This is a genomic window from Mycobacterium sp. IDUB_1 (genome assembly GCF_055419625.1).
Genome location: NZ_JBVAYA010000006.1, coordinates 114,652 through 172,322 on the forward strand (window position 1 = coordinate 114,652; position 57,671 = coordinate 172,322).

At 68.8% G+C, this 57,671-nt stretch carries 53 protein-coding genes (2 of these 53 only partly in view); 37 read left to right on the forward strand and 16 right to left on the reverse strand.

Going from position 1 to position 57,671, the window contains the following annotated elements:
- From rarD to dnaE, 3 genes are all read left to right on the forward strand, one after another.
- Positions 1-404, forward strand: partial view of an EamA family transporter RarD gene (gene rarD, locus ACZYYX_RS26915; protein ID WP_463817883.1) — the final stretch only. Its footprint begins 487 nt before the window's first position; the window shows 404 of its 891 coding nt (coding positions 488-891); the start codon falls outside the window, past its left edge; it ends in the stop codon at positions 402-404.
- Between the two features lie 52 nt (positions 405-456).
- Positions 457-1,080, forward strand: coding sequence for a TetR/AcrR family transcriptional regulator (locus tag ACZYYX_RS26920; RefSeq protein ID WP_463817885.1), 624 nt, complete (start codon positions 457-459; stop codon positions 1,078-1,080).
- Between the two features lie 92 nt (positions 1,081-1,172).
- A complete protein-coding gene (gene dnaE / locus ACZYYX_RS26925; protein ID WP_463817886.1) occupies positions 1,173-4,709 on the forward strand; it encodes a DNA polymerase III subunit alpha in 3,537 nt (1,178 codons plus the stop codon).
- Positions 4,710-4,742: 33 nt separating this feature from the next.
- Here the strand turns inward: dnaE and ACZYYX_RS26930 are convergent, their stop codons facing one another.
- A complete protein-coding gene (locus tag ACZYYX_RS26930) occupies positions 4,743-4,973 on the reverse strand; it encodes a hypothetical protein (RefSeq protein ID WP_463817887.1) in 231 nt (76 codons plus the stop codon).
- 91 nt (positions 4,974-5,064) lie between these two features.
- Between ACZYYX_RS26930 and ACZYYX_RS26935 the strand changes: the two genes are divergently transcribed.
- A complete protein-coding gene (locus ACZYYX_RS26935; RefSeq protein WP_463817888.1) occupies positions 5,065-6,045 on the forward strand; it encodes a GlxA family transcriptional regulator in 981 nt (326 codons plus the stop codon).
- Here the strand turns inward: ACZYYX_RS26935 and ACZYYX_RS26940 are convergent.
- The 3 genes from ACZYYX_RS26940 to ACZYYX_RS26950 are packed head-to-tail and all read right to left on the reverse strand — an operon-like array spanning position 6,020 to position 8,008.
- Positions 6,020-6,445: a cupin domain-containing protein gene (locus ACZYYX_RS26940; protein WP_463817890.1), complete on the reverse strand. Its 426-nt coding sequence runs from the start codon at positions 6,443-6,445 to the stop codon at positions 6,020-6,022. The two genes, ACZYYX_RS26935 and ACZYYX_RS26940, sit on opposite strands and share 26 nt — an antisense overlap.
- Complete coding sequence (locus ACZYYX_RS26945; RefSeq protein ID WP_463817891.1) at positions 6,442-7,368, reverse strand: NADP-dependent oxidoreductase; 927 nt, start codon at positions 7,366-7,368, stop codon at positions 6,442-6,444. Before ACZYYX_RS26945 ends, ACZYYX_RS26940 begins: the two co-directional genes overlap by 4 nt.
- A gap of 13 nt (positions 7,369-7,381) precedes the next feature.
- Positions 7,382-8,008 (reverse strand): HD domain-containing protein, encoded by a 627-nt coding sequence (locus ACZYYX_RS26950; RefSeq protein ID WP_463817892.1) that lies wholly within the window; start codon positions 8,006-8,008, stop codon positions 7,382-7,384.
- Positions 8,009-8,172: 164 nt separating this feature from the next.
- Between ACZYYX_RS26950 and ilvA the strand changes: the two genes are divergently transcribed.
- Positions 8,173-9,462 carry a threonine ammonia-lyase IlvA gene (gene ilvA / locus ACZYYX_RS26955; RefSeq protein ID WP_463817893.1) on the forward strand — a complete coding sequence of 430 codons (1,290 nt, stop codon included), beginning with the start codon at positions 8,173-8,175 and terminating at the stop codon, positions 9,460-9,462.
- Here the strand turns inward: ilvA and treZ are convergent.
- The 4 genes from treZ to ACZYYX_RS26975 are packed head-to-tail and all read right to left on the reverse strand — an operon-like array spanning position 9,450 to position 17,758.
- Positions 9,450-11,183, reverse strand: a complete 1,734-nt coding sequence (gene treZ / locus ACZYYX_RS26960; RefSeq protein ID WP_463817894.1) for a malto-oligosyltrehalose trehalohydrolase — start codon at positions 11,181-11,183, stop codon at positions 9,450-9,452. The two genes, ilvA and treZ, sit on opposite strands and share 13 nt — an antisense overlap.
- Positions 11,176-13,470, reverse strand: coding sequence for a malto-oligosyltrehalose synthase (gene treY, locus ACZYYX_RS26965; protein ID WP_463817895.1), 2,295 nt, complete (start codon positions 13,468-13,470; stop codon positions 11,176-11,178). Before treY ends, treZ begins: the two co-directional genes overlap by 8 nt.
- Positions 13,470-15,596: a glycogen debranching protein GlgX gene (gene glgX, locus ACZYYX_RS26970; protein WP_463817896.1), complete on the reverse strand. Its 2,127-nt coding sequence runs from the start codon at positions 15,594-15,596 to the stop codon at positions 13,470-13,472. The genes treY and glgX overlap by 1 nt, the downstream gene beginning before the upstream one ends.
- Complete coding sequence (locus ACZYYX_RS26975; RefSeq protein ID WP_463817897.1) at positions 15,593-17,758, reverse strand: acyltransferase family protein; 2,166 nt, start codon at positions 17,756-17,758, stop codon at positions 15,593-15,595. Before ACZYYX_RS26975 ends, glgX begins: the two co-directional genes overlap by 4 nt.
- Positions 17,759-17,790: 32 nt before the next feature.
- Here ACZYYX_RS26975 and ACZYYX_RS26980 point away from each other — a divergent pair, with 32 nt between their 5' ends.
- From ACZYYX_RS26980 to ACZYYX_RS26995, 4 genes are read left to right on the forward strand one after another with little or no spacing between them, the layout of a single operon-like run.
- Complete coding sequence (locus ACZYYX_RS26980; RefSeq protein ID WP_463817898.1) at positions 17,791-19,083, forward strand: adenosylmethionine--8-amino-7-oxononanoate transaminase; 1,293 nt, start codon at positions 17,791-17,793, stop codon at positions 19,081-19,083.
- Between the two features lie 36 nt (positions 19,084-19,119).
- The gene (locus ACZYYX_RS26985) at positions 19,120-20,262 is read left to right on the forward strand and encodes an 8-amino-7-oxononanoate synthase (protein WP_463817899.1); all 1,143 of its coding nucleotides are present in this window, start codon (positions 19,120-19,122) and stop codon (positions 20,260-20,262) included.
- Entirely contained in the window at positions 20,259-20,936 is a 678-nt protein-coding gene (gene bioD, locus ACZYYX_RS26990) for a dethiobiotin synthase (RefSeq protein ID WP_463817900.1), read from the forward strand. Before ACZYYX_RS26985 ends, bioD begins: the two co-directional genes overlap by 4 nt.
- Positions 20,936-21,457: a 2'-5' RNA ligase family protein gene (locus ACZYYX_RS26995; RefSeq protein WP_463817901.1), complete on the forward strand. Its 522-nt coding sequence runs from the start codon at positions 20,936-20,938 to the stop codon at positions 21,455-21,457. Before bioD ends, ACZYYX_RS26995 begins: the two co-directional genes overlap by 1 nt.
- Here the strand turns inward: ACZYYX_RS26995 and ACZYYX_RS27000 are convergent.
- A complete protein-coding gene (locus ACZYYX_RS27000) occupies positions 21,454-22,029 on the reverse strand; it encodes a TetR/AcrR family transcriptional regulator (RefSeq protein ID WP_463817902.1) in 576 nt (191 codons plus the stop codon). The genes ACZYYX_RS26995 and ACZYYX_RS27000 overlap by 4 nt on opposite strands.
- 50 nt (positions 22,030-22,079) lie before the next feature.
- On the opposite strand from ACZYYX_RS27000, the gene bioB reads away from it, so the two are divergent.
- Genes bioB through ACZYYX_RS27015 form a run of 3 tightly spaced genes read left to right on the forward strand, consistent with a single transcriptional unit; the run spans position 22,080 to position 23,943 of the window.
- Positions 22,080-23,075, forward strand: a complete 996-nt coding sequence (bioB, locus tag ACZYYX_RS27005; protein WP_463817903.1) for a biotin synthase BioB — start codon at positions 22,080-22,082, stop codon at positions 23,073-23,075.
- Positions 23,075-23,302 (forward strand): biotin synthase auxiliary protein BsaP, encoded by a 228-nt coding sequence (gene bsaP / locus ACZYYX_RS27010; protein ID WP_463817904.1) that lies wholly within the window; start codon positions 23,075-23,077, stop codon positions 23,300-23,302. The genes bioB and bsaP overlap by 1 nt, the downstream gene beginning before the upstream one ends.
- A complete protein-coding gene (locus ACZYYX_RS27015) occupies positions 23,299-23,943 on the forward strand; it encodes a DUF2567 domain-containing protein (RefSeq protein ID WP_463817905.1) in 645 nt (214 codons plus the stop codon). The genes bsaP and ACZYYX_RS27015 overlap by 4 nt, the downstream gene beginning before the upstream one ends.
- Here the strand turns inward: ACZYYX_RS27015 and ACZYYX_RS27020 are convergent.
- Together ACZYYX_RS27020 and ACZYYX_RS27025 are read right to left on the reverse strand one after the other, a co-directional pair.
- Positions 23,879-25,231 carry a lipase family protein gene (locus ACZYYX_RS27020; RefSeq protein ID WP_463817906.1) on the reverse strand — a complete coding sequence of 451 codons (1,353 nt, stop codon included), beginning with the start codon at positions 25,229-25,231 and terminating at the stop codon, positions 23,879-23,881. The two genes, ACZYYX_RS27015 and ACZYYX_RS27020, sit on opposite strands and share 65 nt — an antisense overlap.
- Positions 25,232-25,273: 42 nt before the next feature.
- Positions 25,274-25,951, reverse strand: coding sequence for an NUDIX hydrolase (locus ACZYYX_RS27025; RefSeq protein WP_463817907.1), 678 nt, complete (start codon positions 25,949-25,951; stop codon positions 25,274-25,276).
- Between the two features lie 48 nt (positions 25,952-25,999).
- Between ACZYYX_RS27025 and nadA the strand changes: the two genes are divergently transcribed.
- From nadA to ACZYYX_RS27045, 4 genes are read left to right on the forward strand one after another with little or no spacing between them, the layout of a single operon-like run.
- Positions 26,000-27,031: a quinolinate synthase NadA gene (gene nadA, locus ACZYYX_RS27030; RefSeq protein WP_463817908.1), complete on the forward strand. Its 1,032-nt coding sequence runs from the start codon at positions 26,000-26,002 to the stop codon at positions 27,029-27,031.
- On the forward strand, positions 27,028-28,584 hold the full coding sequence (locus ACZYYX_RS27035; RefSeq protein ID WP_463817909.1) for an L-aspartate oxidase: 1,557 nt from the start codon (positions 27,028-27,030) through the stop codon (positions 28,582-28,584). Before nadA ends, ACZYYX_RS27035 begins: the two co-directional genes overlap by 4 nt.
- Positions 28,585-28,592: 8 nt before the next feature.
- Positions 28,593-29,447 (forward strand): carboxylating nicotinate-nucleotide diphosphorylase, encoded by an 855-nt coding sequence (gene nadC, locus ACZYYX_RS27040; protein ID WP_463818048.1) that lies wholly within the window; start codon positions 28,593-28,595, stop codon positions 29,445-29,447.
- A 3-nt stretch (positions 29,448-29,450) separates the two neighbouring features.
- Positions 29,451-29,900, forward strand: coding sequence for a hypothetical protein (locus ACZYYX_RS27045; protein ID WP_463817910.1), 450 nt, complete (start codon positions 29,451-29,453; stop codon positions 29,898-29,900).
- 3 nt (positions 29,901-29,903) lie between these two features.
- Here ACZYYX_RS27045 and ACZYYX_RS27050 read toward each other — a convergent pair whose 3' ends face one another.
- Together ACZYYX_RS27050 and ACZYYX_RS27055 are read right to left on the reverse strand one after the other, a co-directional pair.
- Positions 29,904-30,542, reverse strand: coding sequence for a LysE family transporter (locus ACZYYX_RS27050; protein WP_463817911.1), 639 nt, complete (start codon positions 30,540-30,542; stop codon positions 29,904-29,906).
- A gap of 10 nt (positions 30,543-30,552) precedes the next feature.
- On the reverse strand, positions 30,553-30,978 hold the full coding sequence (locus ACZYYX_RS27055; RefSeq protein ID WP_463817912.1) for a nitroreductase family deazaflavin-dependent oxidoreductase: 426 nt from the start codon (positions 30,976-30,978) through the stop codon (positions 30,553-30,555).
- Positions 30,979-31,014: 36 nt separating this feature from the next.
- Here ACZYYX_RS27055 and hisD point away from each other — a divergent pair, with 36 nt between their 5' ends.
- From hisD to hisI, 8 genes are read left to right on the forward strand one after another with little or no spacing between them, the layout of a single operon-like run.
- Positions 31,015-32,388 (forward strand): histidinol dehydrogenase, encoded by a 1,374-nt coding sequence (gene hisD, locus ACZYYX_RS27060; RefSeq protein ID WP_463817913.1) that lies wholly within the window; start codon positions 31,015-31,017, stop codon positions 32,386-32,388.
- Positions 32,385-33,491 (forward strand): histidinol-phosphate transaminase, encoded by a 1,107-nt coding sequence (locus ACZYYX_RS27065; RefSeq protein ID WP_463817914.1) that lies wholly within the window; start codon positions 32,385-32,387, stop codon positions 33,489-33,491. The genes hisD and ACZYYX_RS27065 overlap by 4 nt, the downstream gene beginning before the upstream one ends.
- Positions 33,488-34,105 (forward strand): imidazoleglycerol-phosphate dehydratase HisB, encoded by a 618-nt coding sequence (gene hisB, locus ACZYYX_RS27070; protein WP_463817915.1) that lies wholly within the window; start codon positions 33,488-33,490, stop codon positions 34,103-34,105. The genes ACZYYX_RS27065 and hisB overlap by 4 nt, the downstream gene beginning before the upstream one ends.
- Positions 34,102-34,722: an imidazole glycerol phosphate synthase subunit HisH gene (gene hisH / locus ACZYYX_RS27075; protein WP_463817916.1), complete on the forward strand. Its 621-nt coding sequence runs from the start codon at positions 34,102-34,104 to the stop codon at positions 34,720-34,722. The genes hisB and hisH overlap by 4 nt, the downstream gene beginning before the upstream one ends.
- Positions 34,723-34,742: 20 nt before the next feature.
- Complete coding sequence (priA, locus tag ACZYYX_RS27080) at positions 34,743-35,483, forward strand: bifunctional 1-(5-phosphoribosyl)-5-((5-phosphoribosylamino)methylideneamino)imidazole-4-carboxamide isomerase/phosphoribosylanthranilate isomerase PriA (protein ID WP_463818049.1); 741 nt, start codon at positions 34,743-34,745, stop codon at positions 35,481-35,483.
- On the forward strand, positions 35,480-36,298 hold the full coding sequence (locus tag ACZYYX_RS27085) for an inositol monophosphatase family protein (RefSeq protein ID WP_463817917.1): 819 nt from the start codon (positions 35,480-35,482) through the stop codon (positions 36,296-36,298). The genes priA and ACZYYX_RS27085 overlap by 4 nt, the downstream gene beginning before the upstream one ends.
- Positions 36,295-37,080: an imidazole glycerol phosphate synthase subunit HisF gene (gene hisF / locus ACZYYX_RS27090; RefSeq protein WP_463817918.1), complete on the forward strand. Its 786-nt coding sequence runs from the start codon at positions 36,295-36,297 to the stop codon at positions 37,078-37,080. The genes ACZYYX_RS27085 and hisF overlap by 4 nt, the downstream gene beginning before the upstream one ends.
- Complete coding sequence (hisI, locus tag ACZYYX_RS27095) at positions 37,077-37,424, forward strand: phosphoribosyl-AMP cyclohydrolase (protein WP_463817919.1); 348 nt, start codon at positions 37,077-37,079, stop codon at positions 37,422-37,424. The genes hisF and hisI overlap by 4 nt, the downstream gene beginning before the upstream one ends.
- Here the strand turns inward: hisI and ACZYYX_RS27100 are convergent.
- Positions 37,412-37,876, reverse strand: a complete 465-nt coding sequence (locus tag ACZYYX_RS27100) for a peroxiredoxin (RefSeq protein ID WP_463818050.1) — start codon at positions 37,874-37,876, stop codon at positions 37,412-37,414. The two genes, hisI and ACZYYX_RS27100, sit on opposite strands and share 13 nt — an antisense overlap.
- Positions 37,877-37,917: 41 nt before the next feature.
- Between ACZYYX_RS27100 and ACZYYX_RS27105 the strand changes: the two genes are divergently transcribed.
- The 13 genes from ACZYYX_RS27105 to ACZYYX_RS27165 all read left to right on the forward strand — a co-directional run bounded on the left by ACZYYX_RS27105 (position 37,918) and on the right by ACZYYX_RS27165 (position 56,536).
- On the forward strand, positions 37,918-39,444 hold the full coding sequence (locus ACZYYX_RS27105) for an anthranilate synthase component I (RefSeq protein ID WP_463817920.1): 1,527 nt from the start codon (positions 37,918-37,920) through the stop codon (positions 39,442-39,444).
- Positions 39,441-40,019 carry a TIGR02234 family membrane protein gene (locus ACZYYX_RS27110; RefSeq protein ID WP_463817921.1) on the forward strand — a complete coding sequence of 193 codons (579 nt, stop codon included), beginning with the start codon at positions 39,441-39,443 and terminating at the stop codon, positions 40,017-40,019. Before ACZYYX_RS27105 ends, ACZYYX_RS27110 begins: the two co-directional genes overlap by 4 nt.
- A gap of 72 nt (positions 40,020-40,091) precedes the next feature.
- Positions 40,092-40,910: an indole-3-glycerol phosphate synthase TrpC gene (gene trpC, locus ACZYYX_RS27115; RefSeq protein WP_463817922.1), complete on the forward strand. Its 819-nt coding sequence runs from the start codon at positions 40,092-40,094 to the stop codon at positions 40,908-40,910.
- On the forward strand, positions 40,911-42,173 hold the full coding sequence (trpB, locus tag ACZYYX_RS27120) for a tryptophan synthase subunit beta (RefSeq protein ID WP_463817923.1): 1,263 nt from the start codon (positions 40,911-40,913) through the stop codon (positions 42,171-42,173).
- Positions 42,170-42,958 (forward strand): tryptophan synthase subunit alpha, encoded by a 789-nt coding sequence (gene trpA / locus ACZYYX_RS27125; RefSeq protein WP_335332329.1) that lies wholly within the window; start codon positions 42,170-42,172, stop codon positions 42,956-42,958. The genes trpB and trpA overlap by 4 nt, the downstream gene beginning before the upstream one ends.
- Positions 42,955-45,711: a prolipoprotein diacylglyceryl transferase gene (lgt, locus tag ACZYYX_RS27130; protein ID WP_463817924.1), complete on the forward strand. Its 2,757-nt coding sequence runs from the start codon at positions 42,955-42,957 to the stop codon at positions 45,709-45,711. Before trpA ends, lgt begins: the two co-directional genes overlap by 4 nt.
- Before the next feature lie 77 nt (positions 45,712-45,788).
- Entirely contained in the window at positions 45,789-47,213 is a 1,425-nt protein-coding gene (locus tag ACZYYX_RS27135) for an HNH endonuclease signature motif containing protein (RefSeq protein ID WP_463817925.1), read from the forward strand.
- A 25-nt stretch (positions 47,214-47,238) separates the two neighbouring features.
- Positions 47,239-47,667, forward strand: coding sequence for an NINE protein (locus tag ACZYYX_RS27140; protein ID WP_463817926.1), 429 nt, complete (start codon positions 47,239-47,241; stop codon positions 47,665-47,667).
- Positions 47,657-48,070, forward strand: a complete 414-nt coding sequence (locus tag ACZYYX_RS27145) for a DUF2752 domain-containing protein (RefSeq protein ID WP_463817927.1) — start codon at positions 47,657-47,659, stop codon at positions 48,068-48,070. The genes ACZYYX_RS27140 and ACZYYX_RS27145 overlap by 11 nt, the downstream gene beginning before the upstream one ends.
- A gap of 84 nt (positions 48,071-48,154) precedes the next feature.
- Positions 48,155-52,696 (forward strand): glutamate synthase large subunit, encoded by a 4,542-nt coding sequence (gltB, locus tag ACZYYX_RS27150; RefSeq protein WP_463817928.1) that lies wholly within the window; start codon positions 48,155-48,157, stop codon positions 52,694-52,696.
- Positions 52,689-54,197, forward strand: a complete 1,509-nt coding sequence (locus ACZYYX_RS27155; protein WP_463817929.1) for a glutamate synthase subunit beta — start codon at positions 52,689-52,691, stop codon at positions 54,195-54,197. The genes gltB and ACZYYX_RS27155 overlap by 8 nt, the downstream gene beginning before the upstream one ends.
- A gap of 27 nt (positions 54,198-54,224) precedes the next feature.
- Positions 54,225-55,643 carry a pyruvate kinase gene (gene pyk, locus ACZYYX_RS27160; RefSeq protein WP_463817930.1) on the forward strand — a complete coding sequence of 473 codons (1,419 nt, stop codon included), beginning with the start codon at positions 54,225-54,227 and terminating at the stop codon, positions 55,641-55,643.
- A gap of 14 nt (positions 55,644-55,657) precedes the next feature.
- The gene (locus ACZYYX_RS27165; RefSeq protein ID WP_463817931.1) at positions 55,658-56,536 is read left to right on the forward strand and encodes an acyl-CoA thioesterase domain-containing protein; all 879 of its coding nucleotides are present in this window, start codon (positions 55,658-55,660) and stop codon (positions 56,534-56,536) included.
- Here ACZYYX_RS27165 and ACZYYX_RS27170 read toward each other — a convergent pair.
- Positions 56,526-57,035, reverse strand: coding sequence for a DUF4190 domain-containing protein (locus ACZYYX_RS27170; protein WP_463817932.1), 510 nt, complete (start codon positions 57,033-57,035; stop codon positions 56,526-56,528). The genes ACZYYX_RS27165 and ACZYYX_RS27170 overlap by 11 nt on opposite strands.
- Positions 57,032-57,671, reverse strand: partial view of an ATP-binding cassette domain-containing protein gene (locus ACZYYX_RS27175; protein ID WP_463817933.1) — the 3' portion only. 818 nt of this gene lie beyond the right edge of the window; the window shows 640 of its 1,458 coding nt (coding positions 819-1,458); its start codon lies beyond the right edge, outside the window — the gene reads right to left on this strand; the stop codon is at positions 57,032-57,034. The genes ACZYYX_RS27170 and ACZYYX_RS27175 overlap by 4 nt, the downstream gene beginning before the upstream one ends.

Consider the following 57,671-nt stretch of genomic DNA (forward strand, 5'->3'; position numbering starts at 1 on the left):
TCGTGCCGACCGATCCGCGCGTGAGCGTCGGCGTGGAGGCCGGCCTGGCGACGCCGTTCGCGATCGCGTACGTGGTGGTGCTGACGCTCACCGGCCACGCGACTTTCGGAAATCACGGAGCGTCGCACGCGCTGCTGTTGATGCTGTCGGGGCTGCTGACCGCCCTGCCGCTGCTGCTGTTCGCCGCCGCCGCGCAACGACTGCCGATGGTGACATTGGGGCTGCTGTTCTATCTGACCCCGGCGATGCAACTGTCCTGGGGCGTGCTCGTCGGCCACGAACCGATGCCCCCGGCCCGCTGGTTGGGCTTCGCCTTGATCTGGGTGGCGCTCGCGGTGTTCACGATCGACGCGGTGCGGCGCGCCCGCGCCGATCGGCGTGCCTCGGAGCCGTCCGCGGCCTAGTTTTGCCAATTTGCTGATTGACCGCTCGGTAGCAATGCCATAACGTTTGCTCGTGGAATGCGCGACGGGCACGAGGGGCCGCGGCCGCCCCGTGGGCGCGGACTCCGAGCGGACCCGGCAGACGATCCTTCGCGCCGCCCGGGACGTGATCGCCGAGTGCGGGTATCCCGCGGCGACGTTTCAGCAGATTGCGATGCGAGCCGGGGTCAGCAGACCGACGCTGCACTACTACTTCGACGCTCGCGATCAGATCTACGAGACGCTGGTCACGGCGGTGTTCGCGCAGATCACCGCCTTTGTCGCGGAGGCGCGCCGGCAGTCGGGTCCGCGCAGCCAGCTCGTCGCGTTCACCCAGGCGGTCGAGCGTGTGTGCGACGAGGACCCGAGCGCGCTGCGGTTTCTGGTGACGGTGCAGGTCGAACAGCGCAGAGGCGTGCACTGCAGCCCGACCGCGGGGGCGGTCGTCGCCGCCCTTCACGAGTTCTACAGCTCACTGGCCGATGCCGCGCCGGCCGCGGATCGGGACGGGCTGGCAGAGCTGCTGGCGTCGGTGTTCTGGGGGGTCGCGTTCCACGCCGGTTTCGTGGTGCGTGGCGGTGCGGCATCTGTCGTTGCCAGGCAACTGCTTGCCGTCTTCGATGACCAATTGCTGACGTCACAGGGCGGCGTTCGCTGATCGACGTGTCGAGACGTGCCCGCGACACGCACGCGGACACGCCAAGAGACACGCCGAACGGTGTCGGTGCACGGTCATAGACTGGCCTGCCTATGAGCGGGTCATTCGTGCATCTCCACAACCACACCGAGTACTCGATGCTCGACGGGGCCGCGAAGGTCAAACCGATGCTCGCGGAGGCCCAGCGCCTCGAGATGCCCGCGATCGGCATGACCGACCACGGAAACATGTTCGGCGCCAGCGAGTTCTACAACGCGGCGACCGACGCCGGCATCAAGCCGATCATCGGCATCGAGGCCTACATCGCGCCCGCGTCTCGCTTCGACACCAAGCGTGTGCTGTGGGGCGATCCCAGCCAGAAGAGCGACGACGTCTCGGGCAGCGGCTCCTACACGCACATGACGATGGTCGCGGAGAACGCGACGGGTCTGCGCAACCTGTTCACACTGTCGTCGTTGGCCTCGTTCGAGGGCCAGCTCGGCAAGTGGTCGCGCATGGACGCCGAGATCATCGCCGAACACGCCGAAGGCATCATCGCCACCACCGGCTGCCCCTCGGGTGAGGTGCAGACGCGACTTCGCCTGGGCCACACCCAGGAGGCGATCGAGGCGGCCGCCAAATGGCAGGACATCTTCGGTAAGGAGAACTTCTTCCTCGAGCTGATGGACCACGGTCTGGACATCGAGCGACGGGTGCGCGAAGGCCTGCTGGAGGTCGGTAGGAAGCTCGACATCCGGCCGCTGGCGACCAACGACTGCCACTACGTCACTCGCGACGCCTCCCAGAACCACGAGGCGCTGCTCTGCATCCAGACCGGCAAGACCCTGTCGGATCCCACGCGGTTCAAGTTCGACGGCGATGGCTACTACCTGAAGTCCGCGGCCGAGATGCGCGCGCTGTGGGACGACCAGGTGCCGGGCGCCTGCGATTCGACACTCCTGATCGCCGAGCGGGTTCAGCCCTACACCGAGGTGTGGGCGCCCAAGGACCGGATGCCGGTGTTCCCGGTGCCCGAGGGTCACGACCAGGGGTCCTGGCTCACCCATGAGGTGATGACCGGTTTGGCGGAGCGGCGGTTCCCCGGCGAGCCGGTTCCGCAGGAGTACCTCGATCGCGCCCAGTACGAGATCAAGGTCATCTGCGACAAGGGATTCCCGGCGTACTTCCTCATCGTCGCCGATCTCATCAACTACGCCCGCTCCGTGGGCATCCGGGTCGGCCCGGGTCGCGGGTCGGCCGCGGGCTCGCTGGTGGCCTACGCGATGGGCATCACGAACATCGACCCCATTCCGCACGGCCTGCTGTTCGAACGGTTCCTCAACCCCGAACGCCCGTCGGCCCCCGACATCGACATCGACTTCGACGACCGTCGGCGGGGCGAGATGCTGCGCTACGCAGCGAACAAGTGGGGCAGCGACCGGGTTGCCCAGGTCATCACTTTCGGAACGATCAAAACCAAAGCGGCGCTCAAAGATTCGGCGCGCGTGCACTACGGGCAGCCCGGCTTCGCGATCGCCGATCGGATCACCAAGGCGCTGCCGCCGCCGATCATGGCCAAGGACATCCCGGTCTCGGGTATCACGGATCCAACCCACGAGCGGTACAAAGAGGCCGCCGAAGTCCGCGCGCTCATCGACACCGATCCCGACGTCCGGACGATCTACGAGACGGCGCGTGGGTTGGAGGGTCTGGTCCGCAACGCCGGCGTTCACGCGTGCGCGGTGATCATGAGCTCCGAGCCGTTGATGGAGGCGATCCCGCTGTGGAAGCGCCCGCAGGACGGTGCGGTGATCACCGGCTGGGATTACCCGTCGTGTGAGGCCATCGGCCTGCTGAAGATGGACTTCCTCGGGCTGCGCAACCTCACGATCATCGGCGACTGCATCGAGAACATCAAGGCCAACCGGGGCGAAGACGTCGACCTCGAATCGCTGGCGCTCGACGATCCGTTGGCCTACGAATTGCTGGGCCGCGGAGACACTCTCGGGGTTTTCCAGCTCGACGGCGGGCCGATGCGTGACCTGCTGCGCCGCATGCAGCCCACCGAGTTCAACGACATCGTGGCCGTGCTCGCGCTGTACCGGCCCGGCCCGATGGGCATGAACGCCCACAACGACTACGCCGACCGAAAGAACGGCCGCCAGGCGATCAAGCCGATCCACCCTGAACTCGAGGAACCGCTGAAGGAGATCCTGGCCGAGACGTACGGCCTGATCGTCTACCAAGAGCAGATCATGTTCATCGCGCAGAAGGTCGCCGGTTACTCGATGGGCAAGGCCGATGCGCTCCGCAAGGCCATGGGCAAGAAGAAGCTGGAGGTCCTCGAAGCCGAGTACAAGGGCTTCCTGGAGGGGATGACGGCCAACGGGTTCTCCGCCGCCGCGGTGAAAGCGTTGTGGGACACCATCCTTCCGTTCGCCGGATACGCGTTCAACAAGTCGCACGCCGCCGGCTACGGGCTGGTGTCGTACTGGACGGCCTACCTCAAGGCGAACTATCCCGCCGAGTACATGGCAGGTCTGCTCACCTCGGTCGGCGACGACAAGGACAAGGCCGCGGTCTACCTGGCCGACTGCCGCCGCCTCGGCATCACGGTGCTGCCGCCGGATGTCAACGAGTCGGTGCAGAACTTCGCCTCGGTGGGCGACGACATCCGCTTCGGGCTCGGTGCGGTGCGCAATGTGGGCGCCAATGTCGTTGCCTCACTGGTGAAGACGCGTGCCGAGCGGGGCAAGTACGCCGATTTCTCGGACTACCTCAACAAGATCGACATCACGGCCTGCAACAAGAAGGTGACGGAGTCACTGATCAAGGCCGGGGCCTTCGACTCACTGGGGCACCCGCGCAAGGGTCTGTTCCTCGTGCACACCGACGCGGTCGACTCGGTGCTCGGCACCAAGAAGGCCGAGGCAATGGGGCAGTTCGACCTGTTCGGGGGCGGTGATTCGGAAACGGAGTCGGTGTTCACGATCAAGGTGCCCGAAGAGGAGTGGGAGGACAAACACAAGCTCGCGCTCGAACGCGAGATGCTGGGCCTCTATGTGTCCGGGCATCCGCTCAACGGCATCGCGCACCTGTTGGCGGCACAGGTCGACACCCAGATCCCGGCGATCTTGGAGGGCGATATCGCCCACGACACCCAGGTCCGCGTCGGCGGCATCCTGGCCTCGGTCAACCGCCGGGTGAACAAGAACGGTCTGCCGTGGGCGTCGGCACAGATCGAAGACCTCTCCGGCGGTATCGAGGTGCTGTTCTTCCCGCAGACGTACTCGATGTTCGGCGCGGAGATCGCCGACGACGTGGTGGTGTTGATCGGCGCCAAGGTGGCCAAGCGCGATGACAGGATCTCGCTGATCGCCAACGAGCTGATCGTGCCGGATTTCTCCAGTGCGCAGGCCAATCGGCCGGTCGCGGTGAGCTTGCCGACGCGGCAGTGCACCGTCGACAAGGTCAGTGCGCTCAAGCAGGTCCTGGCACGCCACCCGGGGACCGCCCAGGTTCATCTGCGGCTGATCAGCGGCGAGCGGATCACCACGCTGGAACTCGATCAGTCCCTGCGGGTGACACCGTCGTCGGCGCTGATGGGGGACCTCAAGGAGCTGCTCGGACCGGGGTGCCTCGGGGGGTGAGTCCCGCCCGGCGGCTGGTGCGCGGGAGGGCGGTCAGCTGTTCGACGGGTGCAGCAGCCCCGCGCCGAGCCACACCACGGTGGCGGCACCGGCGCCGCTGAGCACGGCGGCTGCGGCTGTCGTGGTCACTACGGCCACGGCGGCGAAGACGATCACTCCGACCAGCAGCGCCACCACTTTGTAGGTGGGCCACGGGACGCCGGCGATCGCGACCGTGCCCGCGGGGCGGTTCACGGCGTTGCCGAAATCCTGCGCGGTGGTCATGCGTTCCACGATAACCCTCAGATGTGATTTCGGCTAGCCGAAACTCTGGTGTCGTGTGTCCGGGGCGTGACGAGCCGCCGATAATCAGGCGATGGCCGCGCGCACTGTCGCGATCCTCGTCTACGACGGCGTCAGTCTCCTCGACGTCGCCGGGCCGGGCGAGGTCTTCACCGAGGCGACCCGCCTCGGCGCACCGTACGACCTGACTCTGGTCTCGCCCGACGGCGCAGGCGTCACCTCCAACCAGGGTTTTCGGGTGGCTGTTGACGGGTCGGTCTCCGATGTACAGGCACCCGACATCTATCTGGTTCCCGGGTCTGACCGTTATCCGAGCGCCGGCGTGCCCGCCGAGCTGGCCGATGCGGTCCGGCAACCGGCTGCCGGGGCGCGCCGCATCGTGTCCATCTGCACCGGCGCCTTCCTGCTGGCCGCGGCCGGACTGCTCGACGGAACACGTGCGACCACGCACTGGAAGGCCGCCCGCAAGCTTGCGGAGCAGTGTCCGACGTGCCAGGTGGAGCCCGACGCGATCTACGTCCGCGACGGCCGCATCTACACCTCTGCGGGCGTGACCGCGGGCATCGACCTGGCGCTGGCGCTCCTCGAGGAGGATCACGGCGCAGACCTCACGCGCGAGGTGGCCCGGTTGTTGGTGGTCTACATGCAGCGCTCGGGTGGGCAGTCGCAGTTCTCCGCGCCGCTACAGGTGCCGCCCCCGCAGTCGCCTGCGCTGCGCACGGTCACCGACCTCGTCACCGAGAACCCATCCGGCGACCATTCGCTGCACGCACTCGCCGACCACCTCCACGTCAGCACCCGGCATCTGACCCGGCTGTTCCGGGAGGAGCTGTCCACCACGCCCGCGCGTTATGTGGAGTGCATCCGCTTCGACCTCGCCAGGGCGCTGTTGGACCGCGGCCATACTGCGACCCAGGCAGCGGCAGGCGCCGGATTCCCGAGCTACGAGAGCATGCGCCGTGTCTTCGCGCGGGAGCTGGGTCTGAGCCCGACGGCCTACCGGCGCCGGTTCGGCACCGCGCAGCGGGTCAGTGGCCTGGGTCGTCGGTCTTGAGCGCGGCTCCCGAGGGGGCGACGAAGACCACCAGCAAGCTCGCATCGTCGACGGCGCTGACGTTCTCGGTCAGGACGTGGTGCGCTCCCGGCGGCTCCGACCAACTCTCGCCGCGAGCGAACACCCGGGGTGGCTGGCCGTCGAGTTGGCTGCGCACCGACCCGTCGAGGACGTAGGCGTAGACGAACGCGTCGCCGTGGCGATGGGGCACGGCGCGCGCCGCCGGGGGAAAGCTGACCAGCATGGACGTGAGTACCCGGCCCGGCACGTCGGGCAGCGGCGCGGAGTACAGCGTCGTGACGGTCTCATGGACGGGGTCGGCGTGGGCGACGGGGAACGGCCCGACGACGACCGCTCCTGCGGTCATCACGGTCGCGGCGGCCGCGGCCAGCCGCATCATGACCGGCCCTCGTCTGTGGAGCGGACCGCGATGATCGTCTTCCCGGGAGCGCGACGCGGTCCGGTGAGCGCGTCGGCGGCCTCAGTCAGCGGCCGGATTTCGCCGACGAGAGGTCGCAGATGTCCCGTACGCACCCGCGTGGCCAGTTCGGTGAGCTGAGCGCGGTCCGGTTCGACGACGAAGAACACCGTCCGGACGCCGTCGGGCGCGGCCGAGATCGGTTCCGCGATCGACACCAGCGAACCCCCGGGGCGCAGCAGCGCTCCCGATCTCGCTGCGATCTCGCCGCCGAACACGTCGAGGACCATGTCCGCCGGACCGAGGGTGTCCCACGGGCCGGTGTCGAGGGCGGCGAACTCACCCGCACCCAGCCCCAGCACGACGTCGCGGTCGCGGTCGTGGCCGGTGCCGATCACGCGGGCGCCTGCCTCTCGGGCGAGCTGCACGGCGATCGATCCGACCCCGCCGGCCGCGCCGTGGATCACCACGGTCTGTCCGGACTCGATCCGCCCGTGGACGAACAACGCCTGCCAGGCCGTCAGCCCGGACACGGGCAGAGCCGCGGCCACGGTGTGGTCGATGTCGGCGGGCAGGGGGGCGAGGTTGCGTGCCTCGACCGCCACGTACTCGGCCAGCGTTCCGTCACGGGTCCAGTCGGTGAGCCCGAACACCCGCTGCCCGACGGACAGTCCTGTTGTGCCGTAGCCCAGCTCGGCGACGAGCCCGGACACCTCGTGGCCGGGAACCGACGGTGCGCGATCGCGCCCCGCGCGGTCGGTCCACGTGGCCGGCCAGTTCAGCTCACCTGGCGTGAACCCGGCGGCGTGCACAGCCACCACGACGTCGTTCTCCGCGGCGTGCGGGTGGGGCAGCGTCGTGAGGGCGAGGCCGCCATTCCGATCGGTTGCTGTCAGCGCGTGCATCTGCGTTCCCCTATCAGCTCGGCCAGCCGGCGCCCAGCACACGGTCGACCATCGTGACGCGCTGGAAGTCGGGCAGGAAGTGTTGCAGGACATCGGAATTCACGGTGCCATTGGTCGTCTCGGGGCGATGCTTGATCCCGTCGAAGTAGGCGCTGAGGAATTCGTTCTTGAAGTCGCCGCGCGGATGATCTGCGAGCACGTGATCGATCTCTGCGGCGTCGAGGCGGTCCAACCCGGCACCGATCACGTCGGTCAGCACGCCGAGGTGGGTGGCGGCGATCTCGGGCCCCATCCGGTCAGGGATTCCTGGTGTGGTGTGCAGCGCGATGGCTGTCCACACCGTGTCGGCCTGGGCTGGGGTGAAACCGTGGTCGCTCAGGAATGCGCGGGCATGGTCGGCGCTGTCGACCTCGAAGCGTTGCTCGTGGTCGGAGTACGGCGTGGCCAGCCCGGTGTCGTGGAACAGCGCGGCCAGGTAGAGCAGCTCGGGATCGGGGTGCAGATCCAGCAGTCGGGCGTGCATCAGGCCGAAGAAGTAGACGCGGCGGGAGTGGTGGTAGATCAGCGGGCTGGTGATGTCGCGGACCAGGCGCGTCGCCAGGGCGACGGCGGGGGAGTCGGGAACGGTGAGCGCAGTCATGGCGGGTGCCTTTCTCCGGTGTTTCGGTAGCTCCATGCTCGTTCTCCCCGACCCGTCGGCGCCGCCTTCTTCCGGCCGGGAATCCCTCGAATGTGGACGTCGCGGTCGAGGTGCGAAACCCCTGCATTTCCGCTGCGGGAGGGTCCGGTGGCACCATGGTCGGCGTGTCCACCGAGCTGAGTCAGAGCCCCCGAATCGATCCCGCCTCGCCGTTGCGCGCCGCGGACATCGACGAGGCCGCTCGGCGAATTTCGGGTGTGGTGTCGCAGACCCCGCTGCAGTTCAGCGACCGGCTCTCGGCACTGACCGGCGCGCAGGTGTACCTGAAGCGCGAAGATCTGCAGGCGGTGCGTTCCTACAAGCTGCGGGGCGCCTACAACCTGCTGATGCAGCTGACCCCGGAGGAGAAGGCCGCCGGCGTGGTGTGTTCGTCGGCTGGCAACCATGCGCAGGGGTTCGCACTGGCCTGCCGCTCGATGGGTGTGCACGGCCGCGTGTACGTGCCGGCGAAGACGCCGAAGCAGAAGCGCAACCGGATCCGCTATCACGGTGGTGAGTTCATCGAGCTCATCGTCGGCGGCAAGACCTACGACATGGCCGCCCAGGCCGCCCTCGACGACGTTGCCCGTACCGGCGCGACGTTGGTGCCCCCGTACGACGACCTGCGCACGATGGCCGGGCAGGGCACCATCGCCGTCGAGATCCTCGACCAGTTGGGCGCGGAGCCCGACCTGGTGATCGTCCCGGTGGGTGGCGGCGGCTGCATCAGCGGCGTGACTACCTACCTGGCCGAGCGCACCACGACGACGGCCATGTTGGGGGTGGAGCCGGCCGGTGCCGCGGCGCTGGTCGCTGCGCTGGCCAGTGGGGAGCCGGTCACGCTGACCGACGTCGACCAGTTCGTCGACGGCGCCGCGGTGGCCCGCGTCGGCGCGCTGCCGTTCGCGGCGCTGTCGGCGGCGGGGGACATGGTGTCGATCACAACGGTCGACGAGGGCGCGGTGTGCACCGCGATGCTGGACCTCTACCAGAACGAGGGCATCATCGCCGAGCCCGCCGGCGCGCTGTCGGTGGCGGCGCTTCTGGAGGCTGACATCGAGCCCGGCTCGACGGTCGTGTGTCTGATCTCGGGCGGCAACAACGACGTGTCCCGCTACGGCGAGGTGCTCGAGCGGTCGCTTGTGCATCTGGGGCTCAAGCACTACTTCCTGGTCGATTTCCCGCAGGAGCCGGGCGCGCTGCGCCGCTTCCTCGACGACGTGCTGGGCCCGAACGACGACATCACGCTGTTCGAGTACGTCAAGCGCAACAACCGGGAGACCGGGGAAGCGCTGGTCGGCATCGAGATGGGTTCGGCAGCGGACCTCGAGGGGCTGCTCGAGCGGATGAGAGCCTCGGAGTGCCACGTCGAGCTGCTCGAGCCCGACTCGCCGACCTACCGCTACCTCACCTGACGCAGCACCGCGACGGAGTGCCCGCCCATACGGGTCGACTGCTCACCGACTTCCGGTGTGCCCCAAGTCAACACCGTATCGCCGGTGACCGGCACGTCGACGTCGTCTTCGCCGAGGGTGCAGACGACGGCGATGCTGCCCCGGTGCATGACGAACCAGCGCGCGTCCTCGTCGTAGTCGATCCGTAGGTGATCGAGCCACGGGTCGGCGAGGTCGGGTTCGGACCTGCGCAGCGCGATCAGGCTCTGGTAGAACGCACGCAGCCGACCGTGGTCACCGTCGTCGACCTCGTCCCACTTCAGCTTGGACCGTTCGAACGTCGCCGGGTCTTGGGGATCGGGGATCTCGTCGGCGTCCCACCCGTGATCGGCGAATTCCTTCTTGCGGCCCTCTGCGGTCGCCCGCGCCAGGTCGGGTTCGGGGTGGCTGCTGAAGAACTGGAACGGTGACGATGACGCCCATTCTTCACCCATGAAAAGCATTGCAGTGTAGGGCGATCCGAGCGCCAGCGCGGCCTTGACGGCCAGCTGGCCGGTGGTCAGGTTCTGCGAGGGCCGGTCTCCGATGGCCCTGTTGCCCACCTGGTCGTGGGTGAGCGTGTAGGCCAGCAGCCGGGTCGCCGGGATCGTGGCCGTGTCGAGCGGCCTGCCGTGGCGGCGCTGACGGAACGACGAGAACGTGCCGGCGTGGAAATAGCCGTGTCGCAGTGTCTGCGCGAGTGTCTCGAGCGTGCCGAAATCGCCGTAGTACCCCTGCCGCTCACCGGACACCGCGGTGTGGATCGCGTGGTGGATGTCGTCGTCCCACTGCGCGGTCATGCCCAGGCCGCCGTGGTCGCGCGGGGTGATCAGCCTCGGGTCGTTGAGGTCGCTCTCGGCGACCAGCGAGAGCGGGCGGCCGAGATCGGCTGCCAGAGTATCGGTCTCGGCGGACATCTCCTCGAGGATGTGAATCGCGGTGGTGTCGACGAGGGCGTGTACGGCATCGAGGCGCAGACCGTCGGCGTGGAAGTCGCGCATCCAGCGCAGTGCGCAGTCGAGGATGTAGCGGCGCACCTGATCGGCACCGGCATCGCCGATGTTGATGGACTCGCCCCAAGGATTGGACCCCGACGACAGATACGGGCCGAACTCGGGCAGGTAGTTGCCCGACGGGCCGAGGTGGTTGAACACGGCGTCGATGAGTACGCCGAGGCCACGCTGGTGGCAGGCGTCGACGAAGCGGATCAGCGCGTCAGGGCCGCCGTACGGCTCGTGCACGGCATACCAGAGCACCCCGTCATAGCCCCAGCCGTGGGTACCGCCGAACGCGTTGACCGGCATGACTTCGACGAAGTCCACGCCGAGGTCGACGAGGTAGTCGAGTTTGTCGATCGCAGCGTCCAGCGTGCCGGCCGGGGTGAAGGTGCCGACGTGCAGCTCGTAGATCACCGCACCCTCGATCGACCGGCCGGCCCACTCGCTGTCGGACCACGCGTCGGCCGCCGGCTGCCACAGCTGTGAGCGTTCGTGCACACCCTCTGGCTGACGCGGTGAGCGGGGGTCGGGCAGCACCTTCGGGTTGTCGTCCAGCACGAACCCGTAGCGTGCATCCGGTGCGGCGTCCAGAGTGGTTGTCCACCAACCGCTGTCAGACCGCTCCATCGCGTGCAGCGTGCCGTCGAGGTCGAGCTGGACCCGGTCGGGCCGCGGCGCCCACACCGCGAACTCGTGCTCAGGCATCGGTACGCACCAGCAGCGCCACCGGCAGGTCACCGAACAGCTCGGCGGCTCCGACCGTGCCGGAGTGCGCGCGTCCGCTCAGCCGGTCGGTCCACGTTCCGTCGGCGAGTGTCACTGTGGTGTCCCCCCATTCGGTGAGCCGTGCGGTCCATCGGCTGACGGCGACCAGGACGTCCTCGCCTCGGCCGAACGCGACGATGTGTGCGGCATTGGTGCCGTCGGCGGGCACCGGGCGATAGCCACCGGCCAGGAACGTCTCGGGGCGTTCCCTGCGCAGTCGCAGTGCCTCGGTCACCACCCGCATCTTCGGATGGTCACCGTCGGTCAGCGCTGCGCGACGGGCCTGGTAGTCGACCGCGCGCCGGTTGTCCGGATCGACGAGGCTGTCTTCCCACAGCTCGGTGCCCTGATAGACGTCGGGAACACCCGGCCCGGTGAGCGCGATCAGCTTCTGGCCCAACGCATCACCGCGGGCATGCTGGTCCAGTCGCGCCACCACCGCGGTCATCTCGGTGGCCACCGGCCCGTCCAGCAGGCTGTCGAGCCACCCGTGCACCGCGGATTCGAAGTCGGTGTCGGGGTCGTTCCACGTCGTGTGCAGCGCCGCTTCGCGGATGGCCTTCTCGGTGTAGGCGTGCAACCGCTGACGCAGCTCGTCGGTGACGGTCCCGTCGACCGGCCAGACACCGAAGATGTTCTGCCACAGGAAGAGCCCGGTCAGGGGATCGGGCGAGGGGGCAGTGCGTTCCCAGCCCTGCACCATCTCCGTCCACAGCGAGGGCACCTGCGAGAGCACGCCGATCCGGGCGCGGACGTCTTCACCGCGTTTGGTGTCGTGGGTGGACAGCGTGGTCATCGCCGACGGCCACAGTGTCGCGCGTGCCTGCGCTCTGGTGTGGAACTCCGCGGCGCTGACGCCGAAGTGCTCGGGCTCGCCGCCGACCTCGTTGAGCGAGACGAGGCGGGCGTCGCGGTAGAACAGGCAGTCCTCCATCGACTTCGCGGTCGCCGCGCCGCACAGCTGCTGCAGCCGCACACCGGCCTCCGAGCCGGGTGCCAGCGCAGCGGTCAGCAGCGTGAGCGGCTCGGCCAGATCGGGTCGCGCCGTTGTGGTCTCGGCGAGCGCGGCCGCCAGGACCAGAGGAAGCGAGAGGTAGTCGGAGCGGTAGACGCCGATGTGGCTGAGCAGTTCGGCGATCGCCGCGGGCAGCAGGTCGTGATCGCGTCCCGTGCCCGCCACCACCGCGCGACGAAGCCGCGCCAATTCGCTGCCCAGCGTGTCGGTCACCGCAGCGACCTTCAGTCGGCGCGCCTCGTCGGGTATTCCGGCGTAGTCGACACCGGCGGAGGAGATCAGCTCGGTCAGCGACTCTTCACCGGTGGGGTCGACGAACACGCCGCCGGCCTCGCGTAGCGCGTCGTACCCGGTGGTTCCTGCGACGGGCAGGCTCGGGTCCAGTGGCTCGTCGACAGCGAGGATCTTCTCGATCACGATCCACGCCTGCGGGCCGGCAAGCTCGCGCAGCCACCCGAGATAGCCTGTGGGATCGGACAATCCGTCCGGATGGTCGATTCGTATACCGTCGACCAGGCCCTCGTCGAACCAGCGCTTCACCTCGGTGTGCGTGGCGTCGAACACCACGCGGTCTTCCTGCCGCAGGCCCGCCAGCGACGTGATGGAGAAGAAGCGGCGGTACCCGCAGATTCCGTGGCGCCAGCCGATCAGCTTGTAGTGCTGCCGGTCGTGCACCTCCGCGCCGGAGGCTCCGTCGTCGGCGGTGCCGGGACTGATCGGATAGACCAGGTCGCCGAGCCGCAACGTGTCGCCGTCGACCGTCAGATTCGCGACGTCGTCGTCGGAGCCCAGCACTGGCAGCACGATCCGGCCGTCGGGGTCCAACGTCCAGTCGATGTCGAAGTACGACGAGTAGGACGAATCGCGGCCGTGGGTGAGCAGGTCCCACCACCACGCGTTCTGGCGGGGTACGTCGACGCCGACGTGGTTGGGCACGATGTCGACGACCACACCGAGGCCCGCCGCGCGCGCCGTCGACACCAGCCGCGAGAACCCCTCAGGCCCACCGAGTTCGGCGGAGATCGTGGTGGGGTCGGTGACGTCGTAGCCGTGCGTCGAGCCCTCGGCGGCGGTCAGGATCGGTGACAGGTACAGGTGGGACACCCCGAGTTCAGCGAGGTAGTCGACCAGCTTCTCGGCGTCGGCGAACGTGAACGCCTCACCGCTGGCCGCGCCGCGCATCTGCAGGCGGTAGGTGGAGAGGACGGCCATCAGGCGGTCTTACGCAGCACGAGCAGCGAACGGGGGGCCAGAGTGATCTTCTCGCCCGCCGCGACGGTCACCTCGGCGGCACCGCGCGGATCGGCGGTGTCGAGGTCGGCCACCCACTCCTTGGCGTAATCGATCTGCGGCGCAACGAAATCCTGTTCTTCGCCGTGGGCGTTGAAGCACAGCAGGAAGGAGTCGTCGACGATCCGCTCACCGCGCGCACCGGGCGCCGGGATCGCCTCGCCGTTGAGGAAGACCGCCACGCACTGGCCGAGGCCGGTCTCCCAGTCGGCGTAGTCCATCTCCTTACCCGACGGGGTCAACCACGCGATGTCGCGGACCTGGTCACCGGTGCGGATCGGCTTGCCCTCGAAGAACCTGCGCCGGCGGAACACGGCGTGCTCCTTGCGGAATTTCACTACTTTGCGGGTGAATTCGAGCAGATCGGCGTTGGTCTCGCACAGCGACCAGTCCATCCACGACAGTTCGGAGTCTTGGCAGTAGACGTTGTTGTTGCCCTGCTGGGTGCGGCCGATCTCGTCGCCGTGGGCGATCATCGGGGTGCCCTGCGAGAGCATCAGCGTGCCCAGGATGTTGCGCATCTGCTGACCGCGCAGGGCAACGATCTCGGGGTCGTCGGTGGGACCTTCGACACCGCAGTTCCACGACCGGTTGTGGCTCTCACCGTCGCGGTTGTCCTCGCCGTTGGCGTCGTTGTGCTTCTCGTTGTAGGACACCAGGTCGTTGAGGGTGAAGCCGTCATGGCAGGTCACGAAGTTGATGCTGGCGCTCGGCCGGCGGCCGGTCGCCTCGTAGAGATCGGACGACCCGGTCAGTCGGGACGCAAATTCACCCAGGGTTGCGGGCTCGCCCCGCCAGTAATCGCGCACAGTGTCGCGATACTTCCCATTCCATTCGGTCCACAAACCTGGGAAATTGCCGACCTGGTAACCGCCTTCGCCGATGTCCCACGGTTCGGCGATCAGCTTCACCTGGCTGACCACCGGGTCCTGCTGGACCAGGTCGAAGAACGCCGAGAGGCGGTCCACGTCGTAGAACTCGCGGGCCAGTGTGGCGGCCAGATCGAAGCGGAAGCCGTCGACGTGCATCTCCAGCACCCAGTAGCGCAGCGAGTCCATGATCAGCTGCAGCGTGTGGGGGTGGCGGGCGTTGAGGCTGTTGCCGGTGCCGGTGAAGTCCTTGTAGTACCTGCGGTCCTCGTCGAGCAGACGGTAGTAGGCGGCGTTGTCGATGCCGCGGAAGTTCACGGTGGGCCCGAGGTGGTTGCCTTCGGCGGTGTGGTTGTAGACGACGTCGAGGATCACCTCGATACCCGCCTCGTGGAACGAGCGCACCATCGTCTTGAATTCGGAGACGGCGCCGCCGGCGTGCTTGGCCGCCGCGTACTGATGATGTGGGGCGAAGAAGCCGAACGTGTTGTAGCCCCAGTAGTTTCGCAGTCCCAGGTCGAGCAGCCGGTGGTCGTGCATGAACTGGTGCACCGGCATCAACTCGATGGCGGTCACGTTGAGCGACCTGAGGTGGTCGATGATCGCGGGGTGACCCAGCCCGGCGTAGGTGCCGCGCAGTTCCTCGGGAATGCCCGGATGCTGCTGCGTCATGCCCTTGACGTGGGCCTCGTAGATCACCGTCTCGTGATACGGGGTGCGCGGCGCGCGGTCCGAACCCCACTGGAAGAACGGGTTGATCACCACGCTGGTCATCGTGTGGCCCAGCGAGTCGATCCGCGGCGGGACACCTCCGCCGGCCAGATCATCGGCCTCGAGGTCATAGGAGTACAGCGCCTGGGAGAACGCGAAATCGCCGTGGAATGCCTTGCCGTACGGGTCGAGGAGCAGCTTGCTGGCGTCACACCGGTGGCCAGAGGCGGGGTCCCACGGACCGTGCACACGGAACCCGTAGCGCTGCCCCGGGTTGACCCCCGGCAGGTAGGCATGCCACACGTAGCTGTCGACCTCGTCGAGGTCGATGCGCTGCTCGGTGCCGTCCTTGGCGATCAGGCACAGTTCGACCCGCTCGGCGACTTCGGAGAACAGCGAGAAGTTGGTACCGCCGCCGTCGTAAGCGGCACCAAGTGGATAGGGGGTGCCGGGCCAGACGATGGTCATCTGACAGGCCACCATCCGGTGGCGGCGCCGACCTGCCGGCCGAGTTCACCGGTCATGGTCCGCATGTAGGTCGACGAAATGTGGTGAGCGTCGTGATAGATCAACACGTTCCCCTCAACGGCTCGGCAGTAGTCCGGACGACACACCGCATCGCTCATGTCGAGCGGCTTGAGCAATGGGAACTGCGCGAGGTAGTCAAGCGTCGGGTTATGGTCCGACAGTACTTCGGATCGCTCGATTCCGCAGGAGATGGCGTCACCTCCGTCGGCCAGGCAGTCCGACGGGAAGAACGGCTCGCCATCGCGCACCATCCATGGTGTGTCACGCATCGCGAGGATTGGAATCCTGTTGTCGGACAGTTCTTTCCAGATGCCGAGATAGCTGGACGGCATGACGTCACCGGGTTTGATGTTCCACGGCCTGGTCGAGGTGGTGAAGACGAAGTCGGGTTTGTCGGCGATCAGCTTGGCCATCACCCGCTGATTCCACTGGTGGCACTTGGGATAGGGGTCGTTGTTGCCCATCACCAGCGGGACAGCCTCGGTGGTCAGCGGGCAGCCCATCTTCAGGTAGGTGACGACCTTGAAGTGGTGCATCCTGCCGAGCAGGTCGAGCGCGGTGATCCAGTGTTCGGCGTGGGAGCCGCCCGCGAGGGCGATGGTGCGGGTGGCGGCCTTGTCGCCGTAGGTGCAGTTGATGACTCCGACGTTGTCGAAGTCGCTGATGCAGCCGTCGGTGGTCGATTCGGGGATGTCGTTCTTGGCCTCGAGCGCCGTCGGCCGCATCGGCAGCTGGGGTACCCGTACGTGGTCGACCAGCGCGCGGGCACCCGGATAGTCGCGCGGTGAGAGTTCCGAGAGTTCCTTGCCGTTGGCGCGCAGCACCGTCACGTGCTCCCGCCACGTGAACGACGTCGCGGTCAGCGCCACGCCGAGCAGTGCGACGGTCGAGCCCAGCACGATCGTCGGGCGGCGCAAACGGGTGCGCAGCGGCAACCTCGGCGCCTTGGGGCGCGCGGGCTGGCTCCGGCCGCTGCGTAGCGGCTCCTCGACGTAGCGGGTGGTCAACCAGGCCAGCAGCCCCGAGATCAGCAGCACCCCGGCGCCTTCGGCAGCGTTCACCGCCGAGCGCCCGGTGTAGGCCAGGTAGAAGATCAGCAGAGGCCAGTGCCACAGATACAGCGAGTAGGCCATCGCGCCGAGCGCGACGAAGGGGGCGGTGGCCAGCAGCCGGTTCGGTGCGGGCAGGCGGCCGTCGGTGTGCGGGTCGGCGTAGCGGTTGGCGGCCGACAGGATGAACAGCAGCGTGGCGCCCACGGGCACCAGCGCCCACGGGCCGGGGAACTCTTTCACGCCGTCGATCAGCGCACCGCACGCGAGGATCGCGCCCAGACCCACGAGTGCGGCCACGGTGCGCAGCCACATCGGGCAGCGCAGCGATGGCACGATCGCCCCGACGAGCGCGCCGAGCAGCAGCTCCCAGGCCCTGGCAAAGCTGTTGTAGTACGCGGTGGCCTGGTTGGTGTCGTGGGCGATGATCGCGTAGACGAACGATGCGATCGCGCAAGCGCTCAGCAGCACCACGAACGCGGCGCGCATGTGCCGGCCGAAGACCCGACGGAAGAGGACCGCCGAGCCCAGGATCAGCGCCAGGAACGCGATGTAGAACTGGCCCTGCACCGACATCGACCAGATGTGCTGCAGCGGGCTGACGGCCTCGCCGGCGCGCAGGTAGTTCGAGGCGGTGTTGGCCAGCTCCCAGTTCTGGTAGTAGCCGAGGCTGGCGAGGCTCTGGTCGGCGAAGGTCTCCCACCGGGTCTCGGGCTGGATCAGGATCGTCAGCACCGCCGACACGGCGAGCACGACGACGAGTGCGGGCAGCAGCCGGCGGATCAACCGGGTGATCTCGGAGACCGGTCGCGGGGCGGGCCCGGGGGTGAGCACGCCGCGCAGCAGCCGGCCGCCGAAGAAGAATCCCGACAGGACGAGGAAGACGTCGACGCCGCCGGACACCCGCCCGAACCACACATGGAACACCGCGACCAGAGCGATCGCGACACCGCGCAACCCGTCGAGGTCGTGGCGGTAGAACCCGGCGCTCCGCGTCCCCATCTGGGTCACCGGAGCGCTCGCGGCGGGCCGGGCGGAGTCGAGGGTCTTCATGATCGACGGCTAATCTACCGAAGGTGTCTGCGATGACGCCTATCGAGATCAGCGCCGTGGACGCGGCTCACATCTGGCATCCGTACAGCCCGATCGGACCCGATGCGATGGCGCCGGTGGTCGCGACGGGCGCCCGGGGCGTATGGCTCACGCTGGACCGTGGCGGCCGTCCGGTCGAGGTGCTCGACGCGATGGCGTCGTGGTGGACGGCGGTGCACGGTCACGGCCACCCCGCGCTGGACGCCGCGATCACCCGCCAGCTCGCGACCATGAACCACGTCATGTTCGGCGGGCTGACCCACGAGCCGGCGGCCCGGCTGGCGCAGTTGCTGGTCGAGATGAGTCCGGAGGGGCTGGAGACCGTGTTCTTCAGTGATTCCGGCTCGGTGTCGGTGGAGGTCTCGGTCAAGATGGCGCTGCAGTACTGGCGCAGCAGCGGTCGACCCGGCAAGCGCCGGCTGATGACCTGGCGCGGCGGCTATCACGGTGACACGTTCACTCCGATGAGCGTCTGCGATCCGGACGGCGGCATGCACACGCTGTGGACCGGGGCGCATTCCCTGCTCGCCGACCAGGTGTTCGCGCCGGCCGTCCCCGCCGAGTACGAGCCGGCCTACAGCGCGGCCTTCGCCGAACAGCTGGCTTGTCACGCCGACGAGCTCGCCGCGGTGATCGTCGAGCCCGTGGTGCAGGGCGCAGGCGGGATGCGCTTCCACGACCCCCGCTATGTGGCCGACCTGCGTCGCATCTGCGACGAGCACGGTGTGCTGTTGATCTTCGACGAGATCGCCACCGGGTTCGGCCGCACCGGCGCGCTGTTCGCGGCCGACCACGCCGGGGTCAGCCCCGACATCATGTGCGTGGGCAAGGCGCTGACGGGCGGCTACCTGACGCTCGCGGCGACGCTGTGCACCCGCGAGGTCGCCGAGACCATCAGCTCACACCCACCCGGCGCACTGATGCACGGGCCGACGTTCATGGCCAACGCGCTGGCCTGCGCCGTCAGCGTCGCGTCGCTGGAACTGCTGGGCACCGGCGAGTGGCGATCGCAGGTGCAGGGCATCGAGGCGGGCTTGCGGTCCGGGCTGGCACCCGCGGTCGAGCTACCCAACGTGGTCGACGTGCGGGTGCTCGGCGCGATCGGTGTCCTGGAACTCGACCGGGACGTCGATCTGCGCGTCGCGACGCCGGTGGCCGTCGACCACGGGGTGTGGCTGCGTCCGTTCCGCAACCTCGTCTACGTGATGCCCCCCTACATCTGTACCGCCGAAGAGATCGGCCAGATCACCTCGGCGATGATCGCGGTCGCGCGTGCACTAACCTGAACGGTGTTCAATTCGCCCGTTCGAGGAGGAGCGCCGGTGACGCGCGTCGGTCTGGATCCGTTGGCCTGGCTCGACGACGTCGCGGCCCAGCGGCGCACCGCCGGCCTGCGCCGGACCCTGCGCGCCCGCCCGCCCGTCGGCGCCGAACTCGATCTGGCCTCCAACGACTACCTCGGTCTCGCCCAGCACCCCCGGGTGCTCGACGGCGGCGTGGCGGCGCTGCGCACCTGGGGCGCGGGGTCCACGGGTTCCCGGCTCGTCACCGGCAACACCGAGCTCCACGAGACGTTCGAGCGCGACCTCGCAGCGTTCGTCGGTGCCGAGTCGGCGCTGGTCTTCTCTTCGGGTTACACCGCCAATCTCGGTGCAGTCGTTGCGCTTTCGGGTCCGGGCGCACTGCTGGTGTCCGATGCGCTGACGCACGCCTCGCTCGTCGACGCATGCCGGCTGTCGCGGGCCCGGGTGGTCGTCACCCCGCACGGCGACGTCGCGGCCGTGGAGGCCGCGCTGGCCGCACGCACAGAGGACCGCGCCGTGGTGATCACCGATTCGGTCTTCTCCGCCGACGGTGTCCTGGCCCCGCTGACCGCGCTGCACGACGCGTGCCGCAGGCAGGGTGCGCTGCTGATCGTCGACGAGGCCCACGGGCTCGGCGTGCGCGGCACGGGTGGCCGCGGCCTGCTCCACGAGGTCGGGCTGGCCGGAGCGCCCGGCATCGTGATGACGACGACGCTGTCGAAGGCGCTGGGCAGCCAGGGTGGTGCGGTGCTCGGCCCTGCCGCGGTGCGCGAGCACCTGATCGACGCGGCGCGACCGTTCATCTTCGACACCGGACTGGCGCCGGCTGGGGTCGGCGCGGCGTACGCGGCACTCGGTGTGCTGATCGACGAACCGTGGCGGGCCCGGCGCGCACTCGACCACGCCGCGACGCTGGCCGAGATCTGCGATGTGGCCGAGACTCCGACCTCGGCGGTGGTTTCGGTGATCCTCGGCGAACCGGACGTGGCGTTCGCCGCAGCGACGGCCTGCCTCGAGCAGGGTGTGCGGGTCGGCTGCTTCCGGCCGCCGAGCGTGCCGGCCGGCACCTCGCGGCTGCGGCTGACGGCGCGGGCGTCCCTGTCCGACGACGAGATGGCCCTCGCACGCAGGGTGTTGACGGAAGTCCTGGCGGCGCGGTGAGCGTTCTCGTCGTCACCGGCACCGGGACGGGGGTCGGCAAGACCGTCGCGACCGCCGCGCTGGCCTGCCACGCCCGGCTCGCCGGCCTCGGCATAGCCGTGTGCAAGCCCGTACAGACGGGTACTGCCGACGGTGACGACGACCTGGCCGAGATCGGCAGGCAGGCCGGGGTGTCCGAACTGTTCCCGGGGTGGCGCTATCCGGAACCGCTCGCGCCGCTGGCTGCCGCGCAGCGGGCCGGCTACGCACTGCCCACCCGCACGGAGCTGGTCGAGCTGGTCCGGCGGGCGGATGCTCCCGGCCGCCTGACGCTGGTGGAAGGTGCCGGTGGGCTGCTCGTGGAGCTCGCCGACGGCGGTGTGACGCTGCGTGACCTGGCCGCCGAGCTGGCCGCGCCGGTGCTGATCGTGGTAGCCGCGGGCCTGGGCACCCTCAACCACACCGCTCTGACGGTGGAAGCGCTTGCAGCTCATGATGTTTCATGCGCCGGCCTGGTGATCGGTTCCTGGCCGGCCCAGCCCGGCGTCGCCGAAATCGACAATCGGGATGCGCTGGCGCGGCTGGCTCCGGTGCGGGCGGCGCTGCCCGCCGGGCTCGGCGCGCTCGGCGCCTCCGACTTCGAGCAGATCAGTGCGCGGGCGTTCGACCCGGGCTGGGTTGCCGGACTGGCCTAGTGGTGCACTCGGTCGAGGCGCTGTTCGACGTCGCCACGGAGACGTCGGTGCGCGGCCTGTGGGACGGGCTGGCGGCTGCGGGAGTGCCCAGTCAGGCCGGGCACACCGCGCCGAGCAACCGGCCGCACGTCACGCTCACGGTGGCCGAGCAGATGGACGACGCCGTGGCTCCGGCACTGCGGCCACTCCTGGACCGCTTACCCCTGCCGTGCGTGATCGGCGCACCGATGCTGTTCGGCGGCGGCCGCACCATCACGCTGGTGCGGCTGGTGGTGCCGTCGGCCGACCTCCTCGCCCTGCACGCCGACATCCACGAGGCCTGTGCACCGCACCTGCCCAAAGGCGCTCTACCGCATGCGGATCCGGGGCGGTGGACACCACATGTGACGCTCGGTCGGCGCATCCCACCCGATCTCGTGCCGCTCGCCCTGTCGGTACCGGGCATCGCCGGCGACATCGACGCCGAGATCACCACGCTGCGCCATTGGGACGGCAACGCCAAACAGGAGCACTGGATCTAGACGGGCTGTTCGCGGCGCGCCAGGATGCCGTCGATCAGCAGCCGCACGCCGAAGTCGAACCGGGTGTCCTGGTCGTCGGCCAGCAACGACGCGTCGGGCAGGTCCGCGCCTGCGGCGTCCCACTGGCGGCGGGACTGCTCGTCCACGGTGAAGCCGAGGACGTAGTACACGACCGTCCGGGCGGTCAGGTCGGCATTCGTCGCCGGCACGCCGGCCTCCGCGGCGGCGTCGGTCAGCTGACTCACCACGTCGGTCATGACCGCCGACTGTGCGGCGGCGAAGCTCGCCGACACCAGTTCGGCTCCGTCGGTGTGGGACAGCAGCGCATCGCGCATCTGCCGGCACAGCGCCACCACGCGGGTGTGCCAATCGCCCGCTGGCCGAATGACCGGCGCCAGGATGTGGTCGGCGACCGCGCCGAGCAGCTGCTGCTTGTTCGCGAAGTGCCAGTAGAGCGCGCCCGGCGACACCTCGAGCTCGCGGGCCAGCCGCCGCATCGACAGATCGGCGAGCCCGTAATCGTCGAGCAGCGAGGTCGCCGCCGCGACCACGTCGCGTTTGTGGAGCTGCACGCCAGTACCCTAACCTGAACACCGTTCAATTGGGCAGCGAGGAGAAGTGTATGAGCGACATTCTGGCGGTGGCACGCGAACAGGTGCTCGAGCGGGGTGTCGGCCTCGACCAGGACCAGACGCTGCAGGTGCTGCAGCTGTCCGACGACCGTCTCGACGAGCTGCTCGCGCTGGCCCACGAGGTCCGCATGGCCCACTGCGGCCCGGACGTCGAGGTCGAGGGCATCATCAGCCTGAAGACCGGAGGCTGCCCCGAGGACTGCCACTTCTGTTCGCAGTCAGGACTTTTCGCCTCGCCGGTGCGCAGCGCCTGGCTCGACGTGCCGAGCCTGGTCGAGGCCGCCAAGCAGACTGCCAAGACCGGTGCCACCGAGTTCTGCATCGTGGCCGCCGTCCGTGGACCCGACGAGCGGCTGCTGGCCCAGGTCGCCGCGGGCATCGAGGCGATCCGCAACGAGGTCGACATCCAGATCGCGTGCTCGCTCGGCATGCTCACCCAGGAGCAGGTGGATCGCCTGCGGGACATGGGCGTGCACCGCTACAACCACAACCTCGAGACCGCCCAGTCGTTCTTCACCAACGTGGTGACCACCCACACCTGGGAGGAGCGCTGGGAGACGCTGCAGATGGTGCGTGAGGCCGGCATGGAGGTGTGCTGCGGCGGCATCCTCGGGATGGGGGAGACGCTCGAACAGCGCGCCGAATTCGCCGCCAATCTGGCCGAATTGGACCCGCACGAGGTCCCGCTGAACTTCCTCAACCCGCGCCCGGGCACGCCGTTCGGTGACCTCGAGGTGCTGCCCGCCGCCGAGGCACTCAAGGCCGTCGCCGCGTTCCGGCTCGCCCTGCCCCGCACGATGCTGCGGTTCGCCGGGGGTCGGGAGATCACGCTCGGCGACCTCGGCGCCAAGAAGGGCATCCTCGGCGGCATCAACGCCGTCATCGTCGGTAACTACCTGACCACCCTGGGCCGGCCCGCCGAAGCCGATCTCGAGTTGCTGGAGGATCTGCAGATGCCGATCAAGGCACTCAACGCAAGCCTGTGATGGTGCGTGAGCTGCCCGCGCCGGTGGGCGCCGGCGTCTTCAACGTCTACACCGGTGAACCCGCGGGATCGACGGTGCCCACCGCCGCAGCGCTGGGTCTGGAACCCCCGAGGTTCTGCGCGGACTGTGGCCGCCGGATGGTCGTGCAGGTCCGCCCGGACGGGTGGTGGGCCAAGTGCTCGCGACACGGCCAGGTGGATTCGAAGGATCTGGAGCTCTACCGGTGACCGGAGCTCCTATCTCCCGCGTCCATGCCGCGCTGCGGGTCATCGTCGGGCTCGCGGTCGCCGGGGCGCTGTGCGGGGCGCTGTGGGCGTGGCTTGCGCCTCCGATCCACAGCGTGGTCGCGCTGACGCGCAGCAACGACCGGGTGAAGGCCTACCTCGGCAACGAGGGCGATCACTTCTTCACGGCCGCGTTCCTGATGGTCGGCTTCCTCTCGGTGCTCGCCGTGATCGCGGCGGTCACCGTGTGGCAGTGGCGAACCCAGCGTGGACCGGTGATGATGGCGGCCCTCGGCGTGGGCACCATCGTGGCATCGGCCGCCGCGGTCGGTGCCGGGGCGGCGCTGGCGGGGCTGCGCTACGGACACCTCGACGTGGCGGCGGTCGACGTCACCGAGCAGAACCGGGTCAGCTACGTCGTCGAGGCGCCGTCGGTGTTCTTCGGCCACACGCCGTTGCAGGTGGCGCTGACGCTGCTGCTGCCCGCGGCGGTCGCCGCGATGGTGTACGTGCTGGGCGCGGTGTCGACCACCCGCGACGATCTCGGGGGTTGGCCGCCGGTCGAGCCGGGAGCGCCGGCTACTGGTCGAAGCGCGACAGAGGCTGACGTTCCACCCGTCGCCCCGTCATCACCTTCACCGTGATCTTGCCCAGGGTGAACATGCCCCGGTAGGTCGACGGGTTCAGCAGCGTCGGCCACTTGGTGCGCTTGATGTTGTCGCGCAGCGGCTTTTCGGCGAACCGGTCGCGCAGCCAGCGCAGCGTCATCGGCGCCGACATCGGGTGCAGCAGGAGATGCTCGCTGAACAGGTCGCGGTGGTAGGTGACGCGGGCGCCGCCGCGCACGTAGGTGTGGGCCAGTTCATCGATGTCGTCGACGCAGATGATGCGGTCATGCACGGCCTGCACGATCAGAACCGGTACCGACGGCGCGGCCGTGCCCAGCTTGATGCTGTCGAACACGTGTTGCACCTCGGGGCTGAGCAGGATCTCCTCGAGCGGCCGGTCGACCATGTCGGCCATGTCGCGGCCCGCACAGGCCACCATCGCCTGGGCGGTGGTCATGGTCTGGATGCGCTCCAGTAGTGCCTTGCCCTCCGGAGTGGCGTGCTCGGCGATGATCCGGTCCAGGTCCGGGTAGATGTGGCAGAGCGCGGCGACGACGAGCGCGGGCAGTCCGGCGTAGATGCTGCCGTTGAGGCGGCGGAACGTGTGCCCCAGGTCGCCGACCGGCGAGCCGAGGACGGCGCCGACCACGTTGAGTTCCGGCGCGTAGGCGGCCTGTACCTCCGCGGCCCACGCCGAGGCCAGTCCGCCGCCGGAGTAACCCCACAGTCCGATGGGTGAATCGGCGGCGAGCCGGAACGTCGGGTGATTGATGGCAGCCCGAACGCCGTCGAGGATGTGGTAGCCGGGCTCGTAGGGTGCGCCCCACATGCCGGTCGAGCCCTCGTGGTCGGGCACCGACACCGCCCACCCTTCCGCGAGGGCGGCGGCGATCAGCAGGAACTCGAACTGGGCCACGGCGCCGACGGCCTTGGCTCCGCGGCGCAGCGCATAGGACGGGAAGCACCGGCTCGCCACGGCGTCGATGGCGCACTGGTAGGACACCACCGGGAGCGGCCGCGTGTGGTCGCGCTCGGTCGGGATCAGCACGGTGGTGACGCCGGCCTGCGGATCGCCCTGGAAGTCGGTGGTGCGGTAGAGCAGCTGGGTGGCGCTGAATTTCTGCGGGATCAGGCCGAGGAATGCCAGCTCCACGTCGCGGGAGCGCAGCACGGTGCCGGGGAGGGCGTGCTCGTAACCCTCGGGCGGCTCGTAGAACGGGTCGTCGGACGGGACCACCGGTCGCTGCCTGGGGCGAAGCGCCTCATGGTGGGGTTGACCGATCCAATCGGCCCCTGTCGCCCGCGCCGCGCTGCCCAAGTCCATCCAGGCATTGTTACTTAAGAATGCGCTAAGAAGCCAGTCGACTCACCCGGGCGGACGCAATGCAGCGAATTCGTCGGTGACCCGATAACGGGCGTCGGCGAACCGGTAGAGCGCCGCCGGACGGCCTCCGCTGCGTCCCGACCGTGCCGTTGTGCCAGTGCGCGTGATCACGTGACGACGCTCCAGGACGCGCTGCAGGTTGGTCGCGTCGACCGGGTGCCCGAGGGCGGCACTGTAGATGTCGCGCAGCGTCGAGAGCGCGAATTCGGCTGGCGCCAAGGCAAATCCGATATTCGTGTACGACAGTTTCGCGACCAGACGGGTGCGTGCGTGGTCGACCATCGGGCCGTGGTCGAAGGCCATCGGCGGTAGGTCGCCGACGGGGTGCCAGCGGGTGTCGGGGGGTAATTCGGGGATGGCGGGGGAGGGGACGAGGCCCAGGAATGTCGAGGCGATGGTGCGGTCGCCGGGCACGCGATCGGGTTCGGAGAACACCGCCAGCTGTTCGAGGTGGGCGAGTTCCCGCAAATCGACCTTCTCGGCGAGCTGGCGGCGCACCGAGTCGGTCAGCGTCTCGTCGCGGCCCAGCCTGCCGCCCGGGAGCGCCCAGCGTCCGCGCTGCGGGTCGAGTGCCCGTTGCCACAGCAGTACGTGCAGCGCATTCTCGCGAACCTGAAACACGGCGGCGAGGACTTCGTGCTGGGTGCTACGATGTGGCATGTTTTCGATTGTAAGTCGAAAACCTCGAAACAAGGTAAGGAGACGGCGATGACCGTGCTCGCAACCGACAGTGCCGACCGCATCGTCGACGGTCCCGACGGCTACACCGGTGTCGACGGGGACGCCGCATGGGCGGCCGAGGTGCGTCGACTGCTCGACCTGCGCGGCGCCACGCTGCTGGCGCACAACTATCAGTTGCCCGCCATCCAGGACGTCGCCGATCACGTGGGCGACTCGCTGGCTCTGTCGCGCATCGCCGCGGAGGCGCCCGAGGACACGATCGTCTTCGCGGGAGTGCACTTCATGGCCGAGACGGCCAAGATCCTCTCGCCGGACAAGACGGTGCTGATTCCCGACCAGCGGGCGGGCTGCTCGCTGGCCGACTCCATCAGCGCCGACGAGTTGCGGGCGTGGAAGGCCGAGCATCCCGGCGCTGTGGTCGTCTCCTACGTCAACACCACGGCCGCGGTGAAGGCCGAAACGGACATCTGCTGCACGTCGTCCAACGCGGTCGAGGTCGTCGCCTCCATACCCGCCGACCGTGAGGTGCTGTTCTGCCCGGACCAGTTCCTCGGCGCCCACGTGCGCCGCATGACCGGGCGGCAGAACCTGCACGTCTGGGCCGGTGAATGCCACGTGCACGCGGGCATCAACGGGGACGAACTCGCCGAGCAGGCGCGCACCCATCCCGACGCCGAGCTCTACGTGCACCCCGAATGCGGTTGCGCGACATCGGCTCTCTACCTCGCAGGCGAGGGTGCCTACCCACAGGAGCGGGTCAAGATCCTGTCCACCGGCGGCATGCTCGACGCCGCCCGGGAGACCGGTGCACGGCAGGTCCTGGTCGCCACCGAGATCGGCATGCTGCACCAATTGCGCCGTGCCGCACCCGATGTCGACTTCCAGGCCGTCAACGACCGGGCCTCCTGCCGGTACATGAAGATGATCACCCCCGCGGCCATGCTGCGCTGCCTGACCGAAGGTGCCGACGAAGTGCACGTCGATCCCGACACCGCCGCGCGAGCGCGTGCCAGCGTCACGCGGATGATCGAGATCGGGCAGCCCGGCGGCGGGGAATGACCGCCAACGGCACAGGTTGCGGCGGCTCCGGCGGCTGGCGCCTGCGCGCTGACGTCGTCGTCGTCGGAACCGGGGTGGCCGGTCTGGCTGCCGCGCTGGCCGCGCACCGCCGCGGCCGCACCGTGATGCTGCTGAGCAAGGCGGCAGAGACGGCGACGTTCTACGCCCAGGGCGGGATCGCCGTCGTCCTGCCCGACGGGGACGACTCCGTCGACGCGCACGTGTCCGACACCCTCGCCGCGGGCGCCGGGCTCTGCGACGCCGCTGCGGTGCGCTCGATCGTGGCCGACGGTGCCCGGGCGGTGGCCGAATTGGTCGGCGCCGGAGCGCGTTTCGACGAGTCGGAGCCGGGCCGGTGGGCGCTGACCCGCGAAGGCGGGCACACCCGTCGGCGCATCATCCACTCCGGAGGTGACGCCACGGGCGCGGAGGTGCAGCGCGCGCTCGACCACGCCGCCGCGTCGCTCGACATCCGCCGCAACCACGTCGCGCTCGACCTGCTGATCGACGGCGGCGCCGTCGCCGGTGTCTCGGTGCTCAGCCAGGACGGCCCGGGAACCGTCCACGCACCGTCGGTGATCCTCGCCACCGGCGGACTCGGACATCTCTACCGGGCGACGACCAACCCCGACGGCTCCACGGGAGACGGTGTCGCGCTGGCGATCTGGGCCGGATTGCCGGTCTCGGACGTGGAGTTCGTCCAGTTCCATCCGACCATGCTCTACACCGGCCCCGTTCCAGGCCGCCGGCCACTGATCACCGAAGCGCTGCGTGGTGAGGGCGCGACACTGATCGACGCGCACGGCGATCCGGTGACGGCCGGTGTGCACCCGATGGGTGACCTCGCTCCGCGCGATGTCGTGGCGGCGGCCATCGAGGCTCGCATGGCCGCTTCCGGGGACCCGTGTGTCTACCTCGACGCCCGCCACGTGGCCGATGTGGCACGTCGGTTCCCGACCGTCACCGCCGCCTGTCTCGCCGCAGGTATCGACCCTGCGCGGCAACCTATTCCGGTGGTTCCCGGCGCGCACTACAGCTGCGGGGGAGTCGTCACCGATGTGCACGGGCGCACCGCGATCGACGGGTTGTTCGCCGCAGGGGAGGTGGCCCGCACCGGCATGCACGGCGCGAATCGCCTGGCGTCCAACAGCCTGCTCGAGGGTCTTGTCGTCGGTGGGCGCGCCGGCGTCGCCGCCGCCGAGCACGCCGAGATGGCCGGGCCGCCGCGCGTGGTCGTCGCAGACCCGTCCCTGCGGCCGGTGCTCGCACGGCCGGCGTTGCAGCAGGCGATGAGCAGCTACGCCTCCGTCGTCCGCGACGAGGACGGGTTGAGCCGGCTGGCTGCGCAGCTCGACAGCGCGGAATCGCGAACGATCAGCTCGCGCAGCATGTTCGAGGACGCCGCGCTCACCGCGGTGGCCGCTGTGGTCGGCTCGGCGGCGCGGGCGCGCACCGAGACCCGGGGCTGCCACCACCGCAGCGATCACCCCGACACCGATCCGACCCAGGCGGTCAGCATCGTCTGCGGCCCGGTCGCGTCAGGATGCCGGTGATGGCCCCGATGCTCACGGCCGAGGAGGAGGTCGACGCGCGGTCGATCATTTCCCGCGGGCTCGACGAGGACCTGCGCTACGGGCCTGATGTCACCACGCTGGCCACGGTCGCCGAAGACGCCACCACGACGGCGTCGGTGGTGGCGCGGGAACCAGGCGTCATCGCCGGCGGTGACCTCGCGCTGATCGTGTTCGACGAGGTGCTCGGCGCCGGGGGCTACCGGGTGATCCACCAGGTGCCCGACGGGACCCAGCTGGAACCGGGTGGTGCCGCACTGATCGTCGAGGGGCCGACGCGCGGGCTGCTCACCGCCGAGCGCACCATGCTCAACCTGCTGTGCCACCTGTCGGGAATCGCCACGGCCACCGCGGCGTGGGTGGATGCGGTGGCGGGCACGCGGGCCCGGATCAGGGACACCCGCAAGACGCTTCCGGGGATGCGGTCGCTGCAGAAGTACGCCGTGCGCGTCGGCGGCGGCGTCAATCACCGCATGGGGCTCGGCGATGCGGCGCTGATCAAGGACAACCACGTGGCCGCTGCGGGCTCGGTGGTGGAGGCACTGCGCAGGGTCCGCGAGGTCGCGCCCGATCTGCCATGCGAGGTGGAAGTCGATTCCCTCGAGCAGCTCGACGAGGTGCTCGCCGAAGGCGTCGAACTGGTGCTGCTGGACAACTTCCCGGTGTGGCAGACGCAGATCGCGGTGCAGCGCCGGGCGACGCGCTCACCTCAGACGATGCTGGAGTCCTCGGGCGGGTTGTCGCTGGACAGCGCAGCAGACTATGCGGGCACCGGAGTCGACTATCTGGCGGTCGGGGCGCTCACGCACTCGGTGCGGGTGCTCGACCTGGGTCTGGACCTGTAGCCGATGCGTGTCTCACCGGGTCTGGCTCTCGCGGTGGCGCTGCTGTCGACGGGCATATCGGCGGTTGCGCTGGTGCGCACCCTCGATCACGGCACCGACTACACCGACGCGCAGCGCTCCGCGGCGACGGCACGGATCTGCACGGCCTTCGACACCGTGCGCGCGGGGGTGGCGACCAACACCAACGTGACGGCGCCCGAGGACATCAGCGGATCGCTGGCCGCCGCGGCCAACGCGCGGCTGGCGCTGACGGACGGCGGGCTGTACCTGCTGGCCCGGCTGGACCCGGCCACGCCGGCAGATCTCGCCGACTCCGTCCGGACCTTCGCCAACGCGTTGATGGACATCGGTGCGGCCGCCACAGCGGGTGCCCCGAACACCGATCCGGCGCAGGCCAAGCGGCTGGAAGCGGCGGAGTCGGCCAGCGCGGCCGTCAGCAACCGCTGCCGCTGATCCTCAGGCCGGCAGCGGGCCGCGGCGCAGCAGCGAGAGCACGACGGCGGCGGCCGCGAAAAGGCCCGCGAACACGCGGTTGAGCACGGTTTGCTGCCGCGGCGTGCGCAGCCACGTCAGCAGGCGCACCGCGAGACTGGTGTAGAGACCCATCACCACCAGGTCGACGACGACCATCGTGACCCCGATCGCCAGGTACTGCGGCAACAGCGGTGCCGTCGGAACCACGAACTGCGGCATCACCGCGAGAAAGAACAGCAGCCCCTTCGGATTGGTCGCGTTGACCAGGAAGCCCCGCGCGACGAGCGCCCGGCGACTGCCGGCGACCACCTGGTTCACGTGATCACGAAGGTCCACTCCGACGCTGCGCCACTGCCGGAACGCCAGATATGCCAGGTAGCCCACGCCCAGCCATTTGATGATCGTGAACGCCAGGATCGAGTTCGCGACGGCGGCGCCCAGCCCGATCGCCACGAGCGTCAGCTGCAGCATCAGCCCGATCTCGAGACCCAGGATGCTCCAATAACCCCGGCGCACCCCGTGCGTCAGCCCGGTGGCCATCGACTGGATGGCGCCGGCGCCGGGGGAGACCGCGATCAGGATGGCGGCGCCGAAGAACGCCAGCCACATCTGCCACGTCATGACGGTCTGCTCACGATGCGATGTCCGCGACGAAGACCCCGGACCGCTTGGCGACCATCTGGGCCATCCGAGGCAGGGAGGGATCGGTGGTACCGGCCGGCAGCACCCGCGGGCGCACCAGATGGTGGGTGGTGCTGCCGATGCGGATGTCGGCTTCGCCGGCGGCCAGGACGTTCTTGACCCAGTTCGTCTTGCCGTGCGCCAGTCCGATCGCGAGCACCGAGCCTTTGCGGTACGGCGTGACGATCGTCTCGTACTCCGTGCCGGAGGTGCGTCCGCGGTGGTGGATCACCCCGAGTCCGGGCATGCGCTTCGACAGGGGCCGCAGCAGCGGGTTGATGTACTTGATCTGCAATCTTTCGAACCAGGGCGGGAAGATCATCGGCACGCCGGGCGCGTTGTTGGGGTGGCTGCTCTTGCTCGGCCGGTCCGGCATGACGCCTCCGATTCTGATTTGTGTTGCTCTGGGACAATGGTCAGCGTGAATGTATCGCCACGGCTCCTGCGGCGCATCGACCTGCGTGGCGCGACGCTCTCGGCGGCCCGCCTGCGGACCGCGCTGCCCCGGGGCGGCGTCGACGTCGACGCCGTGCTGCCCAAGGTCCGCCCGATCGTGGAGGCCGTCGCCGAGCGCGGCGCCGAGGCCGCGCTCGAGTACGGCGCCTCGTTCGACGGTGTGCGCCCCGACCAGGTCCGCGTGCCCGCTGATCAGCTGCGCGCAGCTCTCGACGAGCTCGATGCCGACGTCCGTACCGCGCTCGAGGTCGCGATCGAGCGGGCCCGCGCCGTGCACACCGATCAGCGCCGCACCGACACCACCACCACGCTCGCCCCCGGGGCGACCGTCACCGAGCGTTGGGTGCCCGTGGAGCGGGTCGGTCTCTACGTCCCGGGTGGCAACGCCGTCTATCCGTCGAGCGTGGTGATGAACGTCGTGCCGGCGCAGACCGCCGGTGTGGAGTCGCTGGTGATCGCCAGCCCGCCGCAGAAGGACCATGGCGGGCTGCCGCATCCGACGATCCTGGCCGCCGCCGCGCTGCTCGGGGTCGACGAGGTGTGGGCCGTCGGCGGCGCCCAGGCCGTCGCGCTGCTCGCGTACGGCGGCACCGACACCGATGGCGCTGGGGCAAGCGAAGCACCGGGAAATGGCACCGAACTGGCCCCGGTCGACATGATCACCGGGCCGGGCAACATCTACGTCACCGCCGCAAAACGGATCTGCCGCTCACAGGTCGGCATCGACTCCGAGGCCGGCCCCACCGAGATCGCGATCCTGGCCGACCACACCGCCGACCCGGTGCACGTCGCGGCCGATCTGATCAGCCAGGCCGAACACGACGAGATGGCCGCCAGCGTTCTCGTCACCGACAGCATCGCGCTGGCCGATGCCACCGACGCCGAGCTGGCCCGCCAGCTGGAGACGACGGTGCACCGTGAGCGGGTGAGCGCCGCGCTGAGCGGTCAGCAGTCGGCGATCGTGCTGGTCGACGACATCGACACCGGTCTGCGGGTCGTCAACGCCTACGCCGCCGAGCACCTGGAGATCCAGACCGTCGACGCGCCCGGGGTCGCGGCGCGGGTCCGGTCCGCGGGCGCGATCTTCGTCGGTGCCTGGTCCCCGGTGAGCCTTGGCGACTACTGCGCCGGCTCCAATCACGTCCTGCCCACAGCCGGCTGCGCGCGGCACTCCAGCGGGCTTTCGGTGCAGACGTTCCTGCGCGGCATCCACGTCGTGGACTACACCGAGGCGGCGCTCAAAGACGTTGCCGGGCATGTCATCACGCTCGCCAACGCCGAAAACCTGCCCAGCCACGGGGAAGCGGTGCGCAGGAGGTTCGAGAGGTGAACCCCGGTCGAGCCATCACGCTGGGGGAGCTGCCGCTGCGCGAGGACCTGCGCGGGAAATCGCCCTACGGGGCGCCGCAGCTCTCGGTGCCGGTGCGGCTGAACACCAACGAGAACCCGCACCCGCCGACCCAGGCACTCGTCGACGACGTCGCCGCATCGGTGCGGGAGGTCGCCGCCGAACTGCACCGCTACCCCGACCGCGACGCTGTGGCGCTGCGCACCGACCTCGCTGCCTACCTGACGGGTCAGACCGGCGTCCCCGTCGGTGTCGAGAACGTCTGGGCGGCAAACGGTTCGAATGAAATCCTGCAGCAGCTTCTACAGGCGTTCGGCGGGCCGGGCCGCAGCGCGATCGGTTTCGTGCCGTCCTATTCGATGCACCCGATCATCTCCGACGGCACCCAGACGCAGTGGCTGGCCGCGCACCGCGCTGACGACTTCGGCCTCGATGCCGCGATCGCCGCCACCGCGATCAAGGAGCACCGCCCAGACGTCGTGTTCGTCACCAGCCCGAACAACCCGTCCGGGCAGAGTGTTTCGCTCGACGACCTGCGGCTGCTCCTCGACGCGATGGCCGGTGGCGTGATGATCGTCGACGAGGCCTACGGCGAGTTCTCGTCGCAGCCCAGCGCGCTTGCACTGATCGACGAGTATCCGAGCCGGGTCGTGGTGTCGCGCACGATGAGCAAAGCGTTCGCGTTCGCCGGCGGGCGGCTGGGTTACCTGGTGGCGGCCCCCGCGGTCGTGGACGCGATGTTGCTGGTGCGTCTGCCGTATCACCTCTCGTCGCTGACCCAGGCCGCGGCGCGGGCGGCGCTGCGGCACGCCGACGACACCCTCGGCAGTGTCGCGACGCTGATCAGCGAACGCGAGCGGGTCTCTGCGGCGTTGACGGACATGGGTTTCCGAGTGATCCCGAGTGATGCCAACTTCCTGCTGTTCGGGGAGTTCAGCGATGCCGCGGCGACGTGGCAGGCCTACCTCGACGCCGGGGTGCTGATCCGCGACGTCGGCATCCCCGGATACCTGCGCACCACCATCGGCCTGGCCGACGAGAACGACGCACTGCTGAGCGCCAGTGCCCGACAAGGAGTGAAGTGAGCCGTCCCCACAGGTACGCGAAGGTCGAACGCAAGACGAAGGAATCCGACATCGTCGTCGAGCTCGACCTCGACGGCACCGGACAGGTGAGCATCGACACCGGTGTGCCGTTCTTCGACCACATGCTGACCTCGCTGGGCACCCATGCCCGGTTCGATCTCACGGTGAAAGCCGTGGGCGACATCGAGATCGAAGGCCACCACACGATCGAGGACACGGCCATCGTGCTGGGTCAGGCGCTGGGGCAGGCACTCGGCGACAAGAGCGGTATCCGCCGGTTCGGCGATGCGTTCATCCCGATGGACGAATCGCTGGCGCACGCCGCCGTCGACGTGTCGGGCCGGCCGTATTTCGTGCACACGGGGGAGCCGGAGTTCATGGTCAGCTTCACCATCGCGGGCTCGCAGGCGCCGTACCACACCGTGGTCAATAAGCACGTCTTCGAATCCTTGGCCTTCAATGCGCGCATCGCGCTGCACGTGCGCACTCTGTACGGGCGCGATCCGCACCACATCACCGAGGCGCAGTACAAGGCCGTGGCTCGGGCGCTGCGCGAGGCCGTTGAGTACGACGAGCGGGTCAGCGGCGTGCCGTCGACCAAAGGGACCTTGTGACAACGAAACTGGTGGTGCTGGACTACGGTTCGGGCAACCTGCGGTCGGCTCAGCGGGCGCTCGAGCGGGTCGGCGCAGAGGTCGAGGTGACCGCTGATCCCGGCGCCGCGATGGCCGCCGACGGTCTCGTCGTGCCGGGCGTCGGTGCGTTCGAGGCCTGTATGACGGGCTTGCGCGCGGTCGGTGGCGAGAAGATCATCGCCGAGCGCGTCGCCGCCGGGCGGCCGGTGCTCGGCGTGTGCGTCGGGATGCAGATCCTGTTCTCGCGAGGCGTGGAGTTCGGTGTCGAGTCGACCGGCTGCGGTCAGTGGCCGGGCGCGGTGGTCCGCCTCGATGCGCCGGTGATCCCGCACATGGGCTGGAACGTCGTCGACGCCCCCGCCGACAGTGTCCTGTTCCGGGGCATGGATCCGGCCACCCGCTTCTACTTCGTGCACTCGTATGCCGCCCAGCAGTGGGAGGGCGACCCGGACGCGGTGCTCACGTGGGCCACCCATCACGTCCCGTTCCTGTCGGCTGTCGAAGCGGGCCCGTTGTCGGCCACACAGTTCCACCCCGAGAAGAGTGGGGACGCCGGTGCCGAATTGCTGTCCAACTGGATCGGGGCGCTAAGTTGACCGGCGTGAACGCACCGAAACTGGTCCTGCTGCCCGCCGTCGACGTGGTGGACGGACGCGCCGTGCGCCTGGTTCAGGGGCAGGCCGGCAGCGAGACCGAATACGGCTCGGCGCTGGATGCGGCGATGACGTGGCAGCGGGACGGCGCCGAATGGATCCATCTGGTCGATCTGGACGCGGCATTCGGCCGCGGCTCGAACCGGGAGCTGCTCGCCGAGGTGGTCGGCACGCTCGACGTGGCGGTCGAACTGTCCGGCGGCATCCGTGACGACGAGTCGCTCGCCGCGGCGCTGGCCACCGGCTGCGCCCGCGTCAACCTCGGTACGGCGGCGCTGGAGAACCCGCAGTGGTGCGCACGCGTGGTGGCCGAGCACGGCGACAAGGTCGCGGTGGGCCTGGACGTATTGATCGACCCGTCCTTGCCTGACGGCGGGCACCGGTTGCGCGGCCGCGGCTGGGAAACCGACGGCGGCGACCTGTGGTCGGTGCTGGAGCGGCTCGACCGCGAGGGATGTTCGCGCTTCGTGGTCACCGACGTCACCAAGGACGGCACGCTGAACGGGCCCAACCTCGAGCTGCTCTCGTCGGTGTGCGAGCGCACCGACGCGCCGGTGATCGCGTCGGGCGGGGTGTCCAGTCTGGACGACCTGCGCGCGATCGCCACGCTGACCGGTACCGGCGTCGAGGGGGCGATCGTCGGAAAAGCCTTGTACGCAGGCCGTTTCACGCTGCCTGAGGCGCTGGCCGCGGTCGGCACGTGACGGTCGACGCGCGCCAGCTCGGCGAGCTCCTCGATACGGCCGCGGGCGTTCTCGACGGCGCTTCGGCACAGTTCATCGCCGGCCACGGCGCCGACTCCGCGGTGGCCAAGAAGGGCAACGACTTCGCCACCGAGGTGGATCTCGCGATCGAGCGCCGGGTGGTCGCCGAGCTGCAGCGCCTCACCGGCATCGGGGTGCACGGCGAGGAATTCGGCGGGGAGTCCATCGATTCGGAGCTCGTCTGGGTCCTGGATCCGATCGACGGCACATTCAACTACGCGGCGGGCTCGCCGATGGCGGCGATACTGCTCGGTCTGCTGGTCGACGGTGAACCGACATTGGGCCTGACATGGCTGCCGTTCATGGGACAGCGCTACACGGCGGTTCTCGGCGGCCCGGCGCGCTGCAACGGACAGGAACTGCCTCGGCTGGACCGCGCAGGCCTGGACGACGCGATCGTGGGCACCGGCACCTTCAACGTCGATTCGCGCGGCCGCTACCCGGGCCGGTATCGGGCGACAGTGCTCGCGAACCTCAGCAGGCAGTGTTCGCGGATGCGGATGCACGGCGCCACCGGCATCGACCTGGCCTATGTCGCGGCGGGAATCCTCGGCGGAGCCATGAGTTTCGGTCATCACATCTGGGATCACGCCGCAGGTGTGGCGCTGGTGCGGGCCGCGGGTGGTGTCGTCACCGATCTGGCGGGGGAGCCGTGGACGGTGACGTCCCCTTCGGCGCTGGTGGCGGCGCCCGGAGTGCACGAGGAAATGCTCGACATCATCTGTTCGGCCGGTGACCCGAAGGACTACCTGTGAGCACCGGCGGTGTCGTCGCGACCCGCGTGATCCCGTGCCTGGACGTCGATGCCGGCCGCGTGGTCAAGGGCGTGAACTTCGAGAACCTGCGCGACGCAGGCGATCCCGTGGAGTTGGCCGCGGTCTACGACGCCGAAGGCGCAGACGAACTGACGTTCCTGGACGTCACGGCGTCGTCGTCAGGGAGGTCCACGATGCTCGAGGTGGTGCGCCGCACCGCCGAGCAGGTGTTCATCCCGCTGACCGTCGGCGGCGGGGTGCGCTCGGTCGCCGATGTGGACATGCTGCTGCGTGCCGGCGCGGACAAGGTGTCGGTCAACACGGCTGCGATCGCGCGCCCGGAGTTGCTCTCGGAGTTGTCGCGGCAGTTCGGTTCGCAGTGCATCGTGCTGTCGGTCGACGCGCGCACCGTGCCTGAGGGCTCGCAGCCCACGCCGTCGGGCTGGGAGGTCACGACGCACGGCGGGCGCCGGGGGACGGGCATCGACGCGATCGAGTGGGCGACGCGCGGTGCCGAACTGGGGGTCGGGGAGATCCTGCTGAACTCCATGGACTTCGACGGCACGAAGGCCGGCTTCGATCTTCCGATGCTGCGGGCGGTGCGCGGCGCGGTGTCGGTGCCGGTGATAGCCAGCGGCGGGGCCGGTGCCGTGGAACATTTCGCGCCCGCCGTTGTTGCAGGAGCCGACGCCGTGCTGGCGGCCAGCGTGTTCCACTTCGGGGAGCTGACCATCGGCGAAGTGAAGGCGGCGATGAGTGCGGAAGGCATAACAGTCAGGTGAGTCTCGATCCCGCGATAGCGCAGCGCCTCAAGCGCAATGCCGACGGCCTGGTCGCCGCCGTGGTGCAGGAGCGTGGCTCCGGTCAGGTGCTGATGGTCGCGTGGATGGACGACGACGCCCTGGCCCGCACGCTGGAAACCCGTGAGGCGACGTACTTTTCGCGTTCCCGCGGCGAGCAGTGGATCAAGGGCGCGACCTCGGGCCACACGCAGCGCGTGCATTCGGTGCGCCTGGACTGCGACGGCGACACCGTGCTGCTGGAAGTCGACCAGCTCGGCGCGGCGTGCCACACCGGCGATCACACCTGCTTCGACGCCGATCTGCTGCTGGGTCAGGCCGACTGACGTCTGCGCAGCGTCTGCAGCGCCTTGTCGGCGTGGCTGTCCATGCTGATCTCGCTGGCGATCACGTCGAGCACGGTGCGGTCGGTGTCGATGACGAAGGTGGTCCGCTTGACCGGCAGGAATTTGCCCAGCAGCCCACGCTTGACCCCGAACTGCTCGGCTACGGCACCGTCGGTGTCCGAGAGCAGCGGGTAGTCGAATTTCTGCTGGTCGGCGAAGCGCGCCTGCTTGTCGACAGCGTCGGCACTGATGCCGACGCGGGTGGCGCCCACGTCGGCGAATTCGGCGGCCAGATCGCGGAAATGGCATGCCTCCTTGGTGCATCCGGGCGTCATCGCGGCGGGATAGAAGAACAGCACGATCGGCCCGGCGGCCAGCAGTTCGGCCAACGACCGCGTCGTCCCGGTCTGGTCCGGCAGTTCGAAATCGGCTACCCGATCACCCGCCTTCACTGGATTCATGGATTCCACGGTACGTCTGGGAGAATGCCCGTGTGCAGTCCACCGCCAGTCTCACTGTGACGACGTCGCGTGAGGACTTCCGGGCGCTGGCCGTCGAGCACCGTGTGGTGCCGGTGACCCGCAAGGTGCTCGCGGACAGCGAGACGCCGCTCTCGGCGTACCGCAAGCTCGCCGCCAATCGCCCCGGAACGTTCCTCCTGGAGTCCGCGGAGAACGGACGGTCCTGGTCGCGGTGGTCGTTCATCGGCGCGGGCGCGCCGTCGGCGTTGACCGTGCGCGACGGCTACGCCGCGTGGCTGGGTGTGACCCCGCAGGACGCCCCGTCGGGCGGTGATCCGCTGGAGGCGCTGCGCGCGACGCTGACGCTGCTGCAGACGGCGCCGCTGCCCGGTCTGCCCCCGCTGTCCTCAGGCCTGGTCGGGTACTTCGCCTATGACTTCGTGCGGCGGCTCGAGCGCCTGCCGGAACTCGCAGTCGACGATCTCGGATTGCCCGACATGGTGTTGCTTCTGGCGACCGACATCGCTGCGGTGGACCACCACGAGGGCACGATCACGCTGATCGCCAACGCGGTGAACTGGAACGGCACCGACGAGCGCGTCGACGAGGCCTACGACGACGCCGTCGCCCGACTGGACGTCATGACCTCGGCGTTGGCCGAACCGCTGGCCTCGACGGTGGCCACGTTCTCCCGGCCCGCTCCGCTGCACCGCTCGCAGCGCACGGTCGAGGAGTACACCGCGATCGTCGACAAGCTGGTCGGCGACATCGAAGCGGGTGAGGCCTTCCAGGTGGTGCCCTCGCAGCGCTTCGAGATGGACACCGACGCCGACCCGCTGGATGTCTACCGGATGCTGCGGGTCAGCAACCCCAGCCCGTACATGTATCTGCTCAACGTTCCCGACGGCGACGGCCAGCTGGACTTCTCGGTCGTCGGCTCCAGCCCCGAAGCCCTCGTGACGGTGAAGGACGGCCGGGCCACCACGCACCCGATCGCCGGGACCCGCTGGCGCGGTGAGAACGAGGAGGAGGACGTCCTTCTCGAGAAAGAGCTCCTCTCGGACGAGAAGGAACGCGCCGAGCATCTGATGCTGGTCGACCTCGGCCGCAACGATCTGGGCCGGGTGTGCAGGCCGGGCACGGTCAAGGTCGAGGACTACAGCCACGTCGAACGCTACAGCCACGTCATGCACCTCGTGTCGACGGTGACCGGGCTGCTGGCCGACGGCAAGACGGCCCTCGACGCGGTGACGGCCTGTTTCCCGGCGGGCACTCTTTCGGGCGCGCCGAAGGTCCGCGCGATGGAATTGATCGAAGAGGTGGAGAAGACCCGGCGCGGTCTCTACGGCGGGGTGTTGGGATATCTCGACTTCGCCGGCGACGCCGACTTCGCGATCGCGATCCGGACCGCGCTCATGCGGCGCGGTACCGCCTACGTGCAGGCCGGCGGCGGCGTCGTCGCCGATTCCAACGGCCCGTACGAGTACAACGAGGCCGCCAACAAGGCCCGCGCGGTGCTGAACGCGGTCGCCGCGGCCGAGACGCTGAGCGAGCCGTGACGCGCCTCGGGCAGCTCGCGCTGGTTCTCGCCGCGGTGGCGCTGTGGGGGGCGTCCCGTCTGACGTGGGTGCAGGTCTCCTCGTTCGACGGGCTGACGCATCCGAAGACCGATGATCTGACGGGCGCGACGTGGTCGACGGCACTGATCCCGCTCGCCCTCGTGGTGCTGGCGGCCGCGGTGGCAGCGTTGGCGGTGCGCGGCTGGCCGATGCGCATCCTCGCGGTCCTGGTCGCCGGAGCCAGCGCGGCGATGGGCTACCTCGCGATCAGCCTGTGGGTCGTGCCCGATGTCGGTGCGCGCGCCGCGCGTCTGGCCGAGGTGCCGATCACCGCATTGGTGGGCACCGAGCGGCATTCCCTGGGGGCGGTGCTCACGCTGGTGGCGGCGGCTCTGTCGCTGTTCGGGGCGGTTCTGCTGCTGCGCTCGGCGACTCGTTCGGGCGGCGACACCGCCCGCTACGCGCGCCGGCCGGCCGAGGCCGCGGACACCGGCGAGGCGATGTCGGAGCGGATGATCTGGGACGCTCTCGATGCCGGGAACGACCCGACCACGACGGACAAGAAGGGGCGGTGACGGGCCGTGGTGTCGTGGCGACTACCCTTCGTTAAGAATCAAACGGCCGTCAGGGGAAGGGAAACGACAGCTATGGGTTCGGCGACCGTCCTCGACTCCATCCTCGATGGGGTGCGTGCTGATGTCGCCGCTCGCGAGGCCGTCGTCAGCTTGGCCGAGGTCAAGGAAAAGGCCAAGCGTGCACCTGCGCCCCTCGACGTGATGGCAGCCTTCCGGGCGCCGGGCATCGGGGTGATCGCCGAGGTCAAACGGGCGAGCCCGTCGCGCGGCCAGTTGGCCTCGATCGCCGATCCGGCCGAGCTCGCGCGGGCCTACCAAGACGGCGGTGCCCGCGTGATCAGCGTGCTGACCGAGCAGCGCCGTTTCCATGGCTCCCTCGACGACCTGGACGCGGTGCGCGCGGCGGTGTCGATCCCGGTGCTGCGCAAGGACTTCATCGTGCGGCCCTACCAGATCCACGAGGCCCGCGCCCACGGCGCCGACCTGCTGCTGTTGATCGTCGCCGCGCTCGAGCAGCCGGCGCTGGAGTCACTGCTCGAACGCACCGAATCCCTGGGGATGACCGCGCTCGTCGAGGTTCACACCGAGGAAGAGGCCGACCGCGCGCTGCAGGCGGGGGCTTCGCTCATCGGTGTCAACGCCCGCGACCTCAAGACGCTCGAGGTCGATCGTGACTGCTTCGCGCGTATCGCGCCGGGGCTGCCGAGCCACGTCATCCGGGTCGCCGAGTCGGGTGTTCGGGGCACGGCGGACCTGCTGGCCTACGCCGGTGCCGGCGCGGACGCCGTGCTCGTCGGCGAAGGCTTGGTGACCAGTGGAGATCCCCGCAGTGCCGTCGCTGACCTCGTCACCGCCGGCACGCATCCGTCGTGCCCGAAACCCGCGCGCTAAGTGACCACGCACCTGGAACCGGAACTGCCGCGCGCCAGCGCCGCAGTGGCCGAACCGACCTCGCACGATCCCGACGCCCGCGGCCACTTCGGGGTGTATGGCGGCAGGTTCGTCCCCGAGGCGCTGATGGCCGTGATCGAAGAGGTGACCGCCGCCTACGAGAAGGCTCGCGGGGACCAGACGTTCCTCGACGAGCTCGACCGGCTGCAGCGGCACTACACCGGGCGGCCCTCACCGGTGTACGAGGCGGAGCGGCTGGTCGAGCACGCCGGCGGCGCACGGATCTTCCTGAAGCGAGAAGACCTCAACCACACCGGTTCTCACAAGATCAACAACGTGCTCGGGCAGGCGCTGCTGGCCAAGCAGATGGGCAAGACCCGGGTCATCGCCGAGACCGGTGCCGGCCAGCACGGGGTCGCGACGGCGACGGCGTGCGCGCTGCTGGGCCTGGAGTGCGTGATCTACATGGGTGCGGTCGACACCGCGCGCCAGGCACTCAACGTCGCGCGGATGCGGTTGCTCGGTGCCACGGTGGTGGCGGTCGAGTCCGGTTCGAAGACTCTCAAGGACGCGATCAACGAGACGTTCCGCGACTGGGTGACCAACGCCGACAACACCTACTACGCCTTCGGGACGGCGGCCGGTCCGCACCCGTTCCCGATGATGGTCCGCGACTTCCAGCGCGTCATCGGCCTCGAGGCGCGCGCCCAGATGCTCGACCAGGCAGGCCGCCTGCCCGACGCGGTCGTGGCGTGCGTCGGCGGTGGCTCGAACGCGATCGGCATCTTCCACGCCTTCATCGACGACCCGGCGGTACGCCTGGTCGGATACGAGGCGGCCGGCGACGGTGTCGAGACCGGACGGCACGCCGCGACCTTCACGGGCGGGTCGCCCGGCGCGTTCCAGGGCTCCTACTCATACCTGCTGCAGGACGAAGACGGTCAGACCATCGAATCCCATTCGATCTCAGCGGGTTTGGACTATCCCGGCGTCGGACCCGAGCATGCGCTGCTCAAGGACATCGGCAGGGCGCGGTACGAGCCGATCACGGACACCGAGGCGATGGATGCGCTGTCGCTGCTGAGTCGCGCCGAGGGCATCATCCCGGCGATCGAGTCGGCGCACGCGATCGCGGGCGCGCTGAAACTGGGCCAGGAGTTGGGCCCGGGGTCGATCATCTTGGTGAACCTGTCCGGGCGCGGCGACAAGGACGTCGAGACCGCGGCGCGCTGGTTCGGTCTGTTCGAGGAAAATCCGAAATGAGTCGATTGGCAAGCGTTTTCGGTGCCTGCCGGGACGAGGGCCGGTCGGCTCTGATCGGCTACCTGCCGACCGGGTTCCCGGACGTGGACACCTCGATCGCAGCGATGGTCGCTCTCGTCGAGGCGGGCTGCGACATCATCGAGGTCGGCATCGCGTATTCCGATCCAGGGATGGACGGGCCGGTCATCGCGGCCGCCACCGAGGTGGCGCTGCGCGGCGGGGTCAAGGTGCGGGACACTCTGCGGGCGGTCGAGGCAATCAGCGCCGCCGGTGGCAACGCGGTGGTGATGACGTACTGGAACCCTGTGTTGCGCAAGGGCGTTGATGCGTTCAGCCGCGATCTGGCGTCGGCGGGAGGACTGGGGATGATCACCCCGGATCTGATCCCCGACGAGGCCGACGAGTGGCTGGCGGCCTCGGAGGCACACGATCTCGACAGGATCTTCGTGGTGGCGCCGTCCTCGACGCCGGAGCGGCTCAGCGCGACGGTCGATGCCTCGCGCGGGTTCGTGTACGCGGCGTCGACGATGGGTGTCACGGGCGCCCGGGACGCGGTGTCGAATGCGGCGCCGGAGTTGGTGCGGCGCATCAAGGAGCTCTCCGACGTTCCGGTCGGGGTGGGTCTGGGCGTGCGCTCGAGGGAGCAGGCCGCTCAGATCGGTTCGTACGCCGACGGTGTGATCGTGGGGTCGGCGCTGGTGTCGGCGTTGACCGACGGCATCCCGGCGATGCGATCGCTGGCAGAAGAATTGGCTGACGGGGTAAGGCAAAGGGTCACTGCGTGACGTCGACGGTGCTGGCATACATCCCGAGTCCGTCGCAGGGGGTGTGGCATCTCGGCCCCTTCCCGTTGCGTGCGTACGCGCTGTTCATCATCGCGGGCATCGTGGCAGCCCTGGTGTTGGGCGACCGTCGCTGGGTGGCGCGCGGTGGAGAGCCGGGCGTCATCTACGACATCGCGTTGTGGGCGGTGCCGTTCGGCCTGATCGGTGGCCGGCTCTATCACGTCATGACGGACTGGCGAACCTACTTCGGTGAGGATGGCGCGGGATTCGCTGCCGCGCTGAGGATCTGGGACGGCGGACTCGGAATCTGGGGCGCGGTGGCGCTCGGTGCGGTCGGAGCGTGGATCGCGTGCCGGCGGCGGGGGATACCGCTGCCCGCGTTCGGAGACGCGATCGCGCCGGGAATCATCCTGGCCCAGGCCATCGGACGGATGGGCAACTACTTCAACCAGGAACTGTACGGGCGCGAGACGACGATGCCCTGGGGTCTGGAGATCTACGAGCGGGTGAACTCGGCGGGGGTGCCGGACTCGCTGAATGGTGTGTCGACCGGTCAGCTGATCGAGATCGTCCACCCGACGTTCCTGTACGAATTGCTCTGGAACCTGCTGGTGTTCGCGGCGCTGATCCTGGTGGATCGCCGGTTCCGGATCGGACACGGCCGGCTCTTCGCGCTGTATGTCGCCGGCTACTGCGTGGGCCGGTTCTGGGTGGAGCTGATGCGCAGTGATGCGGCGACACACATCGCGGGCATCCGGATCAACACGTTCACCTCGACGTTCGTGTTCATCGCCGCGGTGGTCTACATCATGGTCGCGCCGAAGGGCCGCGAAGATCCGCTGTCGCTGCGTGGCGCGCCGGAGGGTGGCGAGTCGCGCGCCGAGGACATGGTCAAGGACGTGGCGTTGGGAGCGTCGACGACCGGCGTGGTCGCGGCGGCGATCGTGGCGTCCGAGGACGACGAGAAGTCGGTCGCCGAAACGGCCGACGACGAGGACGTCTTGGTCGAGCGTGATGCCGATCTGGAGACCGTCGAGGGTGACGTGGTCGCCGACGGCGATGAGCTGGTCGAGCCGGTTGATACCGCCGACGAACCCACGGAGCGGGAGGCGGGTCTGGGTTCGGTGGATGCCGATGAGGTCGCCGAAGCGGTGGGTGAGGCTGAGGTCGCGCACGCGGTGGCTGTCGAGGGTGAGGACGCGGCTGAGGCGCTGACTGACGAAGAGTCGGAACCGGTCGTGGAGTCCGAGGCCGTCGAGTCGGATGCTGACGCCGCCGAAGGCGCGTTCGCGGACGAAGCCGAGGAGCCTGAGGCTGGTCTCGGTTCGGTCGATGCCGATGAGGCCGCAGAAGCGGTGAGCGATGCCGAGGTCGCGCACGCGGTGGCTGTCGAGGGTGAAGACGCCGCTGAAGCGCTGACCGCCGAGGAGTTTGACGCAGCCGACGAGGCTGAGTCGGCCGAGCCGGAGGCTGGTCTCGGTTCGGTGGATGCCGATGAGGCCGCCGAAGCGGTGGGTGAGGCTGAGGTCGCGCACGCGGTGGCTGTCGAGAGTGAAGACGCCGCTGAAGCGCTGACCGCCGAGGAGTTTGACGCAGCGGAGGAGCCTGAGGCTGCGGAGCGAGAGGCTGGTCTCGGTTCGGTCGATGCTGACGAGGTTGCCGAAGCGGTGGGTGAGGCTGAGGTCGCGCACGCGGTGGCTGTCGGAGGTGAGGACACGGCTGAGGCGCTGACCGCCGAGGAGTCTGAAACGGTCGAAGAGACCGAGACTGTCGAGTCGGATCCTGCCGCTGAGGCGCTGACCGCCGACGAGTTTGACGAAGGCGACGAGGCTGAGTCAGCCGAGCCGGAGGCGGGTCTCGGGTCGGTGGATGCCGACGAGGCCGCAGAAGCGGTGAGCGATGCCGAGGTCGCGCACGCGGTGGCTGTCGAAGGTGAGGACGCGGCTGAGGCGCTGACCGCTGTTGAGTCTGATGCTGCGGAGCCGGAGGCGGGTCTCGGGTCGGTGGATGCCGACGAAGTCGCGGACGCAGTGAGTGACGCTGAAGCTACTCACGCGGTGGCGGTCGAAGGTGAGGAAGCGGCTGAGGCGCTGACCGCCGACGAGTTTGACGAAGGCGACGAGGCTGAGTCAGCCGAGCCGGAGGCGGGTCTCGGGTCGGTGGATGCCGACGAGGCCGCAGAAGCGGTGAGCGATGCCGAGGTCGCGCACGCGGTGGCTGTCGAAGGTGAGGACGCGGCTGAGGCGCTGACCGCTGTTGAGTCTGATGCTGCGGAGCCGGAGGCGGGTCTCGGGTCGGTGGATGCCGACGAAGTCGCGGACGCAGTGAGTGACGCTGAAGCTACTCACGCGGTGGCGGTCGAAGGTGAGGAAGCGGCTGAGGCGCTGACCGCCGACGAGTCTGACGCAGCCGAGGAGCCTGAGGCTACGGGACCGGAGGCGGGTCTCGGTTCGGTCGATGCCGATGAGGCCGCCAAAGCGGTCGGTGAGGCCGAAGTTGCCCACGAGGTGGCGGTTGAGGGTGAAGACGCGGCCGAGGCGCTGACACACGACGGTGAGCCAGAGACCGCTGAGCCAGAAAGCCGCGACAGCGACGCATCGGGTGACCAATCAGAGCCCAATGACGACGACACCCCAGGCGCTGAGACTCCTGCCGCCGCTCCCAAAGCAGCCGAAAGACCCACTGCAGCAGGCCTTTCCGTCGAGGTGGGTCAGCGCGTCCTGCAGTGGGCTCGTCGTCGCAGAAATCGCTGAGCTCTCACCACTGAGTTATCCACAGGCGCAAAAATCTGCGTCGAAGGGTGCCATCCCAGCCCGGTAAGATCGAACACATGTTCGACGAAGATCCGGCCGTGCTGATCGACACCGTGGCTGCTGCTGCGCGTGCGGAGTCGGCGGCGATTGCTCGGCGCTTGGGTTCGGTTGCGTCGTTGTATCGGCGGCGGTGCCGTGATTACGAGGACGCGCAGTTCTGGTTCACCGATGTGTTCGAAGCGGTGGGGGCTGAGGTGTCGGCGGCGCAGAACATCAGTCGTGACCGGGCGATTCATCAGGTGCGGCAGGCGGTGTCGCTGTGGGAGCGGTTGCCGGCAGTGGCCGCGGTCTTCGCCCGGGGTGACATCGATTATCGGATGGTGCAGATCATCGTCACCCGAACGGACAACGTGCTCGACGAGATGGTGGCCGCTGTGGATCGTTCGTTGGCCACTCAGGTGCACAAGTGGATGCGGCTGTCGAAGCCGAAACTGCGGGATCGCATCGATATGTGGGTCGCTGAGCATGATCGGGCGGGAGTGCGGGTTCCGCCGATGGTGGAGGAGAACCGCTATCTCGAGGTGGAGCCGCATCCCAACGCGGCGGGGATGGCGGTGATCAGTGGGGTGCTCGGTGCTGCTGATGCCGATGCCATCGATCAGCGCCTGAACCTGATCGCGGATTCGGTGTGCCCGAATGATCCTCGGTCGAGGCGGCAGCGTCGAGCGGACGCGGCCGGTGCGCTGGGGCGGCTCGAGGGGTCGTTGCCGTGTCAGTGCGGGTCGGCTGATTGCACTGCGGCGACGGTGCGGGAGTCGGCGGCGCAGGTGGTGATTCACGTGCTGGCTGAGCAGAAGACGCTCGACGGCGGCAGTGACCGGCCGGGGTATCTGTCGGGGTTCGGTGTGCTGCCCGCGGAGTCGGTGCGCACGATAGCGAGGACGGCGACGGTCAAGCCGGTGCGTGTTCCCGGCGCGGACGCCGAACCGGGGTATCGGCCATCGGCGGCGCTGCGGGATTTCCTGCAGTGGCGGGATTTGACGTGTCGTTTCCCGGGTTGCGATCGGCCGGTGGCGGGTTGCGATGTGGACCATACGACGCCGTGGCCGTTTGGGCTCACGCATCCCTCGGGGCTCAAACACTTTTGTCGGACGCATCATTTGATCAAGACGTTCTACACCGGTGTCAACGGCTGGACCGATGAGCAGCGCCCCGATGGGTCGGTCGTGCTGCGGTCGCCGACGGGGCACGTGTACACGACCGAGGCGTTCGGGGGTGTGTTGTTCCCCGGGCTGGCCGTACCGACGGCGACGATCACTACCGCGACGCCGACGGAGTCCTCGGATCGCGCCGCGATGATGCCGATGCGCACCAGAACCCGCGAGCAGGATCGTCGAGCGCGTATCGCCCAGGAGCGGCGACAACGCCTCGAACTCGACGCCGAACTCGAACGACAACGACAAGCCAGGCTCGCGGCGACAGACGAGCCGCCCCCGTTCTGAGGTGCCGGTCTGGCATGCTTGTGCCATGACTGAGCCGCAATTCGGTGGCAGCGAGGGCGGCAATCCCTACCCGCCGCCATATCAGCAGCCCGGCTACCCACCCCCGGGTCAGCAGTACGGTCCTCCGCCTGGGCAATTCCCGCCGCCGGTGGGGCAGTACCCGCCGTCGTACACGGATCCCTCCGCGCCGTACGGCCGGCACCCGATGACGGGGGAGCCGCTGTCCGAGAAATCCAAAGTGGTGGCAGGTTTGTTGCAGCTGTTGGGGCTCTTCGGCCTGGTCGGCATCGGCCGCATCTACCTCGGCTACACCGGTCTCGGCGTCGCCCAGCTCGTCGTGGGCCTCATCACCTGCGGCATCGGGGCCGTCATCTGGGGCATCATCGACGCGGTCCTGATCCTCACCGACAAGGTGCGCGATCCGGACGGGCGTCCGCTGCGCGATGGCACCTAGCCTGAGCACAGCCGGCAACAACCGCCTGCTCATCGGGCTCGGTACGGGGGCGGCCCTACTGGGCAGCCTCGCCTACATCGGCCTCGGTGACCCGCACAGCCCGAGCTTCGTGTTCCCGCCGTGCCCGTTCAAGGCACTCACCGGTTGGAACTGCCCTGCCTGCGGCGGCCTGCGCATGACCCACGACCTCCTCCACGGTGACCTCGCCGCGGCCTGGATCGACAACGCCTACGTCCTCATCGGTCTGCCGCTCCTGCTGGCCTTCATCGTCGGCCGACGCGCCCGCGGCAAGCAGGTGCCGACCACACCCCTGCTGGTCGTTGTCGCGGTAACGGCCATCGCGTGGACCGTCGCCCGGAATCTGCCCGGTTTCCCCCTCATCCCGACCGTTCTCGCCGGGTAGCGACCGACCCACGCTGATACAATCGCTCGACGGGCCGCTGCAGTCCCTGACCACGAAGAATCAGGACTGCGAGGAGCATCGTTCATGCTGTTCTCGGCATTGCCCGAACCCCAGGGCCTCTACCACCCCGACCGCGAGGCGGATTCCTGCGGTGTGGCCATGGTGACCGATATCCAGGGCCGCCGATCCCACGGCATCGTCACCGACGGGCTGATCGCCCTCGAGCACCTCGAGCACCGAGGCGCGGCGGGCGCCGAACCCAACAGCGGCGACGGTGCCGGCATCCTGATCCAACTCCCGGTCGACATGCTCGACCAGGTCACCGATTTCGATCTTCCGGCGCCGAATTCCAACGGCGACAACACCTTTGCGGCCGGCATCTGCTACCTCCCGCAGGAGCTTGCCGAACGAGCGGAAGCCCGCGCCACCATCGAAGCCATCGCCGAGGAAGAGGGGCTCGAGATCCTCGGGTGGCGTGAGGTGCCCGTCGATCCGGACGGCGCTGAAATCGGTCAGACAGCGCTGGGTTGTATGCCCCACATGTCACAGCTTTTCGTCGCCGCCCCGGAGCACAACGGCGTGCGCGCCGGCGGAATCGACCTCGACCGTCGCGTCTACCCCCTGCGCAAGCGCGCCGAGCGGGGCAGCGTCTACTTCCCGTCGCTGTCCAGCCGCACCATGGTCTACAAGGGCATGCTCACCACACTGCAACTGCCGCAGTACTTTCCGGATCTGCGTGACGAACGCTGCGTCAGTGCGATCGCGATCGTGCACAGCCGCTTCTCCACCAACACCTTCCCCTCCTGGCCTCTCGCACACCCCTTCCGCTTCGTCGCCCACAACGGTGAGATCAACACCGTGCGCGGCAATCGCAACCGCATGCACGCCCGCGAGGCCATGCTCGCCAGCGCGACGATCCCCGGCGACCTCGCCCGGCTCTCCCCGGTGTGCACCCCCGACGCGTCCGATTCCGCATCGTTCGACGAGGTCCTCGAACTCCTCCATCTCGGCGGCCGCGCCCTGCCCCACGCCGTGCTGATGATGATCCCGGAGGCGTGGGAGAACAACACCACGATGGACGACGCCGAGCGCGCCTTCTGGCAGTACCACGCCTCGCTCATGGAACCCTGGGACGGCCCGGCCTGTGTCACTTTCACCGACGGCACCCTCGTCGGAGCCGTGTTGGACCGCAACGGGTTACGGCCCGGCCGCTGGTGGCGCACCATCGACGACCGTGTGATCCTGGCCAGTGAGAGCGGCGTGCTCGACGTCCCGTCGGCGCAGATCGTCGCCAAGGGACGGCTCCAGCCGGGGAAGATGTTCCTGATCGACACCGCTGCCGGACGCATCGTCTCCGACGACGAGATCAAGCAGGACCTCGCGACGGCCGAACCGTACGGCGAGTGGCTGCACGCCGGACTGCTCGACATCAAGACCCTGCCAGACCGTGTCCGCGTAGCGCCCAATCACGATTCGGTGGTCCGCCGTCAGATCAGCTTCGGCTACACCGAGGAAGATCTGCGCATCCTGCTCACCCCGATGGCGGCCTCGGGTGGCGAGCCGCTGGGGTCCATGGGCACTGACACCCCGGCCGCGGTGCTCTCCGAGCGATCCAAGTCTCTCTACGATTACTTCGTCGAACTCTTCGCCCAAGTCACCAACCCCCCGTTGGACGCCATCCGCGAAGAGGTCGTCACCTCGATGTCGCGCGTGATGGGCCCCGAGCACAACCTGCTCGAACCGACGGCCGCCTCGTGCCGTCAGATCACCCTGGGCTGGCCGGTGCTCGACAACGACGAGCTCAACAAGATCGTGCACATCAACGACGACGGCGAGCATCCCGGGCTGCGCACCGCCGTGCTCAAAGCCCTCTACCGCGTCGAACGCGGCGGTGAGGGGCTCGCCGACGCTCTCGAGGATCTGCGTACCCGCGCCTGCGATGCCATCGCCAAAGGTGCTCGCACACTGGTCATCTCCGATCGGGACTCCGACCACACCAAGGCGCCGATCCCGTCCCTTCTCGCCGTGTCGGCGGTCCACCACCACCTGGTGCGCACCAAGCAGCGCACCGCCGTCGCGCTCGTCGTCGAGACCGGCGACGCCCGCGAGGTCCACCACATCGCGATGCTGATCGGTTTCGGCGCCGCCGCGGTCAACCCCTATCTGGCATTCGAATCCATCGAGGACCTCATCCGCGAAGGCGAGCTCACCGGGATCGAAACCGCGACCGCCGTGAGGAATTACCTCAAAGCGCTCGGCAAGGGCGTGATGAAGGTGATGAGCAAGATGGGGATCTCGACGGTGGCCTCCTACACCGGTGCCCAGGCGTTCGAGGCGGTCGGCATCGACAAGGAGGTCATCGACGAATACTTCACCGGGACCCCGACCCAACTGGGCGGTGTCGGACTCGACGTCATCGCCGAAGAGGTGAAGCTGCGGCACCGCCGCGCGTACCCGGAGAACCCGACCGAACGTGTCCACCGCCGCTTGGAGGTGGGCGGCGAGTACGCCTTCCGCCGCGAAGGCGAGCTGCATCTCTTCACCCCCGAAGTCGTGTTCCTGCTGCAGCATTCGACTCGCACCGGCCGCTACGAAGTATTCGAGAAGTACTCCGAGGAGGTCAACCGGCTCGCCCGTGAGGGCGGCGCGTTGCGTGGGCTGTTCGCGTTCAAGGAGGGAATGCGCCCGCCGGTGCCGCTCGACGAGGTCGAACCCGCCAGCGAGATCGTCAAGCGCTTCAACACCGGTGCGATGAGCTACGGCTCGATCTCTGCGGAAGCGCACGAGACAATGGCTGTCGCGATGAACCGCCTCGGTGGCCGGTCCAACAGTGGCGAGGGCGGCGAAGACACCGACCGACTCTATGACCCGATGCGCCGCAGCGCGGTCAAGCAGGTGGCCTCAGGGCGGTTCGGCGTCACCAGCGACTACCTGGTGAACGCCACCGACATCCAGATCAAGATGGCCCAGGGCGCCAAACCCGGTGAGGGCGGCCAACTTCCGGGCTACAAGGTGTACCCCAACATCGCCAAGACCCGGCACTCGACGCCCGGGGTGGGGCTCATCTCGCCGCCACCGCACCACGACATCTACTCGATCGAGGACCTCGCCCAGCTGATCCACGACCTGAAGAACGCCAACGCCGACGCCCGCATCCACGTCAAGCTGGTCAGCTCGGTGGGTGTCGGCACGGTCGCCGCGGGTGTGTCCAAGGCGCATGCCGACGTCGTGCTGATCTCCGGATACGACGGTGGCACCGGTGCGGCGCCGTTGACGAGCCTCAAGCACGCCGGCGCGCCCTGGGAGATCGGGCTGGCCGACACCCAGCAGACGTTGATGCTCAACGGACTCCGCGACCGCATCACCGTGCAATGTGACGGCGGGATGCGCACCGCGCGGGACGTGATGGTGGCCATGCTGTTGGGCGCCGAGGAATTCGGCTTCGCCACCGCGCCGTTGGTGGTGTCGGGCTGCATCATGATGCGCGTCTGTCACCTCGACACCTGCCCAGTCGGGGTGGCGACGCAGAACCCTGAACTGCGTGCACGATTCACGGGCAAGCCCGAGTTCGTCGAGACGTTCTTCCAGTTCATCGCCGAAGACATTCGCAAGCATCTCGCCGAACTCGGCTTCCGCAGCGTCGACGAAGCCGTCGGACATGCCGAGATGCTCGACACCGATCTGGGCGTCGCGCACTGGAAGAGCAAGGGCCTGGACCTGAGCCCGATCTTCGCGGTGCCACCGACTGACACCGAGCGCCGCCGCGTGCGCGACCAAGATCACGGTCTGGCGCAGGCGTTGGACCGCACGCTGATCCAGCTGTGCGAGGGGGCGCTCGAAGACGCCCACCCGGTGCGGCTCGAACTTCCGGTGCGCAACGTCAACCGCACCGTCGGCACCCTGCTCGGTAGTGAGGTCACCCGCCGCTACGGCGCCGAGGGACTGCCCGACGACACCATCCACGTCACGCTGACCGGATCGGCCGGCCAGAGCGTCGGAGCGTTCCTGCCGCCAGGGGTCACCATCAATCTGATCGGTGACGCGAACGACTATGTCGGCAAGGGCCTTTCGGGCGGACGCATCATCGTCCGACCCGACGACGACGTGCTGTTCCTGCCCGAGGACAACGTGATCGCCGGCAACACTTTGCTCTACGGCGCCACGTCGGGCGAGGTGTTCCTGCGCGGACGGGTCGGGGAGCGGTTCGCCGCACGCAACTCCGGGGCGCTGGCGGTCACCGAGGGCGTGGGCGACCATGCGTGCGAGTACATGACCGGGGGACGGGTGGTGGTTCTGGGTCCGATCGGCCGGAACATGGCCGCAGGCATGTCGGGCGGCATCGCCTACGTGCTCGGCCTCGACCCGCACCGTGTCAACACCGATATGGTCGAGCTGCAAACGCCGGACGGCGTCGATCTGGCATGGCTGCGCGACGTCGTCGCCTGCCATGCCCATCACACCGGCAGCACGGTCGCGACGTCGCTGCTGTCGGATTGGCCCCGCCGCAGCGCGCAGTTCACCAAGATCATGCCGCGCGACTACCAGCGCGTGCTCCAGGCCACCCGGATGGCCAAAGCCGAGGGCAGAGACGTCGACGCAGCGATCATGGAGGCAAGTCGTGGCTGATCCGTACGGATTCCTGGACGTCGCGAAGGTCGAGGCGGCCAAGCGGCCCGTCGACGAACGCGTTGGTGACTGGCGCGAGGTGTACGAACGTCAGGATCCCCACGAACGCGCCGGTGAGGTGTCCCAGCAGGCGCGACGCTGTATGGATTGCGGTATTCCGTTCTGCCACAGCGGAACTGCTGGCTGTCCGCTCGGCAATCTGATCCCCGAGTGGAACGATCTGGTGAGGCGCGAGCGCTGGGATGCCGCCAGTGAGCGTCTGCACGCCACCAACAACTTCCCGGAATTCACGGGCCGGCTCTGTCCCGCCCCGTGCGAGGTCGCCTGCGTGCTGTCGATCGCCGAAGAGAAGACCGGCGGTAGCGTCACGATCAAGCGTATCGAGCAGACCATCGCCGATCAGGCCTGGATGGACGGCATCGTGGAACCGCAGCCGGCGGCGATCGCGACCGGCAAGCGGGTGGCCGTGGTGGGGTCCGGACCGGCCGGATTGGCTGCGGCCCAACAACTCACGCGCGCCGGACACGACGTGACGGTCTACGAACGCGACGACCGCATCGGCGGCCTGATGCGGTACGGCATCCCCGAGTACAAGCTCGAGAAGGCCACGCTGAACCAGCGGCTGGCCCAGATGCGGGCGGAGGGAACGCGTTTCGTCACCGAATGTGAGGTCGGCGTCGACGTGACCATCGATGCCTTGCGCGCCCAGTACGGCGCGGTCGTGCTCGCCGTCGGCGCGTTGCGGGCCCGCGACAACGCAGTGGAGGGGCGCGATCTGGCGGGTGTGCACTTGGCCATGGAGCATCTGGTGCCCGCGAACAAGGAGTGCGAGGGCGACGGTCCCAGCACGATCTCGGCCGAGGGCAAGCACGTGGTGATCATCGGCGGCGGCGACACCGGCGCGGACTGCCTGGGCACCGCGCACCGGCAGGGTGCGGCGTCGGTGACCCAACTCGACTACAACCCCGAGCCGCCGGAGTATCGCGACGAGTCCAGTGCGCCTTGGCCCATGTGGCCGGTGGTTCTGCGCACCCGGCTCTCCCCGGCACATGCCGAGGGCGGGGAGCGTCGCTACCAGGTCGCCGTCCAGCGGTTCGTCGGTGACGAGCAGGGCAACCTGCGCGCGCTGGAGATCGCTGAGGTCAAGGTCGAGCGTGACGCGTCGGGCCGGCGGCAGATCACCCCGGTGGGCGACAGTCTGGAGATCCGCTGCGACTTGGCGCTGCTGGCCATCGGGTTCGACGGCGTGGAGCACATGCCTCTGCTCGACGGCCTCGGTCTGACGCTGAGTCCGCGCGGCACGCTGCGCTGTGGGCAGGACTGGCAGACCGACTCGCCCGGGGTGTTCGTCTGTGGGGACGCTCACCGAGGTGCGTCGCTGATCGTGTGGGCGATTGCGGAGGGGCGCAGTGCCGCCGCCGCGGTCGACGCTTTCCTGATGGGCGAGACGGACCTTCCCGCGCCGGTCAGGCCTGGTGCGCTCCCGCTGGCCGTCATCTGAATCGATTAACGACTATGCTCGGCATCCGTGAGTAGACGCGGAAAAATCGTCTGTACGTTGGGTCCGGCCACGGCCACCGAAGATGCGGTCCGCAAGCTCGTCGAGGCGGGCATGGACGTCGCCCGGCTGAATTTCAGCCACGGTGACTACCCCGATCACGAGGCCAACTACAAGCGGGTCCGGATGGCATCCGATCGCACCGGGCACGCCGTCGGCATCCTCGCCGACCTGCAAGGCCCCAAGATCCGCCTCGGTCGTTTCGCCGACGGCCCGACGGTGTGGGAGAACGGCGAGACGGTGCGCATCACCGTCGAGGACTGCGAAGGCACCCACGATCGGGTGTCGACGACCTACAAGCGGCTGGCCCAGGACGCGGCGCCGGGAAACCGGGTGCTGGTCGACGACGGCAACGTCGGTCTGGTGGTCGAGCACATCGACGGCAACGACGTCGTCTGCACGGTCACCGAGGGCGGCAAGGTCAGTAACAACAAGGGGATGTCGCTGCCGGGGATGAACGTCTCCGCGCCGCCCCTGTCCGAGAAGGACATCGAGGACCTGGAGTTCGCTCTGCGCCTCGGCGTCGACCTGGTCGCGCTGTCGTTCGTGCGGTCGCCGGCCGATGTCGAACTCGTGCACGAGGTGATGGACCGAGTCGGGCGGCGTGTCCCGGTCATCGCGAAGCTGGAGAAGCCGGAAGCGATCGACAACCTCGAGGCCATCGTGCTCGCGTTCGACGCGATCATGGTCGCCCGCGGCGATCTGGGTGTCGAGCTGCCGCTCGAAGAGGTGCCGCTGGTGCAGAAGCGCGCCATCCAGATGGCGCGGGAGAACGCCAAGCCCGTCATCGTGGCCACGCAGATGCTGGAGTCGATGATCGAGAACTCCCGGCCCACCCGGGCCGAGGCGTCCGACGTGGCGAACGCCGTGCTCGACGGCGCCGATGCGGTGATGCTCTCGGGCGAGACATCGGTCGGCAAGTGGCCGTTCGAGACGGTGCGCACCATGGCCCGCATCATCTCCGCAGTGGAGGAGAACTCGGTGGCGGCCCCGCCGCTGACCCACGTGCCACGCACCAAGCGCGGCGTGATCTCCTACGCCGCCCGCGACATCGGTGAGCGCCTGGACGCCAAGGCTCTCGTCGCGTTCACCCAGTCCGGTGACACCGTGCGCCGGCTGGCCCGCTTGCACACCCCGCTGCCGGTGCTCGCGTTCACAGCGCTACCCGAGGTGCGCAGCCAGCTCGCGTTGACCTGGGGTACCGAGACGTTCATCGTGCCGCACATCCAGACCACGGACGGCATGATCCGGCAGGTGGACAAGTCGATGCTCGAGTTGGGTCGCTACAAGCGCGGTGATCTGGTGGTCATCGTCGCGGGTGCGCCTCCCGGCACAGTAGGGTCGACGAATCTCATTCACGTCCACCGCATCGGCGAGGACGACGTCTAGACCCAGGGGGTTGCGTGTCAGCAGACTTCGATGAACTGCTGGCAGTACTCGACCTGACGCGGGTCGGCGGACACACCTCGGACCTCTTCACGGGCCGCCACCCGAGCAAGAACCCGGTTCGCACGTTCGGCGGGCAGATGATGGCCCAGGCGTTCGTCGCGGCGGGCCGCACGCTGAGCCATCCCGTCCCGCCGAGCACGCTGTCGGTGCACTTCATCGCCGGCGGCGATCCCGAGAAGGACCTCGAGTTCCACGTGGTGCGCCTGCGGGACGAGCGCCGCTTCGCCAACCGGCGGGTCGACGTCATGCAGGACGGGGCGCTTCTGACCACCGCGCTGGTGTCCTATCTGGCCGGCGGCAAGGGACTCGAGCACGGGGCGACGGCGCCCGAGGTGGCCGAACCGCTGGACGTGCCGCCGATCGACGAGCTGCTGGGCGGCTACGAAGAGGTCGTCCCGCACTTCGCCAACGCGCTGCGGCCGATCGAGTGGCGCTACACCAACGACCCGGCCTGGATCATGCGGGACAAGGGTGACCAACTGCCGCACAACCGCGTATGGATGACCGCCCGCGGCGCCATGCCCGACGATCCTGTCCTGCACGCTGCGGCGCTGGTCTATTCGTCGGACACCACCGTGCTGGATTCGATCATCACCACACACGGTTTGTCCTGGGGCCACGACAGGATCTTCGCCGTGACGACGAACCATTCGATGTGGTTCCACCGACCGGTGCACTTCGACGACTGGGTGCTGTACTCGACCACCTCGCCGGTGGCGGCTGAGTCGCGCGGCCTGGGTTCCGGGCACTTCTTCGACCGGTCGGGGCAGCTGCTGGCCACGGTCGTGCAGGAGGGGATCGTGAAGTACTTCCCGGCCCGGACTACCGGGTAGGCGTCACCGTCACCGAGAACTGATCTTCGACGCGCCGCTGGAAGTCCTCGGCGCACTGCTCGACGGCCGAGTTGTCGTTGCCGGCGCGGCTCAGGCAGTCGACGTAGTCGGTTCCGCCGACCTGGTCGAAGAGCCCGATGTAGATCGGGATGAACACGAGTGCGGCGACGATGGAGACGGCACCGAGCACGATGCCGGCGGTCGCGACGCCGCCGTTGGTCGCTTCGCCGCGCTTGACCCTGCCGCGGGCGATGAATCCGATGATGACCGCGCTGAGTCCCAGCACGATCCCGCCGGCGATCGACCAGCACAGCACGACGCCGACGATCGCGAGAATCAGTGCGGTGGTGCCCAATCCGTTCTTGGGTGCCGACGCGGGCGGCGGGCCGCCGGGATGACCCCCGTAACCGCCGTAGCCCCCGTAGTTGCCGTATTGCGGCGGCGGCCCGTAGGGAGGTGGTCCGTACGGCGGCGGCGGAGGGGGCGGTGCGTCGCTCATGCCGGTGAGATTACCCGGACGTTCAGAGATTCCGGCAGATGATGAGTGGCGACGACGACGGTGCGCTCGGCGCCGAACAGGCCTGACGGGGCGAGGATGTCGGACAGCAGTGTCTCGGCGTCGGAGCGGTCGAGATGCTCGGTGGGCTCGTCGAGCAGCACGGTCGGCGCGGTGCAGATCAACGCCCGCGCCAGCAGCAGTCGTCGGCGCTGGCCGGCCGACATCGAGGCCGCTCCTCCCACGAGCACCGTCGACAGCCCGTCGGGCAGGCCGGCGAGCCAGGGGCCCAGCCCGACCCGGGTCAGCGCGTCGGTCAGTTCCGCGTTGCTCGCGTCGCCGCGGGCCACCAGCAGGTTGTCGCGCACCGTGGTGGCGAACAGGTGGGCGTCCTCGGCGAAGAACGTGCCCGCGGTGCGCATCAACAGGGTGGTCTTCCCGCAGCCGCTCGGCCCGACGACGGCGATGCGGTCTCCGCGTTCGACGTGCAGGGTGGCGACGTCGGGGCGGCGGCGCGTGATGTCGTCCGCTTCGGTGAGCGCCCTCAGGCGCCGGGCGGCGACGCGTGCCCTGCTCACGGTGACCGCAGCAGCAGGCAGGGCCGCCGTCGCCTCGAAAGCCGACAGCGGCAGCAGCATC

Bases quoted from the DNA above. Each gene is read 5' to 3' on its own strand.
- dnaE (WP_463817886.1), top strand. From the start codon at position 1,173: ATGAGCGGGTCATTCGTGCATCTCCACAACCACACCGAGTACTCGATG.
- ACZYYX_RS26930 (WP_463817887.1), bottom strand. From the start codon at position 4,973: ATGACCACCGCGCAGGATTTCGGCAACGCCGTGAACCGCCCCGCGGGC.
- ACZYYX_RS26935 (WP_463817888.1), top strand. From the start codon at position 5,065: ATGGCCGCGCGCACTGTCGCGATCCTCGTCTACGACGGCGTCAGTCTC.
- ACZYYX_RS26940 (WP_463817890.1), bottom strand. From the start codon at position 6,445: ATGATGCGGCTGGCCGCGGCCGCCGCGACCGTGATGACCGCAGGAGCG.
- ACZYYX_RS26945 (WP_463817891.1), bottom strand. From the start codon at position 7,368: ATGCACGCGCTGACAGCAACCGATCGGAATGGCGGCCTCGCCCTCACG.
- ACZYYX_RS26950 (WP_463817892.1), bottom strand. From the start codon at position 8,008: ATGACTGCGCTCACCGTTCCCGACTCCCCCGCCGTCGCCCTGGCGACG.
- treZ (WP_463817894.1), bottom strand. From the start codon at position 11,183: ATGCCTGAGCACGAGTTCGCGGTGTGGGCGCCGCGGCCCGACCGGGTC.
- treY (WP_463817895.1), bottom strand. From the start codon at position 13,470: ATGGCCGTCCTCTCCACCTACCGCCTGCAGATGCGCGGCGCGGCCAGC.
- glgX (WP_463817896.1), bottom strand. From the start codon at position 15,596: ATGACCATCGTCTGGCCCGGCACCCCCTATCCACTTGGTGCCGCTTAC.
- ACZYYX_RS26975 (WP_463817897.1), bottom strand. From the start codon at position 17,758: ATGAAGACCCTCGACTCCGCCCGGCCCGCCGCGAGCGCTCCGGTGACC.
- ACZYYX_RS26980 (WP_463817898.1), top strand. From the start codon at position 17,791: ATGACGCCTATCGAGATCAGCGCCGTGGACGCGGCTCACATCTGGCAT.
- bioB (WP_463817903.1), top strand. From the start codon at position 22,080: ATGAGCGACATTCTGGCGGTGGCACGCGAACAGGTGCTCGAGCGGGGT.
- bsaP (WP_463817904.1), top strand. From the start codon at position 23,075: ATGGTGCGTGAGCTGCCCGCGCCGGTGGGCGCCGGCGTCTTCAACGTC.
- ACZYYX_RS27020 (WP_463817906.1), bottom strand. From the start codon at position 25,231: ATGGACTTGGGCAGCGCGGCGCGGGCGACAGGGGCCGATTGGATCGGT.
- ACZYYX_RS27025 (WP_463817907.1), bottom strand. From the start codon at position 25,951: ATGCCACATCGTAGCACCCAGCACGAAGTCCTCGCCGCCGTGTTTCAG.
- nadA (WP_463817908.1), top strand. From the start codon at position 26,000: ATGACCGTGCTCGCAACCGACAGTGCCGACCGCATCGTCGACGGTCCC.
- ACZYYX_RS27035 (WP_463817909.1), top strand. From the start codon at position 27,028: ATGACCGCCAACGGCACAGGTTGCGGCGGCTCCGGCGGCTGGCGCCTG.
- nadC (WP_463818048.1), top strand. From the start codon at position 28,593: ATGCTCACGGCCGAGGAGGAGGTCGACGCGCGGTCGATCATTTCCCGC.
- ACZYYX_RS27045 (WP_463817910.1), top strand. From the start codon at position 29,451: ATGCGTGTCTCACCGGGTCTGGCTCTCGCGGTGGCGCTGCTGTCGACG.
- ACZYYX_RS27050 (WP_463817911.1), bottom strand. From the start codon at position 30,542: ATGACGTGGCAGATGTGGCTGGCGTTCTTCGGCGCCGCCATCCTGATC.
- ACZYYX_RS27055 (WP_463817912.1), bottom strand. From the start codon at position 30,978: ATGCCGGACCGGCCGAGCAAGAGCAGCCACCCCAACAACGCGCCCGGC.
- hisD (WP_463817913.1), top strand. From the start codon at position 31,015: ATGGTCAGCGTGAATGTATCGCCACGGCTCCTGCGGCGCATCGACCTG.
- trpC (WP_463817922.1), top strand. From the start codon at position 40,092: ATGGGTTCGGCGACCGTCCTCGACTCCATCCTCGATGGGGTGCGTGCT.
- trpA (WP_335332329.1), top strand. From the start codon at position 42,170: ATGAGTCGATTGGCAAGCGTTTTCGGTGCCTGCCGGGACGAGGGCCGG.
- ACZYYX_RS27135 (WP_463817925.1), top strand. From the start codon at position 45,789: ATGTTCGACGAAGATCCGGCCGTGCTGATCGACACCGTGGCTGCTGCT.
- ACZYYX_RS27140 (WP_463817926.1), top strand. From the start codon at position 47,239: ATGACTGAGCCGCAATTCGGTGGCAGCGAGGGCGGCAATCCCTACCCG.
- ACZYYX_RS27145 (WP_463817927.1), top strand. From the start codon at position 47,657: ATGGCACCTAGCCTGAGCACAGCCGGCAACAACCGCCTGCTCATCGGG.
- gltB (WP_463817928.1), top strand. From the start codon at position 48,155: ATGCTGTTCTCGGCATTGCCCGAACCCCAGGGCCTCTACCACCCCGAC.
- ACZYYX_RS27170 (WP_463817932.1), bottom strand. From the start codon at position 57,035: ATGAGCGACGCACCGCCCCCTCCGCCGCCGCCGTACGGACCACCTCCC.